A 57,671-nucleotide genomic window follows, 5' to 3' on the forward strand; every position below is an offset into this window, starting at 1 on the left:
CGTTAAGCCCTCCAGCGCCGATGGTACTTGGACCGCAGGGTCCTGGGAGAGTAGGACGTTGCCAAGCAACAAGTAAAAAGGATCATGATCTCAAGAAGATCATGATCCTTTTTTGTATATAAGTGAATTTATTTATATTCTTACTCCTCTGTTGCTTACTCAAAGTGAAATATGCTTTTGTAAGTAGAGAGGTATCTTTAAAGCCGTTTGTTTATAATAGTTGTCCTTCGTAGGAGTACAGTTGTTTGTACAGGGAAATACTACGGGTTAGGGCTGTTGATGAAGGCTTGACACCCCTATACCGCTTTGCTAAGATTGCAATAATATATTTTCAGAGAGCCTTGATTTGTCCATGTCGGACAGACAACAAGACCAATACAGACTAAACATTTTGAAGGAGGATCATCTTGGTGTGGGAAGATAAATTCGGTAAGGAAGGCCTTACCTTTGACGATGTTTTGCTGGTACCTCGTAAGTCGGTGGTACTGCCCAAAGAAGTAAGCGTAGCAACTCGTTTGAGTGATAACGTGAAGCTGAACATTCCTTTAATGAGTGCTGGTATGGATACTGTTACTGAGGCAGTGCTAGCAATTGCGATGGCTCGTGAGGGCGGTATTGGTGTTATTCATAAAAATATGTCGATTGAGCAGCAAGCGGTAGAGGTAGATCGGGTTAAGCGCTCAGAGAGCGGTGTTATCACCAATCCATTCTCATTGACTCCAGATCATTTGGTGTCCGATGCTGAGGCAGTGATGGGTAAATATCGTATTTCCGGCGTGCCTGTTGTAAACGAAGAGAACAAACTGGTGGGTATTATTACTAACCGTGATCTTCGCTTTATTCACGACTTTGATCTTAAAATTAGTGAAGTCATGACGAAGGAAGAACTGGTAACTGCACCAGTAGGCACGACTTTACAGGAAGCGGAAGTCATTTTGCAAAAGCATAAAATTGAAAAGCTTCCACTGGTCGATGAAGGGAACTACCTCAAAGGTTTGATCACCATCAAAGATATTGAGAAAGCTATTCAATTTCCGAACGCAGCGAAGGATGCACAAGGGCGTCTTCTGGTCGGTGCGGCTGTCGGCATTTCCAAGGATACGTTTGAACGGACTGAAGCACTTGTAAAAGCTGGTGTGGATTTGATTGTTGTGGATTCCGCTCATGGCCATCATATTAACATTATTGAAGCAGTCCGCGAGTTGCGTAAAACATATCCTGACCTGACGATTGTAGCAGGTAATGTAGCTACAGGTGACGGAACGCGCGAATTGATTGAAGCAGGAGCATCGGTCGTTAAGGTCGGTATTGGTCCAGGCTCTATCTGTACAACACGCGTAATTGCAGGGATTGGTGTTCCACAAATAACAGCTATTTATGATTGTGCAACAGTAGCACGTGAATATAATATTCCGATTATTGCAGATGGCGGTATTAAGTACTCTGGTGAAATTACAAAGGCCATTGCGGCAGGGGCCTCTGCAGTAATGCTGGGAAGTCTTTTTGCAGGTACGGAAGAAAGCCCAGGCGAGTCGGAAATTTATCAAGGACGTCGCTTCAAAGTATATCGTGGTATGGGCTCTATGGCTGCGATGAAGCAAGGTAGTAAAGATCGTTATTTCCAAGATGACGACAAGAAATTGGTACCAGAAGGTATTGAAGGACGCGTTGCTTATAAAGGGCCACTTTCCGACACTGTTCACCAGCTGTTGGGCGGTCTTCGCTCCGGTATGGGATATTGTGGTACTGCTAATATTGAGGAGCTTCGAAACGATACAAGCTTTATCCGTATTACAGGTGCAGGTCTGCGCGAAAGCCATCCGCATGATGTGCAGATTACGAAAGAAGCACCAAACTACTCTCTATAAAGTTCGGCTGTAATAGACTTGACGACAGGCAGAGCGCATTTCGCTCTGCCTGTCTTTTTTTAGAGATACCCCTGTGATAGAATAGACAAGTGTCCGCCTTCTCATGAGGTTATTGATGAATTAGGACGCTTAGGTATTTTGGACGATTCCTACCAGTTAAGAAGATTCGGGCACAGAATGCTCATGACAAGCTATATCTTAGGAAACGAAATGACACTAAACTGTATAATACTAAAACATTAATTCTTTGGCCAAGTAAAGGCTGTAACCACCGTCTCGTTATACATAGCATAGCGGTTCGGGTTGAGGTACGAGAGGAGTTTGTATTCATTTGAAAGCGAACAATTTTAAGAAAAATAATAAACGCAGCATGATTAAAAAGAGTGTGACTGCAGTCATGGTGCTTAATATGATGTATATGTCGGCCTTACCTGTTGTAGGCAATTTCGATTCAAGCGTGGCTACTTTTGCTGCTGGAGCGGCAACAGAGGCAACGAATATCACGGGGACAGGTTCTATTAACCCCCCTAGTCTGGCACTTCGTTCCGCCATTTTGGTCGAGCCTTCCACAGGACAGGTCTTGCTTTCTATGAATCCAGATGAGCCGCTCCCGCCAGCCAGTATGACCAAAATGATGACAGAGTACCTCGTAGCGGAGCAGGTTAAGCAAGGAAAACTTAAGTGGACGGATAAGGTTACGGTTAACGAGAATGCTTCTAAGAGTATCGGATCACGTATTTTTTTGGCTCAAGGGGATCAACATACGGTAGAAGAGCTTTATATTGCCATGGCAGTAGGTTCTGCCAATGATGCAACAGTAGCTCTTGCTGAACGCGTATCTGGAACCGAGCAGGATTTTGTAAAACTAATGAATGAAACAGCTCAGAAAATGGGTATGAAAAATACGTATTTTATCAACTCGACTGGTTTGGACCGTAAGGATATGCCTACAGGGTTTCAGCCGGACACAGACCGGGAAACTGTAATGACAGCGAGAGACGCAGCTACTCTGGCCAGTTACATCATTAAGGATCATCCGGATTATACACGGTTTACCACAATTCAATCGTACAAATTTAGGCCGACCGACAAAGCACCGATTATTAACTATAACTGGATGCTAGAAGCGAACAAAAATATTACTAACTTTAGAAAATTTGCTTATCCTGGCTTGGACGGAATGAAAACGGGCCATACGAGCAATGCTGGAAACTGTTTTACAGGTACGGCTGAACGTAATGGAATGCGTCTCATCAGTGTAGTTATGGGAGCAGATTCAGAGCCTCACCGTTTTACAGAGACGGCTAAAGTGCTGAATTATGGCTTTGATAACTTTGAAGTGAAGCAGGTTGTGGCTCCAAAGACGGTGGTTAAGGGCGTTGAGAATGTGCCTGTGACCAAAGGTACAGAAACAGAAGTGCCGATCGTCACAAAAGATGCAGTAAGTTTTATCGTGCCTAAGGGTGCGAGCAATCCTAAGGTAACCTTTACAACGAATATAACACCAGCAAGCTCTCTCGTGGCACCTTTGAAGCAAGGGGCAAAAGTCGGAACGATTACGTACACATACAAAACGGATGGCGTGGATAAAGGCCAGACGAAAACTGTTGATTTGGTTACAACTACAGCAGTAGAAGAGGGCGGTTGGTTCCGAATGCTATTCCGGGCAATTGGTGATTTCTTCGGCGATTTGTTCCAGGGAATTAAAAATCTCTTCTAAAGATGAAACGCTAACCGGTCTAACCTGTTCTGCATTACTTATTTTGCAACTTGAAATGATTGTGTATTTGGCGTTCGTACGGTAAAATCTTAAGTTAGAAATCTAAACGTAACCCTTACAGGAGGCAACGACATGGAAACGGGAACTTCGCGTGTAAAAAGAGGTATGGCAGAGATGCAAAAAGGCGGCGTAATCATGGATGTCATGAACGCTGAACAGGCTAAAATTGCTGAGGCAGCAGGCGCTACAGCCGTAATGGCTCTTGAACGAGTGCCTTCGGATATCCGTGCAGCGGGTGGGGTTGCTCGCATGGCTGACCCTACGATTGTGGAAGAGGTAATGAAGGTTGTTTCTATTCCTGTTATGGCTAAGGCTCGTATTGGTCACTTTGTTGAGGCAAAGGTACTGGAATCTCTAGGTGTTGACTACCTCGATGAGAGCGAAGTATTGACACCTGCGGATGAGGTATTCCATATCGATAAGCGGGAGTTCACCGTTCCATTTGTTTGTGGAGCCAAGGATCTAGGGGAAGCATTGCGTCGTATCGGTGAAGGCGCATCTATGATCCGTACAAAGGGTGAACCGGGAACTGGGAATATTGTTGAGGCTGTTCGTCACATGCGTTTTATCAATGGTCAAATTCGCAAGGTGCAAAACCTGTCAAAGGACGAGCTGTATGCAGAAGCGAAAAACCTCGGAGTTGCTTATGAACTGCTGTTGGAAGTGCATGAGCTTGGTAAGCTTCCAGTGGTTAACTTCGCAGCGGGCGGTGTAGCAACACCTGCAGATGCTGCGTTGATGATGCATTTAGGCGCTGATGGTGTATTTGTAGGTTCTGGTATCTTCAAGTCGGATAGTCCTGAGAAATTTGCGCGGGCCATTGTGGAAGCGACCACTCATTATACGGATTACAAGCTGATTGCAGAAGTGTCCAAGAATTTGGGGACTCCTATGAAAGGCATTGAAATTTCCAAACTGGCATCGCATGAGCGCATGCAAGATCGTGGTTGGTAAGAAAGAAGGGACCGGCATGAAAATAGGTGTATTGTCGCTGCAAGGCGCTGTAGCTGAGCATATACGAAGTGTTGAACGTGCGGGTGCTGAAGGTATAGCAGTGAAGAAGATCGAACAGCTCGATGAGCTGTCCGGTCTTATCATTCCCGGTGGTGAAAGCACCACTATCGGTAAGCTAATGCGCAAGTATGATTTTATAGAGGCTATACGCCAATTTTCCAATCAAGGGAAGCCTGTATTTGGCACTTGCGCGGGATTGATTGTACTGGCCAAAACGATTCAAGGACAGGAAGAAGCACATTTGGGACTCATGGATATTACAGTATCGCGTAATGCCTTTGGTCGCCAACGAGAAAGCTTTGAAACTGACTTGAACATTAAAGGGATTGAGGAGCCGGTTCGTGCGGTGTTTATACGCGCGCCTTTAATACAATCTGTCGGAATGGGAGTAGATGTGCTATCTGAGTATAACGGCGAGATTGTAGCAGCCCGTCAGGGTCATCTGCTGGCTTCATCCTTCCATCCGGAATTAACAGACGATTACCGGTTACATCAGTATTTTGTGGATATGGTCCGCGGATAGCGGAAAGTCAGGTTTGTAGTGTAGGAGGGATCACCTGTGTTAGATATAAAGATTTTGCGTAATGAGCTTGGTCGGGTTGAGAAAGCTTTACAGAATAGAGGTAAATCTCTGGATCTGATTAATGGTTTTACGGATCTGGATGTAAGCCGTCGTGAGTTGCTTCAGGAAAGTGAAGGACTCAAAAATCGTCGGAATGTCGTATCTGGTGAAGTAGCCAAGTTGAAGAAGAATAAGGAAAATGCTGATGATCTTATTGCTGAAATGCGCCAGGTCTCCGATCGTATTAAAGAATTGGATGAGCAAGTGCGGGAACTGGAAGTTCAGATCGACGAACTGGTGATGTCGATTCCTAATATCCCTAATGAGACTGTGCCTGTAGGCGCTTCGGAAGAGGATAATGTGGAAATTCGTCGCTGGTCGGAGCCGCGCGAGTTTTCTTTTACACCCAAAGCGCATTGGGAGTTGGCTCAGGATCTAGATATTCTTGATTTTGAAGCTGCAGCTAAGGTGACGGGTTCTCGTTTTACGTTCTATAAGGGACTGGGAGCGCGATTGGAACGTGCGCTAATTAACTTTATGATGGATCTGCACAGCAGTGAGCATGGTTATGAAGAAATGCTACCTCCATACATTGTAAATCGGGACAGTCTGTACGGAACGGGTCAGCTTCCGAAGTTTGAAGAGGATCTGTTTAAACTGCGTGATACCGAGTATTATCTTATTCCTACGGCCGAAGTTCCGGTAACGAACTACCACCGTGAAGAGATTATGAATGCAGATCAGCTTCCTAAATATTATGTGGCATACAGCTCTTGCTTTCGCTCAGAGGCAGGATCAGCAGGGCGTGATACACGTGGCTTGATTCGTCAGCATCAATTCAATAAGGTGGAAATGCTCAAGCTGGTTCACCCAGATACCTCTTATGAAGAATTAGAGAAAATGACGAATAACGCTGAGCGTGTTTTGCAGCTGCTCGGACTTCCATATCGGGTGCTGGCACTTTGCACAGGAGATATGGGTTTTACGTCTGCCAAAACGTACGATCTGGAAGTATGGTTGCCGGAGAGCGGCATGTACCGTGAGATTTCTTCCTGTTCCAACACTGAAGACTTCCAAGCGCGTCGTGCAAACATCCGGTTTCGTCCAGATGCGAAGGCAAAGCCTGAATTTGTACATACACTGAACGGTTCAGGATTGGCTGTAGGACGGACTGTAGCTGCTATTTTGGAGAACTATCAGCAAGAGGACGGAAGCATTGTGATTCCCGAAGTGCTACGTTCATACATGCGAGGCATTGAGGTTATAACTCCTAAACAGTAAGCCTTGCATTCTTAAAAATTCTGTGGTAAAATAATTTTGTTGCGCCTGAGTTGTTTAATAGAGGGAAGCAGCTTTATCCATTTACCACCTGGAGAGGTACCGAAGCGGTCATAACGGGGCGGTCTTGAAAACCGTTAGAGTGCAAGCTCACATGGGTTCGAATCCCATCCTCTCCGCCATATTCTAAATAAAACCAAGCCATTCGAATCTGATAGCTGGTACATTAGGCTCTATATGCTAATGATCAGGAATCGTGAAGAATGGCTTTTTTGTTGTATAAAAAATCTGTTTTTTTCACACGTTATCAGATGTGGAGGTGCTGGCATGAATCGAGAAATGACAGTAGATCAGCAAAAGCTGGTAGAGGCCTGGCAGGAACAACTGCCGATTCTTTTGAATTCAGGGGATAAATCACAGGTACAGGCAGATGAAGCTGATAACCGGGCTATACGAATCCATATTGAGGTAGAAGGCCGACAAATGTACTCCTTTAACTTTGCATGTACGTATGTAGATTCTCGGGAGGTACAGGTTAGCTTAGTCGATGTAGAGCGTGACGGACGGTCTGTGGATGAACGAACAGATATCATTCAACAGCTGGTGTCCGATTATACGCGGCACATTCACCAATGCGCCCAAACATTACAGTCATTAACGCACTCGTAGTCATGAAGGAATGAGGAGGAAGGTTACATGACCAAGGCCAAAAACGGATTGGATAAAAACCTGTCCAACATTGTCGATGATTTGAAACAACGTCCAGTCAATAGTCATCAGGCACAGCAAGTGCAGCAGGATCGTAATGATCGTCGTCATCAGGATTCACTGAATCACGATAAAACGGAAGATCTGAACCATCTATAGTCCTATTTTAAATGGTAATAAACGGATTCGTTGATGTGCCAATAATTTAGACTGAGAATGGAGGATGCATAAATGGGCAAGCCTAGAGCTGTTCCTGTTCCTGAGGCACAGGAATCTGGTGGAAGTAACGAAAAGCGTGAGCGTAGTCATCAACAAGAGCCGTTATCCGGTTCCAAGAAGGTGAAACAGCGCAATCACGTGGATCACCATAACAGACAAGGTTCATAAGCAGTCAGACTTTTCTCCTAAAAATATTAAGAAGTATAGTACACCCTGGTTAGAGAGCCAGGGTGTCTTTGTGCTTATTGCAAGAAAATTTTCCAATAAGTGTTTCGCCGTTTATGAATATGAGTTAAAATAGAGGGTGTGTATTTTTTTGTTAGCATAAAAAAAGGGGTTAATTATGAGAGGAGAGAATCTACACAATGAGTAAAAAATTATCCGTCTTGGTCCTCACTATGGTGTTGCTAATGACGGTAGCGCTGGTAGGTTGTAGCAAGAAGTTAGAACCGAAGGAAGCTGTTACGACTGGTACAGCAAATGCGATGAAGTTGAATTCCTATGAATCCAAAAGTCAATTTACCGTTAAGGAACTGACAATTACCTCCGCTTCTGTGCCAGCTGAGCAAAGTGCAATGGTAACTAGCATGCTGAAAAATGCTGATATTACACTGGATGGCGTATACCAAAAGGAGCCTTTCCAATCTGAAATGACGCTTGGCATTCATTTGAAGGGTGATCTTTCTACTAGCTTTACGATTCCAATGGTAATGACTAAAGATAAATTGTACGTTAAAATTCCTAATATTCCATTTTACCCGCTTCCACAGGATGTTGTAGGTAAATTCCTGCTCATTGATCCACAAGAACTGGCTAAACAATCAGGACAAGAATTTAACCCTGCAACCATGGATCAGGAAAAATCGCAGAAATTTGCGAACGAAGTGATTGCTGCGATCATGGGCGAGTATGATCAAGCTACGTATTTCTTTGATATTGATCCTAAAGATGCTAAATTGCCACAAGGCGTTGAAGCTAAACAAGTGGTTCAGTTTAAAATCACGAACGATAACGTGAAGCAAGCGACCAATACATTTATCACTAAGGCGCTTCCTAAGGTCCTTGATATAATGTCTAAAGACGAATATGCTGGCATGCTTCAAGTGAAGAAGGAAGAACTGGCTGAAGCGAAAAAAGAACTGCAATCCAACACCAGCGAAGTTAGCAAAAAGCTGGATGAGTTGAAGAACTATTTGACAGTGAAACAGTTTGACATTAACACTGCTTTGAACAAGGATAACGTTCCTGTGTATCAAGATCTGAATGCGAACGTGGAAGTGAATGATCCTTCTACGAAAGATAATGTGAAGTTGTCTGTAACAGGCTATTCGCAATACAGCAAAATCAATGAAAAAGCATCATTTAAAGTGGGGATTCCAACAGCTGACCAAGTCCTCACTATCGAACAACTACAACAAAAAATGCAAACTGTATCTCCTTAAACAGAGGATGACAGGATTACAAACATCATTTCTTCGAATGTGATGTAAGAAAACCGCTCGGCATAGGCCGGGCGGTTTTTTTGTTCATGATTAAGTTGTCCTCCGTGCAGTTGTTCAGATTCGTCACACGTCATCTTCAGCTAGAATCCCGAACATCTGATGATCCTGCCATTCGCCCTGAATCTGTACCAGCTTGCGAGCAATACCTTCCGGTTGAAAGCCACACTTCTGTAATACACGTTGTGAGCGATCATTATGCAGAAGGGTACCTGCTTGGAGACGATGTAGAGATAAGGCACGGAAGGCATACTGTATGATCAATTTTAAAGCGGCCGTCATATGTCCCTTACCCTGCTCATGTTGATCCATCATATAGCCGACGTCGGCGAATTGTCCAACTCCACGCACCAGATTGGAAATGGAGATGTAACCTATCAGCCGTTCTTGTTTTAAGAGAAAGATACCAAACAAGTACCCTCGATCTTCTTCCGCTTGACGCAATCTCTCACGGATGTAATCCTGTTGTTTCTTTAAAGTGAAAAATGAATCCTCATACAGTGGCTCATAGGGCGCATGAGAGTCCCTATTTCGAAGTCTAAGGGCGAGAAGGGCTTCGCCATCCTCCAAGCTTAGGGGACGTAAAAAGATACCTTGAGGCGTATTATACAAGCTCATAGGCATAAGGTGATCTCCTTTCACGCGGAATTAGCAGTGAGATGAAGAGCTTTGGACTTTTCCTCCTCAGGATGGAGATGAAGGAGGAGACAATTTGGCAGCCGCTCTTTTTTGCCGGAGCTGCCGAAAAAAGTTTGTTAGCATGGAGGCACATTCCTCCTGAAGTACACCGCGGGTTACTTCTGTACAATGATTGAACCGAGGCTCCTGCAATAAATTCATTAGCGTGCCTGCACAACCCGCCTTGGGATCTGTGGTGCCGTATATTAGATGGGGGACGCGTGATTGCACAATGGCTCCAGCGCACATCGGACACGGCTCCAAAGTGACATACAGCCTGCAATCCAGCAGGCGCCAAGCGCCCAAATGCTCACTGGCCTGCCGGATGGCAACCATCTCTGCATGTGCAGTTGGGTCGGTGTCGGTCTCGCGCAAATTGTAGCCGCGACCGATGATTTCATTATCTTTTACAATGACAGCTCCGATGGGGACTTCACCCAACGCTTCTGCCTTGTACGCTTCCTGAATGGCTTCTCTCATCCAATAGGCGTGATCCATAATGGTCACTGGGAAAATGCTCCTTTCAAACGCGGAATTATCCAACGAACAAGTATTCCGTTGTTAACATGATGTGAATAAAATTGTGGATAACACCATACTTGTCCACAGATTTATCCACAGTTTATAATAACATCTGTGTATTTGTGGACTATATGTGGATGATTATCTTAATACATTGTAGGTAAATGCTCGCCTATTGACAACATTGTTCACAGGATGTGTATTTATGTATATCCGGTAAATGTAAATGCTGGTATCCCAGGCACTATTACGGTATCATTGAGTTAGCAATTGCCAGTAATCGCCAGCATACGGCAAGAGGTGAGAAATCAGTGTGTCGATAAAAATCAGAATAACGATCATTTTGTCGGGGTCGGTCCTGTTTATCCTATTGTTAAACATCGCACTCAATTACTACACGACCCACGAAAATCTAAGAAGTGACAGTGAAACCAAAATGGTTCTGACGGCTAAAATCATCGGAGGAGCTATCGAACAAACCCGACATAGCTGGGAGGCCGTTGACAAGCAGCTCGGATATAATCTGTGGCTTTCTGCTACGTTGGCTGCCAATCAGCTCGATCCCGATATTCGTAATATCCAGCAGGAACAGCTACAACAGATAGCTACACTCCACAGGGATATTAATATCTCGTTGATGATCCGAGATGGACAGGGATATAAGGTTGTCAAATCTTCGAATCCTAAAGAGCTAACGTCATCCGATCCATTAATGGGGTATTGGAAAAATGCAGTTGACCAATTATATAAACATGGACAGGTGGCCATGGCGCATGGTCAGAACCTGGATCATTTTTGGACCAGTTCTTTTGATTACACAGATTCAGGTTCCTCACATATTAATAAATGGGGATTTTATTATGACCAAAAACGTAACTACTTAATTCGAATATCCTTCCAGGATACTTCAGTCCAGGATTTTATACCTATCCTGAGCCCAGCTGAGATTGTGAAGCAGACTCAGCAAGTGGATTATCGCATTTTGGAGATAACAGGAATCAACCCTGCAACCTTTGGTGGCGCTACGATGGACAAGAACGGTAACGATCGAAAGCACTACTACATGTACAACGAACCGATCCAATTCGGCACGTATCAACTAACGAGAGTGCCTGAGGATCGTTTGGCCGTGTCCAGGGCGATCCTTTCGGGAGAGAGTATCGTACAAGATTGTTATATTAAAGGCGAACGGGTGCTTGTCAGCTACATACCTTTTTATCCGACAAACCGTGATTCCTATGTCATTCGTATTGTCATGAATTATGATACAATCGCTTCTGTTATATCCAAGCAATTAATCAGTTTAGTTGCTATTTCCATTGTTCTATTGGAGGTTGTGATCATTGGAAGCTATGTGCTCGCCAGCCTATTTGTCCGTCCGATTCAGTCGATATTGGGAAAAGTGAACGAGATGGCTGACGGCCATTTTGATACACGGCTAGAAATTAAGGGCGGCCATGAGCTTGCACAGCTGGGTGAGCGCATCAATGCGATGGCCTACAACCTGGGGATGTATACGAGAAGACTTGAACAAATGTATGAAGAAAACCGTTCTGTAAAGGAGCATCTAGAATCGGTTATTAATCAGACGGCAGATGCAATTCATGTAACCGATCAGGAGGATCGTGTTGTTCGGGTCAACCATGCCTTCGAAGCTTTGTACGGGTGGACCAAGAAAGAATTGGTTGGCCGTAAGCTGGAGTTTGTGCCTCCGCAGCAACAGGAGGAGTATGAATTTCAGAAGGAGAGCCTGCTTCAGGGAGAAAGCATCGTATCAAGCGAGACCCTACGAATGCGTAAGGATGGAAGTACAGTAGAGATTAGTATGAGTACTTCACCTATTCTGGATGAACAAGGCGAAATCTTAGGCTTTATCTGTGTCTCGCGTGATATCACAGGGCGTAACCGGATGGAGGAACTGCTACGTAGATCAGAGAAGCTGACAACCGTAGGACAACTGGCGGCAGGCGTAGCGCATGAGATTCGTAATCCATTAACCACGCTACGTGGCTTCCTACAACTACAGCAGCAAAATCAAGTGTTGAATATGAAACACAACGATATTATGATGTCTGAGCTGGATCGCATCAATTTGATCGTTAGCGAGTTTTTAATATTGGCAAAGCCACAGGCAGTACATTTTCAGAAAAAAGATGTTCGTTATATTGTGAGTGATGTTATTTCTTTGCTAGATAGCCAGGCGCATCTGTTGGGTATTGTATTCAACCTTCAGGTTACGGACGAGCCTGCCTTGGTATATGCTGAAGAAAATCAGTTAAAACAGGTATTCATTAATTTACTTAAAAATAGCATGGAGGCTATGAGTAAAGGCGGCATCATCACAATTCATTTGTTCTTAGAGGGAGAAAGCGTTAAAATCTTCATACGGGACCAGGGAACGGGTATTCCCGCAGAAATGCTATCCAAGCTGGGAGAACCTTTTTTCACAAATAAAGAAACAGGTACAGGACTAGGGCTTATGGTCAGCCAGCGTATTATACAGAGCCATAAAGGCACACTGGATATTGAAAGCATAGAGGGAGAGGGAACAACCGCCCTCGTGCAGCTTCCGATTGCCAAGCCCGAGTAACGGGCTGGGGGCAGGAGGAAGTGTGTTCGTAGAAATGGAGGGTACACAGGTTGCGCATTAACAAATTTATCAGCGAAACTGGCTTTTGCTCGCGCCGGGAGGCGGACAAGCTGGTAGAGAGCGGCCGCGTGACGATTAACGGCGAAGTGGCCGTGCTGGGCAGTCAAGCGGAAGAAGGCGATGATGTTCGTGTGAACGGCAAGCCACTGCGCGATAAGTCCGATCACGTCTATATTGCATTGAACAAGCCAGTCGGCATTACTAGCACGACAGAGAGTCACATTAGAGGCAATATTGTCGATTTTGTGGGGCACCCGCAACGGATATTCCCAATTGGACGCTTGGATAAGGATTCGGAAGGTCTCATTTTATTGACCAATGATGGGGACATTGTGAATAAGATTTTACGGGCAGAAGGCAAGCATGAGAAAGAATATATGGTAACAGTGGATCGTCCGGTCACGCCATCCTTTGTGCAGGGGATGTCCAGCGGTGTGAAGATACTCGGTCATCGGACGCTGCCCTGTGAGGTAACACGTGTATCTGAGTATGTATTCCGTATTATTCTGACAGAAGGGAAAAATCGTCAGATCCGACGTATGTGTGCTGCCTTCGGTTATGAAGTTAGAAAACTGCAGCGCCTGCGAATCATGAATATTCGATTGGGGTCCCTTCAGAAAGGCGCCTGGCGCGATTTAACAGAGGCTGAAAAGCTGGAACTGGGCCAGATGCTTGATTATACACTTAGCTAAGGCCAGAGGCCTTCTTATAGCCTTCAGCGCTGGGTTCTCCTATATGGCAGGGCTAGACAACAGGAATCACTAAATCAAAAGGCACCAGCTGCATAAAAAATGCGGCGGTGCCTTTGTTCATATAACATATTCATGATCAACCTTCATTCGAGCTTGAGGTAGGACTAATAACTTGTGTACCGTTCTGATATTTGCGAAGAACGGAAATTTCGACACGACGGTTTTTGGCGCGTCCTTCTCCAGTCTGATTGCTTGCCAATGGTCGATACTCGCCATATCCGATGGATACAAACTTGGTAGGATCGAGCTGCGGATTGAGCAGCAAAATACGCAAGAAATTGAGCGAGCGCTTGGCACTCAAATCAAAGTTGGACGGAAACTGACTATTGGAAATAGGTACATTGTCGGTATGACCGGATACGATAACATCATAACCAGGAAACTGCTGGAGCATGCTGGAAATGGATTTGGCTAGCTTTCTCGCTTCTGGCTTTACTTCGGCCTGCCCAGATGAAAACAGGGCATTATCACTAATGGTGATCATCAGCTGGGATTGGTTCAGCTTGGTGTTCAGTAGAGTGGACAGGCCGTTATTTTGAATATACTGATCCATTTGTTTTTTAAGCTTCTTTAAATCTTCTTCTTCCCGCTGGGCGAGTTGCTTCTGCAGATCAGAGGTAGAAGTGGCTTTTGATTTTAAAGGTTGCGATACCTCTTCTTTATTTTTGCCCATATCCATGGATTGTGACGACGGATTCGCGGCCGAGTGATCCAGCACGCCAGTACCGCCACTAAAAGCTGAACTCAAGGATTGAGCCATAGTTTCAAATTTTTTGGCATCGAGCGAGCTCATACCGAATAAGACAATGAAAAGAGCCAACAGAAGGGTCATTAAGTCGGAATATGGCAACAGCCAGCTTTCGTCAGCATGCTCTTCATGCGGTTCATGTCTCTTTTTACTCACTGGAATCGCCATCCTTCTGGGTCATCGAAGCCCGTTCGGTTGGAGTTAGGAAGATTGCTAGCTTTTGGCTGATGGCAATCGTCGAGATACCGGATTGAATCGAAAGCAGACCTTCGACCATCATTAACTTAAGTTCCACTTCTTTTTTGGATAGCCGTTTCAGCTTGTTGGACATTGGATGCCATAGGACATAACCTGTAAAAATACCGAGCAACGTTGCAATAAAGGCGGCCGCAATGGCATGGGACAGTTTTTCCATGTCACTAAGGTCGGCTAGAGCGGCAATCAGACCTACAACCGCACCGAGTACCCCGAGTGTTGGAGCGTACATACCGGCTTGGGAGAAAATTAGTGCGCCTGCGCGGTGTCTATCTTCGGTAGCGTTAATGTCTTCCATCAGAACATCGCGTACGAACTCCTGATCATTACCATCGATAATCATACGCATACCGCCGCGCATAAAGGGATCGTCGATCTCTTCGACCTTGGATTCCAGCGCGAGCAGACCTTCACGACGGGTAATGGATGCCCATTCGGTAAATGTACCGATAAGCTCCTTGCGATCCAGCAATTTCTGCTGGGTGAAAATAATTTTAAACAGCTTTGGCACCCGTTTCATGTCATCCATCGGAAACGCCATGAATATACTTGCTGCTGTTCCGACGAAAATAATCATGTAAGCAGCGGGATTATTGACCAGATTGACGACTGGCGCGCCCTTCAGGATCATCCCGACGACCAGTGACAAAAGCCCGAGCACAAGTCCAATAATGGTTGTAATTTGCATGATACACCTCATCCATGAGAATAGATTTTGAATCCTTTCATGCCGCATGGGTCGTCCTTGCCCCAAGCGCGTCATTATGAGACGGATTATAGTATTTATCGACAAAACTCTCTTTTTTGTTAAGGGCGAATTTCCGGTATAATAAAGTGATTATGTATTGAATCGCTGAACCACTGGAGGAAATAGCATGGGAGTAAAGCATGGGCGCGAGTATGAACAAATTTTGAACGATTTGACAGAGGCTGTGGGACGCATTCCAGATAGCTATGAATTTTTTGAAATGGAAGCAGAAGATTGGGACAGGCTGGACCCAGCGGGGTGCCAGGAAGTCAATGAGGCTTTGGCAGAAGACTTATTTTATGCACTGGGCACAGAACCTATAATCACTGTAGGCAGCGGTGTTGTGATTTATGAGCCGGAGCAGCACCGGATCTATGTACTCATCGGGGATGAGGAGCTGACGTCGGTCCCATTGATTTGATGGCCGTCTTATGGATTTATCAACGGGGCCGTGGTAATATGTACACCAATATATCGTAGTTTTGGCCGCATCTAAGCGGCTGAAAGGCTTCCGTATAAACGGGGAGGAGTTCGTAACATGCCTTTTACACAAGAAGAGATTGAAGCACATCTGGAGAAGCTGGAGGGCTGGGAACTGGAGGAAGGACGTTGGATCGTTCGGAAATATAATTTTTCCAGTTTTATGAAAGGAATTGCCTTCGTGGATGAAGTTGCCGCTATATCTGAGGCATTTAATCACCATCCATTTATTACGATTGATTACAAGACCGTGACTCTGCGTTTGACCTCCTGGGACGATGGCGGTATTATGGCCGTAGATATTAAGGAAGCCCAACAATATAATGAAGCTTTCGAAAAAATGCGCAGCAGTCATTGAGTTTGTAATGATCTGTCGTATATATGAAGAGCGCCTTCGTTATACAACATCGCGGTTGTATAGTGAAGGCGCTCTTATTTATAGAACCCGATTCTGTTGTTCAGGACGATATACCATACAATGGAACGGCTTTCTGCCATCTGGAGTCTGGCGTTCATAGGTATCCGTCAGCTCAAATCCAGCTGCCTTGTAGGCTCGGATAGCCCGCTGATTCCAAGTGAGAACCTCTAGGTCAATTTCATTCTGCGGATGACGTCGTCTGGCTTCCTCGGCAATGGCCCGGACAAAATCGGAGCCTGTGCCATGTCCGCATCTTTCGGGATGCATTCCAAGACCCAGCCGGGTCACACCGACCATAGGGAAATATTGAGCAAATCCCGTCAGCTCATTCTCTTCGTCCAGGACCGCAACATATTGCTCTTGGCGAAGCGTGGGACTTCCAAATTCGACTTCAAGTGCCTTCATTTGTTCCCAGGGAAGCCAGCCGTATATGTTGTAGGGGGGATCATAGCGCCACTCACAGATTTCAGCCGCTTGATGCTCGTCCATCGGTACGATCCGGTAGTTGGATATTGAGGCCGGCACTTTTCCATTCCTCCTTATGCAGGTACTTCAATCATTAACCACAGATTGTAGACAAGTTGTAGGAGAATGGCAAGCGTGTTTATTTCTTACCTAAGTCGGGTATACATTCAATAAGAAGGATTTACTGCTCATATGCTCCCCCAGCGGTGACGGTAAAACCGACGATGTTCGCTAAAATTGAAACCTTTTGAGGTGTCAGTTCGTCAGTAATGATAATCATTGCGATGTAGTGGACATAAAAAACCGCAATTCGATTCCGGCCAGAATCAAATTGCGGCTAGGGTTAGCTTGCTGTGCGGTAGTTATTCTACGTTGTCGTCATCAGGAATATCTGAAGCTACAGAATGGTAAGCGTCTGTGCTCATAATTCTTTTTGCACCGACATAACGGTTAGCGTAATAATTTTCGTTCAGTGAGCTAACTACTACACCACGTGAAGTCGAGGAGTGGGCGAATTTCCCTTCACCTACGAAGATACCTACATGGGAAACGCCTCTTCCTGTGGTGTTGAAGAACACCAGGTCGCCTGGTCTCATTTCATCGCGGGATACAGAAGAACCCATTTTGAATTGTGATCCAGATTGATGCGGCAGTTTAATTCCCAGTTTGTTGAATACATACATTGTGAAGCCGGAGCAATCGAATCCCTCGAGTGTAGTGCCTCCGCTTCTGTAGTTCGTTCCTTTGGCATCTTGGATGACCTGGTCCATCTTAGAGTCTGCAAATGCACTGCTGCCACCGAATGTAAAAGATGTAAAGGCAATGGTGAGACCCATGGCTGCGATCGTTAGCTTCTTCTTCAAAAAAAATATACCCCTTCCAATGCCTGCGAGGTTAGCTTAAGGATTCGGTAGAAGGTTCCCCTATGACCACTCTGTTGCGAGATCAATTCACCCAAACTGGTTCCCCCGCTTCCTAGGTGCCAGGAATTAGGCTTAACTTAAGATGTGCACCTTGGAGAGCAGTATTCACGACAACGATGTTTTTAAGATAAAGGTTACAATAAAGATTACAAAGTTGTTACTATCAGTTCACTGCGATTATTGTAACAAAGACAGCAGGCTTTGGCAAATGTTTCATCGCAAAAAGTTACAAAAAAAATCTGTTCCTAACGCTCTAGGAACAGATTCTGTTAACAGTATTCAGTTATGTGCCGTTTGCACGGGAAAGAAAAAAGTTTTTTCGACAGCTGAAAATACAGAAGAGAGGATATTGTGAGGGGTTAGCCTCTGCTGGAGATATCGATGTGCCATAGCCGATACTGTGAACTGATATGCCACAGCCTGACCAGACTGGTAACAAAATGATACGATTGTTGGAGAATCAGTGCCAACATACCCGTCCAAATCATCGCCACGGTGCCAAATAGACCGAAAACTAGCAACACACAAGTACCGAGCAACAGGGATACACCAACAGCCGGAAGAAGCTGGCGAAAGAAGGCGAGCAGGGAGGATAGTATGGTGTGACCACTGACAGTGCCCAGCTGCATATACAGGATGCACTGCCGAATGACCCAACCGTAAGCTATCCACCCCATGGCATAGGGCAACAAATGTAGCAGGTAAGAGGAAGATTGCAACGTTCCTACTACAATAGGATAGAGTCTCGGTACCACCCAAAAGGCGGGAAGCAGCAGCAAACCCAACTCGATGATGTAATACAATAGCGATGACATACCGTGGCGTTTCATCCCCTTGAAGAAGGACAGGCTTTGCGGTTCAGACGCATCGGTATGCAGGCTTTGATATATGCCAGCTCTAATGAAGGGAGTGATTAGTATGCGCAATACGGTCGCCCCTAGTAATATCCACAAGTACACATGTACTTCCCGGCTGTCCATCAAGGCGATCTGGCCCTCCATCCAAAACAAGGTCTTTCCCAGTTCGTTTTGGCTCTGATCAGGATAACGTAGCAGCAGCGGGATAACGGCAGACTGTACCAGCCTATAGAGAAATACTCCCCACAGCAAACGATACAGAAATAAAATGATAACGATATAAAAGCGTATGCGTACCAGCGCCCAGCCTTCTTTTATAACAGTCCGCATCTATAGACACCTCACCATGACAGACTTCCAAGCAGTGTCTCCAACAGCTTGGTTACACTTACACTCCAACGGGTTTGTTGTTTTTCATCCAATTCAGCCTTCAGGCTATTATTAATATGCTTGTTCTCCAGTGCAATAGTGTATAGAGGATCTACAGTCACATAGGACACGGGGGAAGCGCTTTTGAGTCGGAAAGTTGTACTTTTGCCCGCACCATCCCATGCCTTGAATATCGTTGAGCCATCCTTGAAGGTAAATTGAACAGGTATTTTGGGATAATCTGCTCCTTTTTTGCTGAGCGTCACGACTGCTTCGTATCCATTCTCCAGCTTGTGGTTCATGATGCGATCGACTGAAAAGTCCGCCATCTGGCCGTCATATACATATTGTTCAAAATAGTGGCTCCATGATCGTCCGGTCACTCTCTCCACGACATGTTGAAAATCCTGTGAGGTCGGATGCTTGAATCGATAAGTCTGGACGTAGGTCCGCATAATCCGGTCCATTTTTTTCATACCCACCTGACGCTCAATACCTCGTAGTACTAATTTACCTCGTGAATAGGCATTTTGTGCATACTCAGCCGCCGATCCGTACTTCCAGGATTCGCGGTTTAGTGGCTGTGGGGAAGCCACCTGTCCCGATTGTAATGGCAAGTTGGGGGTAAGCCCATATTCTTGCTCCATGAGCCGTTCTTCTGCATAGGAGGTGAAGCCTTCATCCAGCCAAGGCTCCTCAAATTCATTGTTGGCTACCATTCCGTAGAAATATTGATGCCCAATCTCATGAACCAGCGTCCGTTCCAGATTATAGCCAGGATTCAGTTGGTCCGCAGCTGCGGCCGTGATGAGTGTCGGATATTCCATGCCGCCGGCTCCACTGCCTGTTTTGGGTGGAACGACGATGGATAGAGTGGAATATGGATAAGGCCCGTACCATTTGCTGTAGTACGAAAGGGCAGCCTTGGCTGCGCTCATGTAACGTCCTTTGAGTTCCTTATGGGACGGGTCCAGATAGAGCTTGATTTTGACACCAGGAACCTCAGTAGAAGAGAAGGGTTCTTCTACGGCTACGAAGTTGGGTGAAGCAGACCAGGCAAAATCGTGTACATCATCGGCATAAAATTGATATATTTTCTGGCCGTTCTGTCGTACTGCACCACGGGTGGGAAAACCGGTCGCTGCTACGATGTGTGTTTCAGGCACCCGAATCCGTATACTGTAAATTCCAAAGTCGGCATAGAACTCGGAGTTGCCATGGTACTGATGGAGGTTCCAGCCCTCTTCGGCGCGTCCACGTTGTCCTGCAGTCTCATAGACGCTGAGCTTTGGAAACCACTGTCCAGCCATTACAAAATCATCTGTCGCACCCATACGAGCAAAAATGCCAGGCAGTTTGACTTCAAACTTCATATATAGTGTGATTTCTTCGCCACCTCGTACCGGCTTGGGTAGACGCACCTTTATGAGCGAACGGTCGCTTGCGTTACCGTCATCTGGTTGTACATATTGAGTGCGGTGCATGAGAGATAAACCGTCTTCTGTTTTTAGTTCGGTCAGCGTCATGGAGCCAAAGCCATCCTTAGGCATGGTGTCTCCGCGCAGCTTTCCGCCGGATTCTTTCATAAAGGTGGTTTCCATGGAAGAGAAGGCATTCGGGTATAGATGAAGATACAGATCATTCACAGTTTTCTTACCCGGATGCCTCCAGGTCAGTGTCTCAGTGCCTCGCAAAACCCGTCCTTTTTCCAGAGATACATCAATGTGATATTCCACCACCCGTTTGCTGAGAATTTCCGAAGCGGGCTGTGGAGGGTTCTTGGGCAGGTCGGGCATGATGTTGGCCCCTAGAGGCTTGCCCATATTTGGTGCAAGCGCAGACTCAGACTCGGAGCCGTATAGTGGTTTGCCTGCGGACTGAGAGACGGATTGCGATTGGGGTTGCCAGGCAAACCATAACGTCCCTGCGAGGAGTCCGAGGGCTAGTGTGGACAATAAAACGATTTTGGTGCGTGCTGGGGTCATACAATGGATACCTCCCGTTGACAAGCATCTACAGCATGTATATGTTTGCTTTCGGGAGATTATTAGTTAAAATATTTATAGTGTAGAATGAGTGTGAAGACGGAAATTGGAGGTCTAGTGACGCATGAGTGAAAATCAACCGGACGGCAAAAAGCAGATTGCACTGAATATTGTCAGTGGCAAGAGTAAACATAAGGGCTTCGGCGCAGGCTCAATCGACCTGAACAGCATGTCCCCGGTCATCATTGACCGCGGAGAGGCGAAAATTGATGTCGGTGCCATGCATGCCAAAAGTAAAGTAGAACGTGGAATCAAGTTCTCTACGAATAAAGAGGACGTACCGAACGGACGCCAGGTATGGCTGGTATGGGTAGCTGTGGACCGTACGCCCGAAGGACGTATGTATGGTGGCGCGACGGCCTGCGAGATGCTGATTGACGACGAAGCCAAACGCGGCTGGAAAATTCTTGCCGATCATGTTAATCGTATGGATTATGCACTCAAACGCCGTTTCATGCTGGATGATCTCGGCAGCGAAGATAAAGCAGCGCTCAGAAGCCTGCTGATTTCGCATAATCAGGAATGGTGGGACGCTTCGCCTGAGGAATTGAAGCAGGCGCTGGAAGGGTAAGCCTAGCGTTAACGAAGTAACAGTATTGTAGAAAAGCAGCCACTGTAGGCTGCTTTTTCCTATAAGAAGAACCGAATTGGAATCTCTATATAAGCTCTATGATGCCTTCAATTGTTAGTTTTTTGACCTCATAAAATATGTACCGGACAATAAAATAGTAGTCTACTTCCTTTTCATGTAAGTTATGAACATCATCGCCTTGACATCATGGAAAGGCATTCACTATAATTCAAATAGAAATCGGTTTCAATCCGGTTTTTATTTAATTCGTGGAACCGGTTCCTAAAAAGATGAAGTTTTTTCCTATTGCTGTTTATGAATGTAATCTCTAAATAAGGTGGCATCGTTATGTTTAAATGGTTGAAAAAGAAGGCGGCTCCCCGTATTGAAGAATTCGACATGGTAGCGCCGGTTAAAGGAAAAGTGGTTTCCCTGGAAGAGGTTCCAGATCCTGCATTCTCGACAAAAGCTATGGGGGATGGCATCGCTATTCATCCGTCTGAGGGTAGGGTCACCGCTCCTTTCGCGGGAAAAGTTGCTCATGTTATGGAGAAAAGCAAACACGCTCTCATTATTGAACATGAATCTGGCGTACAAGTTTTGATACATGTCGGCATTAATACCGTTTCCCTCAAAGGACAGGGATTTAATCCTAAAGTTCAAGTAGGAGATAGCATTAAAGCAGGGCAATTATTGATGGAATTTGATCTGGATGCAATTCAACAGGGTGGATTACCTGTAATTACTCCAGTAATCGTTCCAGACGGGCAAGATATGATCAGCCATGTCGAAATACTGGATAATCCATCTGCTTCTCCAGATGTACCTGTATTAAGAGTTCACTTGAAAGCATAGTTAGCATTTTTGTTTTCTACTATCATGCTCATAGAAAAAATTCTTTGAATGTAAAGGTAAAATATGTAGAAGAAGACTAACCAGGAGATCTTGGTTGGTCTTTTCTTTTAATAAGTAAGTCCAGTTTAGGATAATGTAGAATGGTTGTGAAAGGGGAAATGTATATTGAATGCAAACCGTATTTTAAAATTAGAAAAGGCGTTGTTTCAGGCTTGGTCTTTGGAGTCTAGCTCTAAATGGACAGCCAAGAATCCTGCCGCCGGACAATGTGGTGTCACAGCGCTTGTCGTTCAGGACAGGCTTGGTGGTGATATTTTGAAGACATGGCTGGACAGCGGCTGGCATTATTACAACCGAATCGGTGAGGATATTATAGATTTTACGGAGTCACAATTTTCAAGCCTTCCACAGTATCAGCATGTACAATCCAACCGGGAAGAAGCATTTTCAGACACCAACGCAGAGCAGTATGCAGCTTTAAGCCGGAGACTAGGGGAATCGTATATGGGTACATAATTAAAGCAACAAATTCGACTGGGCAAAGCTGGATATTGACTGCATACGAGGGGCCGGGTGGTCCAGCTATAGGGGGAGATACTGAGAAAGACTCAGGATTTGCTGAATCTAATTGAGGCCACAAAGCCCGCCAATTAAAAAAATGTGGGTTATTATGAGGATGCAGGATCTACTATTCAATATGGATGCAAGGATCAAGTCTGTTTTTATCAGGAAAGCACCACAGAGCAATATGCACCGGATGAGTGAAGTTACGGGGTGAACATTAAAATATCAGAAGTAGATCGGTACCTTGTCGAGGGCGGTCTACTTCTTTTTCGTTTAGGTAAGTATTGTTGCTCACGAATAAAACTAATGCAGCCAATGGCTGGGAACGCTTAGAGACGAGGGCAGCCTGGTCTTACAATTGCCCTTAGCCGAATTTAATTGCGCTTGGGTAAGAAAGATACTTCCCTCCAGATTAGCCCCACTTAAATCAGCATCTCTAAAGTCTGCCCCGATGAGGTCAGTCATGCTCAAATCAGCTTCTCGCAGGTCAGCAGCAATCAGTAGAACGCCTCTCAGGTTGGCACCTCTCAGATTAGCGCCTCTTAAATTGGCCCCGATCAGATCTCTACTTTTGATTTTTTTACTCAGTTTAGGGTTCTCCATGTTTTTCTTACATTTTTCTCGCACTAACTCACTTGTTTGTACAAGTAAATCATTGACTAGCGCCCTATGGGTGGGTACATGAAGATCTATGAGGGATTTTGGATCTTGATCCGTAAGCTGCTCGGTTTTGGCCATTGCTTCTTGTAACTCGGTATAGATGGAGTGAGTTTCTTGTAAGCTAAGGGCTTCATTTAGGTAATAGAGCATTTCATAAAGCTGCTGCATGATGGGAAATAGATTGAACATTTCATCAGCTATTGCCGGGTCGTCTCGCCAGCTTTTTCCGTTGTATGTAACTTGGGAAATTCTTTGACCTGCCCCAAAGCAATCATATACTGTACAGCCTCGCAAGCCTTTATTCCTCAGGTTCTTATGAATGTCACAGCGATAATCCGCATTTAGATGTTGACAGGGAGTTCCTCCATCCTTGTTAAAGGCAAAATCAGCAGATTTGGCATAAGGCAAGGCGACACAGCATAAACCAAAACATTTTTCACAATCGGCAGTATACAATAAATACACATCCTTTTATTAGCACCTACTACATGTAATAATACCAAAAAAAGATGCAGGATGGTGTATTGCTAAGTAAAATAGGTCGATTACCCTTTTGCCAAATTCAATTGCCATGAAACACCGTATTTATCTTCGACCCAGCCAAACTGTTGGCTTACGGGCGAGGCTTCAAGGGGCATCAAAACTCGGCCTTCCTGAGATAGCTGACCAAACACACGATGAATTTCTTCTTCCGAATCACAAGTGACGAATAGCGATAAAGCTGGAGTAAAAGAGTGTTTGTCCTGATGGTTATAGTCTATGGCCATAAAGGTTTGCCCTTTGAGGTTGAATACGGCATGTAACACGGTCCCATCTTCCTGATGAAAAATGCTCATGATACCAGACGGCTTAAATACAGAGGTATAATATTGCATGGCTTCCTCTGCTTGACCGGGGAACATGAAAAACGTTGTGATTTTTGGACTAGAATCCTGCATCAGATCAGCTCCCTTGAGTGGATTATAGATGATAACATTTTTTCTCTTTAGTAATAGAAATATTCATGATTAGAGAAGTACTTCATAAAGAAAGATAGGCATAACTGGGAAGGGGAAACCAGATGATAGATGCGACAGCAAAGCTTATTGAGATGGTGGGTTCAGGCAGGAAACTGGACGCCAGCATTATTTCGGCCTATACGGATGTAGTTGCCCAATACGGAACCGCGGAGGATGCTTGGGAGTTATATTGGCTTTTTGTAGAAGATCCTGATCACTATGTTAGGGGTTTGTTACTTGGGCCGATCATGAGATGCGGAGATGGTGCTCTGGCGCAGGATATGTACGAGCGTTACGTTCGAAATCAGACATCCCAGGAACATATACCTGATGGTGTGCTGCATGTGTTAGGTTATTTGGGTTATGTGGAAGCTGCGGCTGATCTCGTCGCATGGTTGAACGGGCCCTATGGGGCAGCATCCGTGGATGCTTGTTTGGGGCTCGTACATCTTCCATGCGAATCGTTTCGTGAACGATTGGCGACTGAATTGGAAAAAGCAGTGAATCAAAATCTGTTTAATGAATTCTTACCTCTACTAAGCTTTAAATGTACTACAGAGGATATGGTTCCGCGATTGGTGCATTGGGGAGAGCGGCATGCCTCCGTAGACTGTAATGCGGGAATTATTGCTGGAATTGCATTGTTTGGAGAAAAGCAGAAGGATACGATCCGATCTATTTTGTGGAATCCGCTTTGGGAGGCTCATGGAACGGCTACGGGAAGTTGTGTGTGGTCTTATATTGCTATGCAGCATGTAGGGTTGACCTTTAGAGAGCTTATTCAGGATATAAGAAGCTACGATGTATTCAAAGCAGGTGTACAGGCATTGGAGTACCGCTTGGATGTGTTATATGAAATGTTGGAACTAAAGCTCAGCTATAGAGCTCGGCCAATCCGGTTCGCTCGCTGTAACGAGGAATCATTTGCTCAAATCTATAGCGATTTGTTTAGCTGGTCGACGGAGCATAAGGATGACTCTATGATAGGTTGGATGAACGAACATTTGGGGTATGAGCACCGGTTGCTGGAACAGTATGATGAGATTAGGAAACGAGTCGAGATCAAAATGGTGCATGAAATTGAGCTGGAGCATGTCCAGACGGGGAGTTAACCGGGTTGAGATATAAGAAATTTTGGTATAAAAGGACGAAATGACGGAGTTTGGCGGCGATATAGGGATTCGCCCAGTCCACGGGCTGATGTCCCGCATAGGATACATCAGCCTAGAACACAAGGAGTGAAACACATGTCTTTACTGCCACAAGTTCCTTTCGGAACGCAACCGGGTACTCCGGGTCCATTCACACCGTCAGGTCCTTCGATTCCACAATTTCCTGATATACAGGATTCGTTTCCGTCTCCGGTAGGTCCGCCACCAGGGCCAGGCCCCTTTTCGCCACAGCCTTTCTCACCGCCGCCGCAAGGGCCGTTCGGTCCGCAAGGTGGGCAACAAGCTCAAGCACCAACTTCCCCACCACCACCATTTACGCCACCAAAGCCGCTAGTTTCAACATTTGCGGTTGACCCTGGAGCCATTTTCGGTTGTTTGTTCCGCAATACGTTTGTATGGCTGACGAACGGAGAGCGTTTCTGGATGTACCCTGTCTTTGTAGGCAGAACATCGGTAGCGGGTTTTCGGTGGAGTGGACGTTTTTGGTTTTACTATGGTGTAGACACCAACCGTATTGAGTCGTTTAGTTGTTTTTGGTAATAGCGCAGCTTTAGGGAAGAGCGGGGCTTAACTGGGGAATGGCTGATGGCACTGGCAAGAGAGCTATAATGGGCGAATGAAATAAGTGAAGTAAAGATAAAAAAGACTGGGAGAGCGCATCATAGCGTTTCCCAGTCTTTTTTTGCTATTACTCCATCCACCATCGCTTAAAATTGCCCCACCAGGATTTTTTTTCGGCCTGCCGTTCCGCTTGGTCAGTAGGTGCCGATGCCTGTGGGTTATTCTGTCCCGATAGGGTCTCTTTTGGCTCGGTACCGCTAACGAATACCTCCAGCCGCTTGTCGGGACTGTCCGGCGCAGCCAGCTTGCCGCTGGCCGGATCAATATAGGCGCTGACTACGCCGTCAGGGATCGGAAAGATTTTGGGCGGCACATTCTCCAGCGCTTTTTCTGTATATTGTGCGAAAATCGGTGCCGCCCGCCGGGCATCCTGCGTGCTGATGGCCTTGCCTTTGTCATATCCAACCCAAACAGCGGTGGATAGCTCGGGGGTGAAGCCGACCATCCATGCGTCCGTGTTGGTCGTGCCGCTCTTGCCGGCAACCGGGCGTTTGATCAGCTTCGCGACCCGGTTGCCGGTGCCGCCTTCTTCAAACACGCCTTCCATGAGGCGTGTGAGGACATAGGCGGAGGCGGGCTTCACGATCTGCACAGGTGCGGCCTGCGGTGCTTCGTACAGCGATCGTCCGGCCGCATCGGTGATGCGCAGCACCGCTACCGGAGCCACCTTTTGCCCGCCGCTGCTGATGACCGAGAAGGCCGAGGCCATCTCGAACGGGCTGACGGGCGACACGCCCAGCGCCAGCGAAGGCACGGGCTTGAGCTCGCTCGTAATGCCCATTTTGCTGGCGAGGTCCATGACCTTATCCGCTCCCACCTGCAAAATGGTGCTGACGGCATAAATATTATCAGATGCCGCAATGGCGCGCCGCAGATCTATTTCGCCCCAATATTTGTCTCCAAAATTTTTGGGCTTATAAGTTTTACGGTTGTTGTCGTAGTGGAACAACGTTGGTCGGCTTTCGAACTTAGACGTACTTGTCAATTCACCGGAATCGAGCGCGCTGAGATACATGATCGGCTTGAAAGAGGAACCTGGCTGCCGGGTTGTGGCTAGCGCATGGTTATATTGATTCCCTACATAGTTCGTTCCGCCGACCATAGCCTTGACATGTCCGTTACGCGGGTCCATAGAGATTAATGCAGTTTCCAGTCCGTTGCTGTTCTTCATGCCCTCATTGACAGCCGCCTCGGCTGCCTGTTGCATGTGCATGTCCAGCGTCGTATAAATGCTTAGCCCGCCATGCTCAAGCACCGCTTCGCTAATCCCAAGTTGATGAGTCGCTAGTTGGCGAACGTAATCGCGAAACCAGGGAGCGGCTTCCACTGTCCGACGCTGGCTCTCGGGCCGCAAGGGCAGTATTTCTTCATAGGCCTTGCTGGCTTCAGCTGGTGTAATTTTACCGATGAGTGCCATAGAGTCCAGTACAATTTTCTGCCGATCCTTTGCGTTTTTCATATGATTATAGGGTGAATAGTAGGTCGGTCCTTTCGGAATACCTGCCAATAGGGCGCTTTCGGCCAAATCCAGATCCTTTGCGGATTTACCGAAATACATTTGCGAGGCCGCCTCAATGCCATAGGCCCCATGGCCATAGTAAATTTCATTCAAATACATTTGCAGCAGCTCATCCTTGGAATACTTCATTTCAAGCTGTGCAGTATAGATGGCCTCTTTAGCCTTGCGCGTCCAGGTTTTCTCGTGAGATAAGTACAGATTGCGCGCAAGCTGCTGAGTCAGCGTGCTGGCCCCCTGTGACATATCCCAGCGGGTCAAATTAACGATTACTGCCCGGCCCAGGCCTTTGAAATCAAAGCCAAAATGATCGTAAAACTTCCGGTCTTCCACAGCCAGTGTAGCTGCTATTAAATCGGGCGAAATATGATCAAGCTGGACAGGAATAGATTCCTTGCCTCCGGCAGAGAAGGTAGCAATGACTTGCCCCTGACTATCGAGCAGACGTGAATTCCGATCTGTATCGGCGAGTGGAAGACTGGTTGTGTACAAATAAGCGAGCAGAATGCAGGCGGCGATGACCGTCAGAATCGTGAGAGACATTAGCCCTTGAAAGCATCGAAGCCAAAGCGGTTTACGCTTGGAGGATCGCCCGGTAGTATCGGTCATCATGCCACCTCCTTCCATAGTTGATGTTCTCAGTATAGTCAATCCGAAAGCGTCTATTCATCAGATGCGCATACGTATCTATTTTAAACAAGATTAAGCCCTAAAAATGCTTTTGCAGTCCATTCAGGTATCGCTTATAATGCAAAAAGTGTGAAATTCAAGTGTGTTTGGTACAATAAATATAGCAAACTCGGCGTTTGCGTGTTGCAGTTATAAGGGAAAGTCCATGTTTATGCTACCGGATTGCCGGACACATACTTTGATCAGAAAGAAGGTTGGAATGATGGACTTGTGGTTTACGGAGAAGCAGACTCCCTCTTTCGGCATTACAGCAAAAATCAAACAAACCTACGTCTCTGAGAAAACAGATTTTCAAGATCTGGCAATGATCGAGACGGAGGAATTCGGCAATATGCTTGTTCTGGACGGCATGGTGATGACAACGGTTAAGGATGAGTTTGTATATCACGAAATGGTAGCGCATCCGGCCTTAAATACACATCCGAATCCGAAAAAGGTTTTGGTTGTGGGTGGCGGCGATGGCGGCGTTATCCGTGAGGTCATCAAGCATCCTGAAGTGGAAAAGGCTGTATTGGTTGAGATCGACGGTAAAGTCATTGAATATTCTAAAAAATATTTACCTGAAATTGCCGGGAAGTTGGACGAGCCTAATGTGGAAGTGCTGGTCAATGATGGTTACATGCATATTATCGAACACAAAAATGAATACGATGTGATTATGGTCGATTCGACGGAGCCAGTGGGTCCGGCAGCGCCGCTGTTCGAACGTGGGTTTTACCAAGGTATTTTTGAGGCGCTGAAGGAAGACGGCATTTTCGTGGCGCAGACGGATAATCCTTGGTTCAAGGCTGACCTGATTCAGAAGGTCAACAAAGATGTAAAAGAGATTTTCCCGATTGTGCGTGTGTATGGTGCAAACATTCCAACCTATCCAAGCGGTCTATGGACATTTACATTGGGCAGCAAGAAATATGATCCGCTCGAAGTGGACGAGAACCAAATTCCAGAGATGGACACTCGATATTACAGTCCGCGTCTGCACAAAGCAGCGTTTGTACTGCCTAAATTTGTGGAAGATTTAACAAAGTAAACATTTTAAGAAGCGTCGTAGTGATCTTTATCGCCAGTATAGAGCGAAAAGAGCGCTATAGACGCTTTTTTTGTGTTAAATCAGAATGTAGTAGGGATGAGAATATAGTGGACACTGAATTTCCTTTTAAGATAAAAGAAGGAAATTTAAGGGTGAGTGTAGAACATACAAAAAACCAGACATTTAACAGATTTGTAATCGACAGGGGAGGTTTGGTTATGGAAATACATAAATTGGCGATGTACCAAAGAGGGGGAAACTTTTTTGATCAGACGCTCTTTTTATTACCTGTTGGGGTCTCAGACGATCTCCAACGCAGCAGATATCATCTACATGTTGAGTGTGGTGGTGTTGGTGTTCAGTTCAAGTAATTCCTTAATGACGACTATTTTAATCCCGTTGTTCCGGTTGTCAGCTCAAGTGCTTAGTGGGCTTGTTGCACCGATCGTGCTCGGTCGATTTCGGCTGACGCAGGTTCTTCTATTTTCCCAGTTTGGGCAGTTCGTCATTTTTACGTTGCTGCTGCTTTATTTGTGGATCGTACCTGAGCAGAGGTCGTTTCTGTTTATTTTTGTAATGGTGTTCGGTATGTCTTTCCTAGATGGCTGGACCAATCCTGCGCGTAATGCGCTTGTACCCCGTTTGGCTAGGGGTGAAGGACTGATGCGTGCCAACGGCATGGTAGCGGTCAGTGATCAGGTGGTCAGGTGTGCAGGCTGGGCATTAAGCGGAATTATTGTGGCTTGGCTGGGTTCCCTGAATACGCTTGCAATTGCCTCCTGTTGTTATCTCGTGGCTGTAACTGTCACGTCCTTCATTCGTGATCCGCTGGATCAGAAGCAACTAGGTCTTGAAGCTTCGAATTCCCCAACAAATGCGGAAGAACCCGCAAAGGAAAAGGAAAGAGGCTCCCATTGGAAAGAGCTTGGGGAAGGCTGGAAAATCATTTGGCACAACCGCCGTATTCGTTCTCTGATGATCGTCGATAGCGTGGACAGTATTGGGGGAGTCTCCTGGCTCGGTGTATTTATTTTGGCGTACGTCAGCCAAGTGTTGCATCGTGATGAGAGCTGGTGGGGCTTTATGAATGCGTCCTTTTTCTCCGGCACGATTTTGGGTGGGTTAATTGTTGTTGGCTTGGTTAAGCGGTTGCAAAAGAACAGCTTTTTGTACATGCTCGGAGCTTTGCTGGTGTATGTACTGATTACCATTGTATTTGCGCTAAATACCATTCCCGTGGCTGCGCTTGTTCTTTTTGCTGTATCAGGCTTACCTGTTCAAATGGCGGGCATTATTCGCCGCACCTTGCTACAAAGCAGTGCACCGGCAGCCCAACTACCCAAAGTGATGGCAGGGATTGATGTAATTACCAATCTCGCTTTTGGCCTGGCTTTATTATTCATGGGCTGGTATGCTGACCGATTCGGCATGGTGCAGGTGTATTTGCTGGCTGCGGCTATGACTACCATTGCTGTTCTGATCGGCTGGTGGTATCGGCGTGATTTTCAGGAAGACGAACCGATTGATCATCCGACCGCTACGGGAGCAGGGATATGAATTACATAAGCAATAGCTCCTTTCTGTGCCACAACAAAAAAGTCGGTTGCATAAGAGCAACCGACTTTTAAGGAGAACGTTTTTTACGAACGTAACGTCCTGTTACCATAACTGCGATGTTAGGCCGTAGTGAACTGGCTGTTATAAAGCGAGGCATAATGGCCGCCGCTTGCGAGCAGTCCTTCATGGGTACCGCTTTCGACGACATCACCGTTTTTCATGTATAAAATCAGATCTGCTTCGCGGATGGTTGATAGTCTGTGGGCGATGACGAAGCTGGTGCGTCCATCGATCATTTTCATAAAAGCCTTTTGGATACGGGCTTCTGTAAGGGTGTCTATGCTGCTGGTTGCTTCATCCAGAATGAGCATAGGTGGATCGACGAGAATCACCCTCGCGATGGTGAGCAGCTGCTTTTGCCCTTGCGACAGGCTGTCGCCTGACCCGCTGATGACCGTATCGTAACCATGAGGCAGGCGCTTGATAAAGCTATGCGCATTGGCAGCTGTCGCAGCCGCGATAACTTCTTCGTCCGTGGCCTCTGGCTTCCCGTAAGCGATATTGTCCCGAATCGTTCCGCTGAACAGCCATGTATCCTGAAGCACCATACCAAAGTTAGTCCGCAGGCTGTCCCGGCTCATATCGTTGATATTCACCCCATCGATGGAGATCGAACCGCTGTCCACATCGTAAAAGCGCATGAGCAGGTTAACGAGTGTGGTTTTGCCTGCTCCAGTCTGCCCGACAATAGCTACGCGGGTGCCTGGCTTGACCTCCAAACTAAAGTTCGTGATGAGCGTCCGTTCCGGATTATAGGAAAATTTCACATGATCAAACAGAATCGTGCCTTTGCTACGCTCCAGCTGTACGGCGTTCGATTTTTCCGGTTGCTCCGGCGGCGAATCCAAAATAGCAAATATGCGCTGAGCAGAAGCCGTAGCAGCCTGAAACTGAGTCAGCACCCCTGTGATTTCATTAAAAGGTTTGGCGAACAAATTGGTGTAGATGAGAAAGCTCGATAAACCGCCTACCGAAATCCCACCCAAAATGATCGAAATACAGCCAATCATAGCGGTGACTGAAAAAGTCATGTTGTTGACCAATCGGGTGGAAGGGTTGGACAAAGATCCGTAAAACTGTGATTTAACTCCGGCTTGATACAACTGCTCGTTTCGGGCGGAAAATTCCTCAAGCGAGCGATTTTCATAATGAAAGGCAGTAACTACCCGCTGTCCGCCAATCATTTCTTCCACATAACCGTTCAGACTTCCTAAAATTTTGGCCTGTTCGCGGAACATACGTTGCGATCTTGTAGTAATGAACCGTGCAACGCCATATGTGATGGGGGCAGACACTAATACCACCAGCGTCATCACTGGACTGATATACAGCATGAGTACAATCGAACCAACAATAGTAATCAATCCGGTGATCAAGGTGGAAAAGCCCTGCAACAAGCCATCCGACACGGCATCCATATCGTTCACAAAACGGCTAATACTATCTCCTTGCGGATGATTGTCATGAAAGCTTAACGGAAGGATATTAAAATGATCGAATAACTCCCGTCGCATATCATTTACAGTCTGAAAAGCAATGCGGTTCGTCAAATATGTGAGCAGCCAACTAAATAGACTGCCTACAACATATACAACGCCTAGTCCAGCTAAAATCTGTGCAATACCTCTAAAGTCTACCGTTCCCTTATTCACCATATGGTCGATAGCCCGACCAATCATATAGGGTCCGACCAGACTGGCGAGCACGCTGAGAATCGCACTGACGATGACCCAAAACGTTGTTGATTTATATTGTCCCACATAGGTTAACAATCTTCTCCAGGTTTCCTTGCCACTCATTGGTCTACCTCCTGCGTTGAGAGCTGGGAGCGATTAATTTCCTGATATACCTCCGAGCTGCTCATCAACTGATCATGTGTGCCGATCCCGACAATCCGGCCTTCATCAAATACAATGATTTTATCGGCATGCTGTACACTGCTTACTCGTTGTGAGACCAGCAGGACAGTCATGCGGGTGCTATTTTCCCGAAGCGATTTCCGAAGGGCGGCATCAGTTGCAAAGTCAAGTGCGCTTGAGGAATCATCCAAAATCAGTATTTCCGGATTGCCTACAATAGCTCTGGCAATGGTAAGTCGCTGCTTTTGGCCGCCTGACAGATTAAGTCCACCTCGCGTGATCGGGGCGTCGAATTTTTCCGGTAAGTTAGAAATAAATTCATCCGCTTGCGCGATAGCGGCGGCCCGGGCGACTTCCTCATCGGTGGCATGTTCATGTCCCCAACGGATATTATCCGCTATAGACCCTGTGAACAGCAGTGCCTTTTGTGGAACAATCCCGATTTTCTGCCGCAATTGCTCCAGCTTGTAATGCCGTACGTCGATGCCATCGACACGTACACAACCTTCTACTGCATCATAGAAGCGGGGAATCAGATTCACGAAGGTGGATTTTCCCGAGCCTGTTCCTCCTATGATTCCAACCGTTTCACCGGGATAGATGTCTACGACTACATCGCTAAGTGCCAGTTGTCCTGTCTTATTGTAGCCAAAGGAGACATGATCAAAAGAGATGGCTGGTACTGGGCTGATTTTACCCGTTCTTCCCTGATCGAATGATGCAGAATTGGCAGTATCGGAAATCGAAGCTTCCGTGTCTAGGACCTCCTGAATTCTCGCTGCTGAAGTGGCAGCCTTGGTGAACAGAATAATGAGATTCGTCACCACAATCAGGGCCAGTAAAATCTGCGTAATGTAATTAATAAACGCAATAATCTCTCCTTGTGTAAGAGATCCATATTGGATATGAATACCGCCGATCCACAGAATGGCAATAATAGCTCCGTTGACCACCAGTAAGGTGGCTGGGCTAAGTAGAGCAGAAATACGGCCGACACGAATAGCGGTCTGGGTCAGGTCATCTGAGGCGGTATTGAACTTTACTCGTTCAGCTCCTCTTTTGGCAAATGCACGGATAACCCTTACACCTGTGAGATTTTCGCTTAGCACCAGAGCGATTTTATCGAGCTTTTTCTGGTATAGCTGGTACAGCGGAGAAGCCTTCGTAATGACTACATACAGAATCAAAGCCAGAACGGGTGTAGCCGCCAACAGCACCAAAGCAAGGCGGAAGTCCAGTATCATGGACATGATGATCGCCCCGATACAAATAAAAGGAGCACGAATAACCAGACGAATCAACATCGCTACAGCTGTTTGCAGCTGATTCACATCATTCGTAATTCGGTTGATGAGAGAGGGCGTACCGAATTTATCGAGATCTGCATAAGAAAACGATGAAATATGCTTAAACATCGTATTGCGCAGTGTGGTTCCGAATCCTTGGGAAGCACGGGCTGCGTAAAACTGGCACACTAGAGAACTGCCAAAGCCCAGTATAGTCATGAGCAACATTAAAAGACCCATTTGCCAAACATAATGGGTGTCTCCCTTACCAACGCCATGATTAATCATTAAAGCCACCATAGTAGGCAGCAACAATTCCAGAATAGCCTCAATTAATTTAAACAGAGGCCCAAGAATCGTTTCCTTTTTATAGGGTTTCAAAAAAACAGCAAATTTCAGCAAATCAACCATCACCTAACCTGAATATTGTATAAAGTTTTCTATTGTAATTGCATATCTGAATATGATTATGGCATATCCCCAACCATATGAATAATATTTAATATATATTAGAGATATAGGTTTTACATATATCAGGACCGGAGGTTCATGATGGAATTGAGACATCTCAAGTATTTTTTAGCGATTGCAGACGCTGGACAGATTACAGCGGCAGCCAAAAAGCTGCAAATCGCACAGCCTCCCTTAAGTCAACAGCTTATGCAGCTGGAGGAAGAGCTGGGTGTAAAGCTTGTGCATCGAGGCTCACGAAGCATTCAATTGACAGAGGCGGGAATCATTTTACGGAACAGGGCCAAGCAGATTTTGGAGCTGACGGATGCTACGACAAGGGAAATAAACGATTTCGCCATGGGGATGAAGGGGACGCTCACCATTGGAACGGTTTCTTCCTCTGGGGCAACCCTGATGAAAGACAGGCTTTCCGAATTTCATAAAACCTATGCGGGTGTAAAATTTGAAATACATGAGGGAAATACCTTCCGGATTCTCGATCTTCTGAACAAAGGAATTGTAGAGGTCGGTATCGTCAGAACTCCTTTTAATACCACTGATTTAGGGTGTAGATATGCGTCCACTGAGCCGATGGTAGCAGTGATGACGGAAGAACATGATTGGAGTCCCGAACAGAAGAGCATATCATTGGCTGAGCTGAAGAACAGACCACTCATCGTATATCGTCGTTTTGAGCAATTGATCCACGACACCTGTATGAAGCATGGCTTTGAGCCAAACTACTTTTGCAAAAATGACGATGCCCGCACCACGCTTCTTTGGGCCAACGAAGGGCTGGGTATTGGCATGATTTCGAGCTCCGCATTGTCTTTGGGCAGCAATAATCATTTAATTGTTAAGGAAATTATGTGTGAAGATTTGCACACTCGTGTGGCTGCCGTCTGGTTGAAGGATAAATACATGTCTTCTTTGGCTTCCCGGTTCATTGAAAGTTTTAGTCAGGCATCCAGTGTAGCTGACCTACAGTAGTTGAATTTTTTAAGGGCGAAAGCATCTTTTTGTAAAAACTCATTTGAATTGCAATCGGGAACTGGATATAGTAGTACAGTAGGATAGCGATAGAATGGAGTTTGAACACATGCCACACAATGCAAAGGTTCGAATCCGTCTTCATAGTCATCATGACGGAGAAGATGTGGTACAGGAGCTTCCTGGAGAAGCAATCGTTCGCGGGAAGCATCTATATATAAGGTACGAGGAGCCGCAAGAGAGTCCTGAGGGCGGTACGACACGGAACACAGTCAAGATCGGACCGGATGAGCTAAAGCTGATTCGTCACGGTGAGGTACAATCAGAGCAGTCGTTCGCGCTGGGACGCAGGTTGCCTGGATTTTACCGCTCGCCTTATTTAAACCTGAACATGTCTGCGCATACGCAGAAGCTCGATATTCGGATGGATGGATTCACCGGACAAGTGAGCTGGACTTATGATCTATACGTATTTGAGGATTTCTCGGGGCATTTTGCCATCAGTTTGCATATACAGGAGGAGCAACAATCATGACAAGCAATCCACTGGAACTTATTAATCAAAAGGTGACCTCAGCAATCGAGGCAGCGGTGCTGGCTGCTGGAATCGTGGGTCGCGAAGAGCTGCCGACCATTACGCTGGAGGTACCTAAGGACAAGTCACACGGTGACTTAGCTACCAACGTAGCCATGCAGCTCACTCGCATTGCGAAGAAGAATCCGCGTCAAATCGCTGAAGATCTGATTGCGAATATGGACTTAGCTTCCGCTTCTATTGAAAGTGCTGAAATTGCGGGACCAGGCTTTATTAACTTTCGTTTGAACAAGAGCTACCTCTATGCAGTGATCGGACAAGTACAGGAGCAAGGAGCAGATTACGGTCGTGTACAGGTAGGTGAGGGCAAAAAGGTACAGATCGAATTTGTCAGCGCCAATCCGACTGGGAGTCTTCACTTGGGCCATGCACGTGGTGCAGCCGTAGGGGATGCGCTATGTAATGTGCTTGATTTTGCCGGATATCAAGTCACTCGTGAATATTACATTAATGATGCGGGGAACCAGATTTACAATATGAGCCGTTCCATCGAAGCGCGTTATTTGCAGGAGCTAGGACAGCCTGCGGAGATGCCGGAGGACGGATACCATGGTGAGGATATCATCGGGTTTGCGAAGGAACTGGTGGCTGAGAAGGGCGATTCTCTGTTGTCTATGGAACCAGGAGATCGTGCCGCTTATTTCCGTGAATACGGTCTGGAAAAGGAACTGAATAAGATCAAGCGTGATCTGGAGCGGTTCCGTGTACCTTTTGATTCCTGGTTTAGTGAAACATCACTGTATGATAACGGTGAAGTGCTTAAAGCACTGAATGAGCTGCGTGACCGTGAGGAAATTTATGATAAGGACGGAGCTACTTGGCTGAACACGACTAAGTATGGTGACGATAAAGACCGCGTATTGATCAAAAATGACGGCACTTATACGTACCTGACTCCGGATATCGCCTATCACCGCGACAAATATGCTCGTGGGTATGACACGATCATCAACATCTGGGGAGCGGATCACCACGGCTATATTCCACGGATGAAGGCCGCAATGGAAGCACTGGGCAATGACCCAGATAAGCTTAAAGTACTGATTGCCCAAATGGTCAGCTTGTTCCAAAACGGTGAAAAAGTAAAAATGTCCAAGCGTACTGGCAAGGCCGTAACGATGGAGGATCTGATGGAAGAAGTGGGCGTAGACGCGATTCGTTACTTCTTCACCATGCGTAGTATGGATTCGCATCTGGATTTTGATATGGATTTGGCGATTTCTACCTCCAATGAGAATCCGGTATTCTACGTGCAATATGCACATGCACGTGCATGCAGCGTATATCGTCAAGCCGAAGAGCAGGGTATTGCTGTACTGCCATTGGCAGAAGTTGACTTGTCGAAGCTGACGGCTGAGCATGAATATGATTTGTTGCGCAAAATTGGCGAGTTGCCAGAGGAAGTATCGGTGGCAGCTGCAAACTTTGCGCCGCATCGTATGATTCGCTATGTCTACGAGCTGGCATCCATGTTCCACAGCTACTATAAAGCAGAGCGTGTCATCACGGAGGATGCCGCTCAAACGCAAGCTCGCTTGGCGTTGTTTGGCGCGGTCCGCACGACCATTGCCAACGTACTGAAGCTGGTGGGCGTGTCTGCACCGGAACGTATGTAAGTAAACAACTGCAACATAATGATTTTGTAGTCATATGTATAATGGTTAAAGGAACCGTTCGTGCTGCCCTCTAGGGAGGCTCGTTCGGTTCCTTTTTTTGGTTTGAATACAATAAGTTTGAGTAGCTTAGTAGCGTTCCAGTACCAGATTCGTTTTCAGGGAATCGGCAGGAATCAGCCATCCTTTGGATTGTAGCAGATTCATCAGCTTGGTGCGGTTGCTTGCGGCAGTATTGTAATCCGAAGTTTTGAAGGAGATTTCGATGATATTGTCGGTACCCGATCCGTTGGCGCTGCGAATAGGCCATACTTCAACGTCAGTATCCAAGCCCTGAAAGCTGCCCTTATATTTGCTGACCTGTACAGGACCGCGTACTCTGGAGTTTTCCAAGGTATGTTTGCCCCAGTTGCTGCTTTTCCAGTTTTGCAGCTTGCCCGGAAGATTGTCCTGCAATTGTTTTAATGCCTGATACGGGGAAGGCAGAGCTAATCCTTTGGAGGCGTTCGTTTTCTTATCATTGGAAAAGCTTAATGTCTGCTTGCTGTATCCCCAATCCACCTCAGCCTCATAATTATCATCAGAGGCACTGAAACCTTCTTTATTCGCTTGGGTAAGTGCTGCGTCGATATTCCCGTTTGTGATCGTATATCGCTTTTTGTAGGTTAACTCATAATTTTTTTTGTCCTCTTTTTTGCGAAATCTAACGTTCCAGCCCTCGTCATTCAATTGCAAGGAGTCTGTATCAAAATACTCGACGCTTAATCGTTGCGCATCTTCACTGATTCCGAACTCATTTACGATGCCGCTTTTTAAAGAGCCATCCGCATTGAGGACCTGAGCTGTATCCAGCAGCAGCTTTACCTCATAGCTTGGTGTGGCATTGGCAGCGGCTTGTACGGGCTCTGCACCTTTCCATCCTGTTGCGAGCAGCACTGCACTCAGAGTTACTACTGACATGAATTTAGTGATACGCAGGCTTGTTTTCATTTCATCCTCTCCTGTTCGTCCGAATAGGTTACACGCTTCACTTTACGGGTGATTTGTCAGTCGTATGTCAAGCTAAGATGGTATTATGGTTAAAAAATACCATAATTTTTATATAACATCTAAGATTTAATCTTGGTTCCATCATAAATATTCAGTGAATCTGTGAATCAGCGCGGAGCGATGACGATCTTTGTTGCTGACCATATAAATATGCCGCTCAACAGGCTGCCCCGGAATAGGTCTTATGATCAGTAAACCTCGCTCAACCTCTGATTGAACAGCAAGGCGAGAGACAAAGGAGATGTGTTCTCCCAGCATAACCGCCTGTTTGATAGCTTCCAGTGAATCCAATTCCAGATAGGATGGAAGTCGGCGCCTCCCGCGCTCCAGCCATTTGTCAGTCACGTGGCGTGTGCTGGAATCCTTCCCATGCAACACAAAAGAGGAAGAAGCGATGTGCTCGGGTGTTACATCGGTTTCGCTAGCGAGCGGATGAGTGGGTGAGCAGATGAGCACCAGTTCATCTTCTCCCAAGGATTCTGAGAGCAGCGTTGGGGATTGAAACGGCTCTGCCGAAATAATGCCGAGGTCAATTTCGTGGCGAGCGAGCATGTCCTTGATCACGGGGGCTGTTTTCACGGACAAGGCAATGTGAATGCCCGGATGCTCGCGGGCAAACCGATGCAGCACGGCAGGAAGCAGATAGGTGGCAGGTACATAGCTTGCGCCAATCCGTATACTCCCTCGTTGGAGCGTATCGAACTCACGGACAACTCGCTCAGCCTCAGCCGCAAGTGCATTAATCTTGGTGGCATAGTGCAGCAGCGCATCTCCGGCATCCGTCAGGATGATTTTGCCCATACGTGTATCAAACAGCTTTACTCCAAATTCACGCTCCAGATTTTTCATATGAAAAGTAACAGTGGGTTGCTTTAGGCCGAGAACCTCGGCTACGGTGGTAATTTTATGGTGCTTGTTCAGCAGCTCTACAATATGTAACTTTAGAAGACTTAAGTTCACTTAGAATGCCTCGCTTTCAGTTAAGTCAAACAATCATGCTTATTCTCTGGGCAACAGCATCAACCGCCTCTATATAGATTAAATCTATGAGTGTTAACACAATTCATTGAAATAATTAATTTTGTTTTAACTTCCCAATAACACAGGTTGCGAATTCAAGTTTTACACTGGGGTCAGTCACAAGAACAGGCAGGTAATGCGATGAATCAGGATCTATATATTCGCGGATTAAGTAAAACTTTCGGCCATACCACCGCGTTGCATGAGACGAATCTGGTTGTACGACAGGGCAAATTCACCACACTGCTCGGACCGTCCGGTTGTGGGAAGACGACGCTCTTGCGCTTGATTGCTGGTCTGGAGACACCGGATACCGGCACAATCACGATGGGAGAGGAAATTCTCTTTTCAGCTGAACGCAAAAAGGATGTTCCCGCACATCTCCGCCACTTTGGTATGGTCTTTCAGGATTTTGCGCTGTGGCCGCATATGACGGTGTTTGAAAATGTGGCCTTCGGCTTGCGAGCGAGCAAGCGGGGAAAAGGGGCTGTTAGCGCTCAAGGCAAGGAACTGCGGGCAGTGGTGCTGGAGGCGCTCGATAAGGTGAGGTTGTCAGGGATGGAGGATCGCTATCCCCATCAGCTGTCCGGTGGTCAGCAGCAGCGGGTTGCTTTTGCAAGAGCAGTTGCTATCCGGCCTCGACTGGTTTTGTTCGACGAGCCACTCAGTGCACTGGATGCCGTACTTCGGGAGGAGATGCGCATTGAGATGATATCACTTGTGCGTGATCTGGGGCTGACCGCCTTATATGTCACTCATGATCAAATCGAGGCCATGTCCATGTCTGATGAAGTAGTGGTTATGAAAAGTGGACATATTTTGCAGACCGGAACACCAGAGGTGATCTATAGTCGCCCAGCTCATTCAGAGGTGGCAAGGTTTATCGGCAAATCCAACTGGATCGAGTTGGAACGGACACTATTTCGACCTGAACATGTCCGATGGGACCAGGAGCAAGCGGATCAGCACACTTTTACAGTAGAGATCCTGCATGTCAGCTATGTTGGCGATCGCTATGAAATCCGTCTAGTAGCCGAAAACGGCGAGCAATGGACTGCCTATCACTCCACCCGCTTGCCCATAGGCGAACAAATGCATATTTGGGTATCACCGCAATACATCCACCAACTTGAAACATAGGGAAAAGGGGTTATATAAGATGATGAATAGGCGTGTTTTTCGTACAGGATGGAAAAAAGGGGCTATGCTTGCTTTAACATTGACTTTTGGACTGGCTGTGGCAGGCTGCGGAACGGCTACGACATCGAAGGATGGGGCACAAGCCGATGGATCAGCAAAACCAGCGGGCGCAGCGGCGTCCACCGATCAGAAGCTGGTTGTTTACAGCGCAGGCCCGGATGGACTGGCGAAAAAGCTGGTAGCGGGGTATGAGGCGCAGAGTGGAGTTAAGGTAGAGTTATTCCAGGGAACGACAGGTAAGATTTTAGCCCGCATGGAAGCGGAGAAAACGAATCCGGTAGCAGACGTGGTTGTGCTGGCATCGCTTCCGTCTGTACAAGGCTTGAAAAAGGAAGGACTCACACTCCCCTATCCGGACGCTAAAAATGCGGACAAGCTAAACCCGGATTGGTCTGATAAGGAGGGTCACTATTTCAGCACAAGTGCTTCTGCTTTGGGTATTGCATTTAACACGAAGTTAGTGAAAACGCCACCTACTTCATGGGCCGATTTGGCGAAGCCTGAGTACAAGGATCAGGTTAACATTCCCGATCCATCGCTGTCTGGCTCAGCGTTGGATTTTATGACAGGCTATCTGAGCGCCAAGGGCGATGGAGGCTGGACGTTGTTTGAGCGGTACAAGGCTAACGGTGTGGCCATGGCCGGTGCCAATCAGGAAGCGCTGGATCCAGTGATTACGGGGGCTAAAGGTGTAGTCGTCGCTGCGGTCGATTACATGACCTACAAGGCTAAAGCCAAAGGCGAGCCGATAGACATCGTCTATCCGACAGAGGGAACGGTCATTAGCCCGCGTCCTGCCGCAATCCTCAAGTCCACACAGCATGAGCAAAATGCTAAAGCGTTCATTGACTATCTGTTGTCAGACGAAGCACAGAAACTAGTAGCAGATGCTTCCCTACTCCCTGGACGCACGGATATCAAAGCTGACAAGCGTGCAAACCTCGACGAAATCCCATTGCTGAAAACCAACTGGGAATGGATGGGTGAACACGGATCAGACGTGACGGAAAAGTTCACGCAAATGTTCAAATAAGCCGATGGGAGGTTTGTCTGTTAAACACATCAGGGGATGGTCCCTGACACTTGCTCTGATCGCGCTTTTTATCCTAATTGTACTGCCGTTGCTGCAAATCTTCATTCAAAGTGTGTATGTTGATGGGACATTTCAATGGGCTGCGCCTTTTCGAACGTTAGCTGCTTCTCAATTTGCAGGAGTGCTATTCAACTCGATCTGGCTAGGCATCTGTGTGATCGCAGGAACGACCGTCCTTGCACTTCCGCTAGCCTGGATCATGTCCAACACCCGACTCGCACACTGGCGCTGGTTGGATGTCGTGCTGCTGATTCCGTTTATGACTCCGCCCTATATCGGTTCCATGGGATGGATCCTGTTTATGCAAAAAAACGGGTATATGGAGCAGTTGCTCCCGGATATGCATTTCTTAACGGCTTCCTTCTTCAGCCTTGGCGGCATGGTGATGATCATGAGCCTGCATCTGTTTCCATTCCTGTACCTGCTGTTACGCGGGGCGCTGGTGAGGATTGGCGGCAGTCTGGAAGAGGCGGGTGCTGTCATGGGCGGAGGCTTTCTGTACAGGTTCCGTCAAATCATTTTACCGCTGCTGCTATCGGCATACGGAATGGGTGCGCTGCTCATTTTCGTTAAAACGATTGCCGAGTTTGGCACACCCGCTACCTTTGGGAGACGTATCGGGTATGAGGTTATGACTTCTGAAATTCACAAATATATTTCCAGCTGGCCCATCGATTTTGGCAAAGCGACGTCCATGGCCTCGGTGCTGTTAACGGCCTGCCTGCTTATGTGGTATGTGCAATCGGTGATCAACCGAAAGTTCACATACAGACTGGTAGGGGGTAAAGGTTCCCGTCCTTCCCGTCTTCGTGTATCCAGCTGGACTACAGCACTGAGTGTCATGTTCATCCTATTGCTGCTCATCGCAGCTATTGGCATCCCTTACTTTTCAATTATTGCGGCCTCCTCCATGAAGCTGCGGGGAATCGGATTGGCATGGAACAACCTTACACTCGACTATTACAAGGAACTGCTGTCGTGGGGTTCAGAAAGCATGGAAGCGCTACTGAACAGTGTATTTCTCTCTTTGGGTGCATCGACGCTTGCTGTGGTGCTGGGCACCTGGTTTGCGCTTGTTATCGGTGGATCACGCACGAAAATCCAACGGACAGTTGATGCATTCAGTTTACTTCCGAATACAGTGCCGGGAATTGTTATGGTGGTGGGTCTGATTTTGTGGTGGAATTCGCCGTGGATGCCCATTCCATTGTATAACACATATGGCATGGTCATTCTGACGTATGTTATTTTGTTTGTTCCTTATACGGTGCAGTATGTCAAAAGCGCCTTTACACAGGTGGACACTGGTCTTTTTCAGGCGGGACAGGTATTCGGCGGGCGTCCGTCTTACATATTCCGCCGGATTGTACTGCCGCTGATTGGACCGGGGATGCTCGCTGGTTGGATGATGACCTTTACCATTGCTTCACGGGAGCTGGTAGGATCGTTGCTGATTTTACCGCCATCCGTCCAGACGTCTGCAACCTATATATTTGCCCAGTTTGAGCAGGGACAGGTGTCGCTTGGCATGGCGATGGCTGTTATATCGGTTGGTTTGACCACATTGCTACTGATCTTAATGGAAAGCTTAAACTCGCGGAGAAAGTGGAAATGATGATGACCAAGCTTAGGATTTGGGGTGGAGCGGGCGAACATGGCCGCTCCTGTTATGTTTTTGAAGGAAAGCAGCATCGTATCATGCTGGATTGTGGCGTAAAAAAGGAAGGAACCGGGCAATATCCGGTTTTTCCGCCACAGAAGGTGAAGGAGCTAACTACTGTTTTGCTGTCTCATGCACATGAGGATCATTCCATGGCGCTCCCCTTACTGTACAAGTATGGATATCGGGGAGAGGTCTGGACGACCAAGGCTACCGCTGAGCAGCTGGGATCCTATTTTCGCTCCTGGCAAACTTATGTTGAATCGAGAGACGGCGAATTGCCCTACAGTGAACAAGATATCCAATCTATTACCTATCGCTATCTAGAAGACGAAACGCCGTCAGGAGTGTGGCATGAAGCTTGTCCGGGTGTGAGAATGATGTGGGGACGCAGTGGACATTTGGCTGGTGCAGTGTGGTATATCGTAGAAATGGAAGGGAAGCGGCTGTTCTTTTCTGGAGACTATAGCCGTGAATCTGAGCTTCTTGCTGCCGATGCACCGGACTTGTGTATGGGAGAGGGGGTAGATGACCTTCCTGGATGCAAGCCAAAGTCTAATCTAGTGGACATATCAATCATGGACAATGCTTATGGTATGGATATAGACCCGCAGCCTGTTAAGCTGGAGCGGCTGAGGGTCGAGATGGAGCAGGTATTATTGTCTGGCGGCCATGTGTTGTTGCCAGTGCCTGCCTTTGGCAGAGGACAGGAATTGATCGTATGGGCCAGCGAGCAATTTCCTGAACAAGCAATAATTATAGAGCCTGACCTGTGGCACGGATTGAAACAGTTAAATCGATGGAAAGAGTGGCTACGTCCGGGAGCTTCCACGCGAATAAAACATGTGTTGAACAGTGACAGGGTGTTTGTGCCTCGTGATACTGCGGGACGGATAAGTCTGCTGGAACGGAACACGGCCACTATTATCGTAACAAGAGACGGCATGATGGATTCCCCGCAGGCGCGTTGGTATTATCAATATCTGTCGGATCACCGCAGTATGCTGATCGATGTGGATAGCGGGGAGGATATTAGGAACAGTGTGATATTGACCGGGCATGCTTCCAATGGTTCTTTTGGTAAACATCTGTTGGAACGTGCAGACGCCAATGACATCTGTATAGCTCGGCATTTGATTTACAAGGTGCACCAGGGATTATCGGATGTACGGCAAATGCTGAAGGAGATGCCTAGCAAACAGGTTGTACTCGTTCATGCACCCAAATTGCAGACCGACCTTGTACGAGATGAGTTAATAAGAGAAGGAAATAATGAACATGGAGGTCCTGCCAGAGAAGTTCACTCTTTGGAGCCAGGTGCAACGATAGAGGTTTAGTATTCATCAGATCGTGGTTCACTTTGTGCCCTCTTGCATCAATCGGAAGGCATCCACTTCTCCAAGCTTGGTGGAGATGGAAGTGCGTCCAGCACTTTTACGAAGGCGTAGCGGTGTGGCAGTGCGCTTAAGCAGCGCTTTAATTTCTCCGGGCTCCAGTTCCGGTCTCAGTGAAAGGAGAAGTGCGATGCTCCCGGTCACATGGGAAGTAGCCATAGAGGTGCCGCTCATTTCATGATGCTTTCCATGAATCCAGGAGGATCTGATCTTCTCACCAGGTGCGTACACGTCTACGAATTGCCCCCGATTGCTAAAAGGAGCGATACGTCTGTATTTGTCGGTAGCTCCGACTGAAATCGTCTGGGAATAGCGGGCCGGATAGTCAATACTTCGACGCTTACCCTCATTTCCCGAGGAAGCTACGATTACAATGCCGTTATGATATGCTTTATTCACCATATCAAGCAGTGCCTTGCTACGCGACTTCATACCAAAGCTCATATTAATAATATCGACACGATTTAATACACACCAGTCGATACCAAGAATGATGTCAGAGACATAGGCGGCTCCATTATGATCAAATGCTTTTACAGGATGAATTAAAGCCCGTGGTGCTACGCCAACCATACCTTCGTCATAGTTGGATGCCGCGATGGTTCCTGCAATATGAGTGCCATGGCCGTTGTCGTCATAGGGTAGCATGGTCCGGTTCAACAAATTGATACCTCTGGCAAGGGAATGGCGAAGATCAGGATGATGAAAATCCGCTCCTGTGTCGATCACACCGATTCTGACCCGATTCCCTGTCGAGGAAGGCCAAGCCTTGTATGCACGTACCTGTTTGACTCCCCATGGCATAGAAATGCTTTTCTCTGCTTTCGGTATATAAGCCGTTTCTGCGTGAACCTTTATGCGGGTATCTTCTTCAACGGTAACACCGTGGTGATATTTGCCCAGCCTGTCTCCCCCTGAAAGCGGAGCGATGAGAGCACGGATTAGCCTAGCCGGTTGTACTTGCCGTAATCCCGCAAGCTCAGGTTTCAGCTTCCTGAGATAGGACAGGCATTCCCGGTATTGGTGAGGCTTATCGAACGTGATAATCTGTTTGTTCCGTCCACTGCCGGACGGCTCCGAAATACCCTCATGCAAACGCTGCAAAAAATCCGGATAGTCCATTTGAGACGGTCCCCCTCCGATGAGCCATGCTGAGGTATTGTATGAGCAAGCGTCAGCTACGGCATGGGAAACTTGCCCCTTTTTTATGGAAATAGGCCTGCTTGTCGTGTCAAAGTAGCTATGGACACATACGATACATGGAGGGCATAAGCTCTTGTGCAACAACTTTGGGAGGCCTCTCCCGGAGCGGGTACAGTCGGAGGCGGGGGGAACCCCGTCTTTTTACGTGTGCCGTCTTGTGCAGAGGGATATTCTTGGAAATTATGACGATACCCATGTTTAACTTGCAATTTGCTTCCAAATAGGTTTTACTTAGTTTTGATAATGGATATGTTAGTATTGCATGTATCGTGTATGCTCTGAAACATGTTCTTGTGAATTACGTGTGAGAGGAAGTGTCCCTAGGTGAGTACACCACTCAACTTGAAGATTGACCCGGAGAAAGTCCACGAGACTCCAATGGTGGATTTGGCATTTATGGTATTGAAAGCAGCCAATACTCCATATTATTACCGTGACCTGATGAATGAAGTCGCCAAATTGCGCGGCTTGTCCGACGAAGAAATTAATGACGTTATTGCTCAGCTATATACTGAAATCAACATTGACGGGCGTTTTGCCTGTGTCGGTACGAATCTGTGGGGCTTGAAACGTTGGTATCCGGTAGATAAATCCGAAGATGCCCTGACAGGCGCCAAGCGTCCTCGTATCATTAACGATGAAGACGATGACGACGAAGATGACTATCATGAGGAAGAAGAAACATACAACTCCGATGACGACTTCGATGCAGATAGCGAAGACGAGGATGGCGAAGACGAGCTGTTCGACGGAGAAGATGACGATGATAGTGACGATGACGTAGTTATTGACGATGAAGACCTCAGTGATGAGGAAGATACAGATGATGAAAATGACGATGAGTCGATCGAAGACGACGACGATTCACTTCGTTAGGAACAGGTTGCAAGGGGAGATACGCTCTCCCCTTTTTCATGACCGTTTTCTTGAAACCCCTGCTGATTTATAGCTTTCAGATAGATTTATTCCAATCAGGTTCAAAGGACAAATTAACACAGATAACTTCCTTGACAGCGGATTGGACACGGGGTAAACTATTGCTTGGGCTTATGATTGATTCACTTATATGTTTGCTTTTTGTATAAAAGTGCCCCGTACTACGGGAGTGCTTTTTTGTTTTTTATAGGGGTGTTTTCACTCATGAAAGAGGGCTAAGGGCGGCGGATTGGAAAATATAACCGCTGCCTTCTTCATGGATGATAATCCGTGCAAACGGGTTACGATAACATCATAATGTCGCCTGAATTTTTGCATCTTATCTAGGAGGGTTTTGAACAGTGACGAAGTATATTTTTGTGACAGGCGGGGTTGTGTCTTCCTTGGGCAAAGGGATTACGGCAGCTTCACTGGGGAGGCTTTTGAAGAACAGGGGACTGAAGGTAACGATTCAAAAATTTGATCCTTACCTGAATGTCGATCCAGGTACCATGAGCCCTTACCAGCACGGTGAAGTGTTTGTAACGGATGATGGTGCGGAAACGGATCTCGACTTGGGACACTATGAGCGCTTTATTGATATTAATCTGTCCAAGAACAGCAATGTCACAACAGGCAAGGTATATTCCAGCGTGATCAGCAAAGAGCGTCGCGGAGAATATTTGGGCGGTACCGTACAGGTTATCCCTCATATTACGAACGAAATCAAGGAGCGCGTGTACCGTGCAGGCCGTGAAGCGGGTTCGGATGTCATTATTACGGAAATCGGCGGTACTGTAGGCGATATTGAAAGCTTGCCATTTTTGGAAGCCATTCGTCAGCTTAAAAGTGAAGTTGGGCGCGAAAATGTGATGTACATTCACGTAACGCTCATTCCTTATATTAAAGCTGCTGGTGAGGTTAAAACCAAACCAACTCAGCACAGTGTGAAAGAACTGCGCAGCATCGGCATTCAACCGAATGTCATTGTTTGCCGTACAGAGCATGAATTGTCCTCCGATATGAAGGCTAAAATTGCATTGTTCTGCGATATTGATGCGAATGCAGTGGTAGAATGCCGCGATGCTTCGACTCTCTACGAGGTTCCGTTGAACCTACGTGAAGAAGGTTTGGACGAAATCGTAGTTAACCACCTGAAGCTGACAACACCTGCACCGGATATGACCGAATGGGAAGGGTTAGTTGATCGAATCAGCAAGTTGGACAAAACGGTTGAAATTGCTATTGTTGGTAAATATGTTGCGCTACATGATGCATACTTAAGTGTTGTTGAGTCACTTTCTCACGCTGGATTTGATGCGAATGCAGACGTAAAAATCCGCTGGGTGAACGCTGAAGAAGTAACGGACGAGAACGTAGCTGACATGCTGGGCGGCATTGGCGGTATTCTCGTACCAGGTGGCTTCGGCGATCGCGGAATTGAAGGCAAAATCAGCACCATTCGTTATGCACGGGAGCAAAAAATTCCGTTCTTCGGTATTTGCCTAGGTATGCAGGTATCTGTTATTGAGGTTGCTCGTTCCCTGGCTGGTCTCGAAGGAGCCAACAGCTCGGAAATTAACCCGGCTACCGATTATCCTGTCATTGACTTGCTTCCTGACCAAAAAGACATCGAAGATTTGGGCGGTACCATGCGTCTTGGCCTGTATCCATGTAAACTGGTGGAAGGTTCCCTGGCAGAGGCTTGCTACAACGACGAGCTGGTGTACGAGAGACATCGTCATCGGTACGAATTCAATAACGAATATCGTGAAGTTATTGAAAAAGCAGGTCTTCGTATTTCTGGTACTTCACCGGATGGACGTTTGGTGGAAATTGTCGAGCTTCCTGAGCATCCATGGTTCCTGGCGGTACAATTCCATCCAGAATTTACTTCCCGTCCGAATCGTCCACAGCCTTTGTTCCGTGAATTTGTAAAAGCGGCATTGCAGCTTCAAGGTTAATGCTGCAGCTTGAAAGACCTCCTTTGGGAGGTCTTTTTTTATCCCATGCTTCCTGATTATGAAAGAATATTCCACAATTATGTATAAGAGCAGGATTTTCTTTTTGCAGGAGCGAATATAGTTTTAGGTATGGGACGGATATTGTACGTCATCGGACGCTGTTATGGCAATAGCTGCATGATCCTCGTTTTAAGATCTTAGGAGGTTAAAACATTGGAAAAGAAAAAAGTATTAATCGTCGATGACCAGAATGGAATACGGATTTTACTGATGGAAGTGTTCGGAAGTGAGGGTTATGAGACCTTTCAGGCAGCGAACGGGAAAATTGCTCTTGAGATTGTTGAGAAGGAACCACCTGATCTGGTTCTGCTCGATATGAAAATTCCAGGTATGGACGGACTTGAAATTCTGAAGCACCTAAAAAGCATGAATCCCGACATCAAGGTTATTATGATGACAGCGTATGGAGAACTGGACATGATTAAAGAGGCGACGGAGCTAGGTGCACTTATGCATTTTACCAAGCCCTTTGATATTGATGAAATGCGGATCGCCGTGAACAAACAACTCAGAGGTGACTAGGGAAGTCATTTTGGTTGAGAACTCTGTTAACAAAACAGGGTTTTTTGTTTGTGATTATGGGAAATACTGAAAGTAAATCCTCTCCTTATACAATTCTATGGAAAAACGGCGTCCTGAGCGTGATTTTTGTATGTGTTGATATGCAAAAGCTTGTTTAGTATTTAACATGGGTTGTGGTATAATAAGCCCGTATGTGATGTCGGCTAAAAATATAGACAAACCCAAACACCTTTAGGAGGACTGTAACCATGCCATTGGTATCTATGAAAGACATGTTGAACAAAGCACTCGAAGGAAAATATGCAGTAGGTCAATTCAATATTAATAACCTGGAGTGGACTCAAGCTATCTTGGGCGCTGCTGAAGAAGAAAAATCCCCAGTAATCTTGGGTGTTTCTGAAGGCGCAGCACGTCACATGGGCGGATTCTACACTGTTGTTAAAATGGTAGAAGGTCTTATTCATGACATGAAAATTACGGTTCCAGTTGCAATTCACTTGGACCACGGTTCTAGCTTTGACAAATGTAAAGAAGCAATCGACGCTGGTTTCACATCTGTTATGATTGACGATTCCCACAGCCCAATCGAGAAAAATATCGAAACAACGAAGAAAGTTGTTGAATATGCACATTCCAAAGGCGTTTCCGTTGAAGCTGAAGTTGGAATGGTTGGCGGTCAAGAAGATGATGTTGTAGGTGACGTAATGTACGCTAAGCTGGATGATTGTGTACGTATCGTTAAAGAAACAGGCATCGATACACTGGCTCCTGCACTGGGTTCTGTTCATGGACCATACAAAGGTGAACCAAACCTGGGCTTTAAAGAAATGGAAGAAATTCGCGATGCTGTGAAACTGCCACTCGTTCTTCATGGCGGAACAGGTATCCCTACACATGACATCCAAAAATCCATTTCCCTGGGTACTTCCAAAATCAACGTAAACACTGAAAACCAAATCGCATTTGCGAAAGTGGTTCGTGAAGTGCTTGCTGCAAAACCAGATGCTTACGATCCACGTACATTCATCCAACCAGGTCGTGAAGCAATCAAACAAACAGTTATCGGTAAAATCCGTGAGTTCGGCTCCAACAACAAAGCGTAATAATTTCCAACTAGTCATGCCTCTGCATAGACTGGATGCATTTCTTCGTTGTAGCTGTAATTATGCTGCACAAAATATTTAAATCTGTACAGTTGAATAGTGTGGTATGGAAAGCACACCGCTTAGCCGGTGTCTTTCCATTTTAACCACTTAAAAAGTTGAAAGTTTATGGTTTCAGTTCATTGTTTGACCGACTGCAAAACACGTAGGGGGACCCTCAAGCTTATGGAAAAATTGATGATCACCGGTGGACGGCCGCTTCAGGGTACAGTTTCCATCAGCGGTGCCAAAAACAGTGCCATCGCCTTGATTCCCGCAGCCATTCTGGCAGAGTCGGAAGTCATTTTGGATAATTTGCCGCTGCTCAGTGATGTGGCGGTGTATTCCGAAATATTGGAGGAGCTTGGCGCAAAGGTTACCTGGGAAGGTAGCCAGATGAAGATAGACCCTTCCTCCATTAAATCCATTCCTATGCCGAATGGACCTGTTAAGAAATTACGAGCCTCTTATTATATGATGGGGGCCATGCTGGGCAGATTCAAGGAAGCGATCATCGGTTTGCCAGGAGGATGTAATTTTGAACCCCGGCCCATTGATCAGCATATCAAAGGTTTTGAAGCGCTGGGTGCCACGGTTACGAACGAGCACGGCGCTATTCATTTGCACGCCAAAGAACTGCGCGGCACCAAGATTTATTTGGATGTCAGCAGCGTAGGAGCAACCATTAATATTATGCTGGCGGCCGCACGTGCCAAAGGCGCCACAACTATCGAAAATGCGGCTAAAGAGCCTGAGATTATAGATGTAGCAACTCTGTTAAACTCCATGGGGGCGATTATTAAAGGCGCTGGTACGGAGACAATTCGTATTGAAGGTGTGTCGGAGCTGCATGGTTGCCGTCATTCCATCATACCTGACCGTATACAAGCAGGCACTTATATGATTGCTGCTGCGGCAACCCGTGGAAATGTATTGATTGACAATGTAATCCCCAAACATATGGAGGCTCTCACTGCCAAAATGCAGGAAATGGGCATCGGCATCGAGGAATATGATGAAAGTATTCGCGTACTGGGTGCACCTTCCTATGGGCATGTCGATGTTAAAGCCTTGGTATACCCCGGCTTCCCCACAGATTTACAATCTCCCATGACCAGCTTGCTAACCCAAGCTCAGGGTGTCAGTGTATTGAGCGATTTTGTGTACAGCAATCGTTTTAAGCACGTCCCTGAACTGGTGCGAATGGGGGCTAAAATTCGCGTAGAGGGTCGGTCTGCCATTATTGAAGGTGGTCAACTGAATGCGGCTAAAGTGAAGGCTGCAGATCTGCGCGCCGGAGCGGCCCTTGTCATTGCTGGACTTACAGTAAGCGAAGGGGTAACCGAGGTGGCAGGTGTCGAGTATATTGACCGTGGTTATGATCATCTCGTTTCGAACCTGCGTCTTTTAGGCGCAGATGTGTGGCGGCAGACTGAGTAATTAAGCCATGTACTTTGTTTGAATTTACTGTAACCAAAGCGGAATAACGGGTAACGCCTATGCAGCCGCTGCTTGGTATAAGATTTGGTCCATACCTAACAATCTTTTATCAAAAAACCGGAATAATTCGGTATAATTCAGGCAGCTGGCTGCATAACTTTATTTGTTTTGGTTAAAATTATGTTGATGGTGTTTATGATATCATTGTCTATCATTTAATTGTATGAATGGACTTAATAATTGAATAGGTGGTTATTATATGGATCTGCAAATTTCCGATCTGGAAGAAATGAAGCTGACCGACCTGTACAAGCTGGCCAAGCAATACCAGATCCCGTACTACGGAACGCTCAAGAAGAAAGAATTAATTTTCGCCATCCTGCGCGCACAAGCTGAGAAGAGTGGATTAATGTTTATGCAGGGTGTTCTGGAAATACTTCCTGAAGGTTACGGCTTTCTGAGGCCGATCAACTATCTCCCGAGTACCGAAGATATTTACATCTCTGCTTCACAAATCCGCAAGTTTGACCTGAGAACGGGCGATCTCGTTTCCGGTAAATGCCGAACGCCGAAAGAAAATGAACGGTATTTTGGATTGCTTCAAGTTAACGCCGTCAATGGAAGAAGTCCTGAGCAAGCTGCTGAGCGGCTACATTTTCCTGCACTGACTCCACTGTATCCGCAAACCAAATTAGTCCTTGAAACTTCCCCCAACCATTTGTCTACGAGAATTATGGATGTACTGGCCCCTGTCGGACTTGGACAGCGCGGACTTATTGTGGCACCTCCCAAAGCTGGGAAGACGCTTCTCCTCAAAGAAATTGCCAATAGCATTTCTACCAACAATCCCGAGATTGAGCTATTTGTCTTGTTGATTGATGAACGCCCTGAAGAAGTGACTGACATGCAGCGTTCTGTCAAAGGTGAAGTTGTGGCCTCTACATTTGATGAACTTCCTGAAAATCACATCAAAGTGGCAGAACTGGTGTTGGAGCGTGCACTGCGTCTCGTAGAACATAAAAAGGATGTTGTCATCCTGTTGGATAGCATTACACGGTTGGCTCGTGCGTACAATCTCGTCATCCCTCCTTCTGGTCGTACTTTGAGTGGGGGTATTGATCCGGCAGCATTTCACCGTCCAAAACGCTTTTTTGGCGCAGCTCGGAATGTGGAGGAAGGCGGTAGCTTGACGATTCTTGCCACAGCGCTGATTGATACAGGATCTCGTATGGACGATATTATTTACGAAGAGTTCAAAGGTACAGGCAACATGGAGCTGCATTTGGACCGCAAACTGGCAGAACGTCGTATCTTTCCTGCGATTGATATTCGTCGTTCCGGTACACGTCGTGAGGAAGTGCTGTTGAACAAGGAAGAATTAGATACGATCTGGGCTATTCGTAAAAATATGACGGAAAGCCATGACTTTGTGGAAGGCTTCCTCAAAAAACTGCGTAACAGCAAAACTAACGCTGAGTTTTTAGCCTCGTTTGATTTGACAGCACCTTCTTCCAGCGGCTCGCAAGGTAGCTCTGGTGGCCAACAACGAAGAACTACGCGTTCTACCACAGCGTCGGTTCCCGCCACAACCAATTAAACCCAAACCATGTATTTTATCTGTTCCGTAAGTAGACAGCCATTACTATTCATTTGTTAATGGCGCGTTTAATGGAACGAAAGGAGCTCCATAATGTATTTGGTGTATGCCGACGAAAAAGGCAATGTATATGATCATGCTTCTTTGTATGGGCTTGCCCGTAGTGCAGACATGATTGTTGAAATCATGGAGGATGAGCTTATTCCGTTGCCGGAAGGAGCCACACTGGTAAGCCTGCCCAGCACCCGCCCGGTCGGTATGAACCCTGAAACAGGGGAAATGGTCTCTCTTCCGGGAAATATGCAGGCAGTAGGGGCTTTGTTACCGCAAGGCTTTACACGCCTGTGTCTGCCGGGATATGTGAAGACGGACAAGGAGTATAAACTCCCCTTGTTCGGTTATTCAGCCGTTGTCTGGAAAGATGGGGCGTTTTATGTAACAGCAGAGCAGAGTGACAGTCCTTCCAAATGGAATCCCGAAAACTGTGACCGCAATCAAGTTAAATTGGGAGTTCAGCGGATGACAGAGCAGTATCCCGAAAATAGGCTGTACCAGCATTTGTCTAACTGTGCGCTGGGGTACGAATGCCTTACTTCCTCGAATACGTTCCTGAATCGCTGGGAGGGGGGAGTTCCGGTATCTTATTCTTGTAATGCGGGCTGCTTTGGTTGTATATCTGAACAGCCGGATGACAGTGGTTTTGTATCTCCTCAGACAAGAATGAACTTCCGTCCCCGCGTGGAAGAGATTGTAGAAGTTATGTTGGAACATTTGAAGACACCTGAGTCTATCATCAGTTTTGGGCAAGGTTGTGAAGGTGAGCCCTCCACTCAAGCCAAACTGATTATTGATGCGATCAAAGAAGTACGTTCCGTTACAGATATGGGATATATTAATATCAACACCAATGCGGGATTGAATGATCATATCCGGGGAATTGTGGATGCGGGTCTTGATCTCATGCGAGTAAGCACAATTAGTGCATTGGACGACCATTACAATGCGTATTACAAGCCGCGCGGATACACGCTGGCTAATGTGGAAAAGTCACTCCGTTATGCGTCCGATCAGGGAGTGTATACGTCCATCAACTATTTGATTTTCCCGGGTGTAACAGACCGGGAGGAAGAAATTGAGGCAATGATTGAATTTGCCAAACGCACTAAGCTCAAGCTGATTCAAATGCGTAATCTGAATATTGATCCTGAAAGCTATCTGGAGTTGATTCCACCGGCTCAAGGGGAGATACTTGGTATGAAGCAAATGCTTGAGATTTATCGTGAGGAACTGCCGGATGTGGTTATCGGTTCTTACACTCATGTGCCGCCGCAAGGGCTGGCACGTCCCAAATTTGCCAGAACCTAAACGGTCGGGAGTTATTTGAAACACACCGATCTTACACTGTTTTGTGTGCTAAAAAGATGTTGAAACACTTATATTCAAGTGCTATAATTTGAACATGTGTTCATACAACTCTGGGCTGATAGGACGTTCAGGGCGGAAAGAGGTGAAAGTTAATGCAACAGGCTATTCAACCGAAGTATAACGTAACTAATGTTACTTGCGCTTGCGGGAATACGTTTGAAACTGGTTCTGTAAAGGAATCTCTGCGTGTGGAGATTTGCTCCGCTTGCCATCCGTTCTTCACAGGTAAGCAGAAGTTTATTGATGCTGGTGGACGTGTGGATCGTTTCAAAAAGAAATACGGTATGTAATAAGTTGCCGCAAGAGATAAAGTTATTAGAGCCTTCTGCAATTGCAGGAGGCTCTTTTTGTCGTTATTTGCTATTTGCATTTTGTGCAACCATGAGATATACTTATTTTCACCGTGCTAGATGGGGAGGTAGCGGTGCCCTGTAACTCGCAATCCGCTATAGCGAGGTTGAATTCCTGTTAGAGGTGTTGTTGATGTGAGGCTGGTCCCTGCGCACAATGTTGACGGTTGGGTCCTCCGCAATGAGTACTTGTGAACCTGGTCAGGTCCGGAAGGAAGCAGCCATAAGCAAGTCCACTCTTGTGCCGGAGGGTTGCCTAGCCCGAGTTGTTGCTCAGGGTTGCCGCTCGGATCACAACGATCAATAACAGGTGCACGGTATATACTTAGGGATTGAAACATCTTGGCGATTATGCGAAGGTGTTTTTTTGTGCTTATAATTTGAAATGTGTCTGGTTTAGATTCGGACGGGAGTATAGTATAATGAAGTGACCATAAATGGTCATGAAAGTGAATGGGAAAGAGGGAACGCGCATTGGAACATATAGCGTTGTACCGTGCTTGGCGGCCGCAGTCTTTCAAGGACATGGTAGGACAACAGCATATTATCCAGACATTGCAGAATGCCATCCGCGAAAATCGCACGTCCCATGCCTACCTGTTCAGTGGTCCGCGAGGAACGGGTAAGACCAGTGCGGCCAAAATTTTGGCCAAGGCAATCAACTGTGAGCATGGACCTGCGCCGGAACCTTGCAACGAATGCGAAGCCTGTAAACGGATCACGGCCGGAGCGGTCATGGATGTGCAGGAGATTGACGCAGCCTCTAACCGGGGTGTTGAAGAGATTCGTGATTTGCGCGATAAAGTCAAATATGCGCCCACAGAAGTGCGGCACAAGGTTTATATCATTGATGAAGTGCACATGCTGACGACGGAAGCGTTCAATGCGCTGCTCAAGACGCTGGAAGAGCCGCCGCCACACGTAATGTTTATATTGGCTACGACAGAGCCGCATCGGATTCCCGCGACAATTATTTCACGTTGCCAGCGTTTTGACTTTCGGCGAGTATCGCTGGAGGAGCAGACAGAGCGGCTTGACCTGATATGTCAACAGGAGAACATCCAGGCTGATTTGGATGCACTGCAATATATTGCACGTCTTTCAGATGGCGGGATGCGAGATGCGGTTAGCGTTTTGGATCAGATATCCTCGTTTACTGATGGCCGGGTTACGTATCAGCAGGTGCTGGATATGACGGGCGGGATCGCATCCGAGCAATTCGGTAAATTGGCCTTGGCATTACTGAAAGAAGATGTGGGCACAGTGCTCCAATTGATCGAGAACTTTATGCAGGAAGGTAAAAGTGCGGATAAGTGTATGGAGAATCTTCTGTACTATTTCCGAGATCTGCTAATGATCAAGATGGTGCCGCAGGCGACCAAAATGACAGAGCGAGTGCTGAATCCGGAGCAGTTTAAGGAAGTGGCAGATGCTTTTACCAAGGAGCAGCTCTTTGCAATGATCGACACCCTTAATCGTTATCAAGGTGAGATGAAATATGCCGTTCAGCCCCAAACTTTATTTGAGGTAGCTCTACTGAAGTTATGCAGCATTCCGGGGGAAGCGGGAACTGCTGCTCAGCCGACTGTACAGCGCTCTGGTGCTGCTGCTGGTCAGGAAGAAGTGGCCGTGTTAAAGCGCCAGCTTGCTGAGCTGGAAAAGAAGCTGGAACGTGCAATGCAAGGTGGCTTGGCCGCTGGAGCGGGTC

The 57,671-nt window shown here is 46.6% G+C and carries 52 protein-coding genes, 1 tRNA gene, 1 other RNA gene and 1 riboswitch (1 of these 55 running past the window's edge); of the genes, 38 read left to right on the plus strand and 16 right to left on the minus strand.

The features are described 5' to 3' along the window. The first annotated feature begins 410 nt into the window (after nucleotides 1-410). The 10 genes from guaB to HFD99_RS23300 all read left to right on the plus strand — a co-directional run bounded on the left by guaB (nucleotide 411) and on the right by HFD99_RS23300 (nucleotide 8,871). Nucleotides 411-1,868, plus strand: a complete 1,458-nt coding sequence (guaB, locus tag HFD99_RS23255) for an IMP dehydrogenase (RefSeq protein WP_017427215.1) — start codon at nucleotides 411-413, stop codon at nucleotides 1,866-1,868. A 331-nt stretch (nucleotides 1,869-2,199) separates the two neighbouring features. Further along, the gene (locus tag HFD99_RS23260; RefSeq protein WP_025363665.1) at nucleotides 2,200-3,588 is read left to right on the plus strand and encodes a D-alanyl-D-alanine carboxypeptidase family protein; all 1,389 of its coding nucleotides are present in this window, start codon (nucleotides 2,200-2,202) and stop codon (nucleotides 3,586-3,588) included. Nucleotides 3,589-3,720: 132 nt separating this feature from the next. Further along, the gene (gene pdxS / locus HFD99_RS23265; RefSeq protein ID WP_013368723.1) at nucleotides 3,721-4,602 is read left to right on the plus strand and encodes a pyridoxal 5'-phosphate synthase lyase subunit PdxS; all 882 of its coding nucleotides are present in this window, start codon (nucleotides 3,721-3,723) and stop codon (nucleotides 4,600-4,602) included. A 16-nt stretch (nucleotides 4,603-4,618) separates the two neighbouring features. Next, entirely contained in the window at nucleotides 4,619-5,185 is a 567-nt protein-coding gene (gene pdxT / locus HFD99_RS23270) for a pyridoxal 5'-phosphate synthase glutaminase subunit PdxT (RefSeq protein WP_017427217.1), read from the plus strand. Between the two features lie 36 nt (nucleotides 5,186-5,221). Beyond that, entirely contained in the window at nucleotides 5,222-6,505 is a 1,284-nt protein-coding gene (gene serS, locus HFD99_RS23275) for a serine--tRNA ligase (RefSeq protein WP_013368725.1), read from the plus strand. Between the two features lie 90 nt (nucleotides 6,506-6,595). Beyond that, a tRNA-Ser gene (locus tag HFD99_RS23280) sits at nucleotides 6,596-6,684 on the plus strand. Nucleotides 6,685-6,829: 145 nt separating this feature from the next. After that, nucleotides 6,830-7,171: a hypothetical protein gene (locus tag HFD99_RS23285; protein ID WP_017427219.1), complete on the plus strand. Its 342-nt coding sequence runs from the start codon at nucleotides 6,830-6,832 to the stop codon at nucleotides 7,169-7,171. A 27-nt stretch (nucleotides 7,172-7,198) separates the two neighbouring features. Continuing rightward, entirely contained in the window at nucleotides 7,199-7,369 is a 171-nt protein-coding gene (locus tag HFD99_RS23290; RefSeq protein WP_167441018.1) for a hypothetical protein, read from the plus strand. A gap of 72 nt (nucleotides 7,370-7,441) precedes the next feature. Next, nucleotides 7,442-7,597 (plus strand): small acid-soluble spore protein P, encoded by a 156-nt coding sequence (locus HFD99_RS23295; RefSeq protein WP_017427221.1) that lies wholly within the window; start codon nucleotides 7,442-7,444, stop codon nucleotides 7,595-7,597. A gap of 197 nt (nucleotides 7,598-7,794) precedes the next feature. Beyond that, nucleotides 7,795-8,871: a hypothetical protein gene (locus HFD99_RS23300; RefSeq protein WP_017427222.1), complete on the plus strand. Its 1,077-nt coding sequence runs from the start codon at nucleotides 7,795-7,797 to the stop codon at nucleotides 8,869-8,871. A 123-nt stretch (nucleotides 8,872-8,994) separates the two neighbouring features. Here HFD99_RS23300 and HFD99_RS23305 read toward each other — a convergent pair whose 3' ends face one another. Continuing rightward, entirely contained in the window at nucleotides 8,995-9,552 is a 558-nt protein-coding gene (locus HFD99_RS23305; protein WP_025363666.1) for a GNAT family N-acetyltransferase, read from the minus strand. Between the two features lie 60 nt (nucleotides 9,553-9,612). Next, the gene (gene tadA, locus HFD99_RS23310) at nucleotides 9,613-10,113 is read right to left on the minus strand and encodes a tRNA adenosine(34) deaminase TadA (RefSeq protein WP_017427224.1); all 501 of its coding nucleotides are present in this window, start codon (nucleotides 10,111-10,113) and stop codon (nucleotides 9,613-9,615) included. A 328-nt stretch (nucleotides 10,114-10,441) separates the two neighbouring features. On the opposite strand from tadA, the gene HFD99_RS23315 reads away from it, so the two are divergent. After that, complete coding sequence (locus HFD99_RS23315; RefSeq protein WP_019685757.1) at nucleotides 10,442-12,718, plus strand: PAS domain S-box protein; 2,277 nt, start codon at nucleotides 10,442-10,444, stop codon at nucleotides 12,716-12,718. A gap of 50 nt (nucleotides 12,719-12,768) precedes the next feature. Further along, on the plus strand, nucleotides 12,769-13,470 hold the full coding sequence (rluF, locus tag HFD99_RS23320) for a 23S rRNA pseudouridine(2604) synthase RluF (RefSeq protein WP_123796616.1): 702 nt from the start codon (nucleotides 12,769-12,771) through the stop codon (nucleotides 13,468-13,470). Between the two features lie 136 nt (nucleotides 13,471-13,606). On the opposite strand, the gene motB is transcribed toward rluF, so the two are convergent. Both motB and motA read right to left on the minus strand, forming a co-directional pair. Further along, on the minus strand, nucleotides 13,607-14,434 hold the full coding sequence (motB, locus tag HFD99_RS23325) for a flagellar motor protein MotB (RefSeq protein ID WP_016818543.1): 828 nt from the start codon (nucleotides 14,432-14,434) through the stop codon (nucleotides 13,607-13,609). Further along, nucleotides 14,427-15,221 (minus strand): flagellar motor stator protein MotA, encoded by a 795-nt coding sequence (gene motA, locus HFD99_RS23330; RefSeq protein ID WP_013368736.1) that lies wholly within the window; start codon nucleotides 15,219-15,221, stop codon nucleotides 14,427-14,429. Before motA ends, motB begins: the two co-directional genes overlap by 8 nt. A 187-nt stretch (nucleotides 15,222-15,408) precedes the next feature. On the opposite strand from motA, the gene HFD99_RS23335 reads away from it, so the two are divergent. Continuing rightward, nucleotides 15,409-15,702, plus strand: a complete 294-nt coding sequence (locus HFD99_RS23335) for a hypothetical protein (RefSeq protein ID WP_016818544.1) — start codon at nucleotides 15,409-15,411, stop codon at nucleotides 15,700-15,702. Nucleotides 15,703-15,819: 117 nt separating this feature from the next. After that, entirely contained in the window at nucleotides 15,820-16,119 is a 300-nt protein-coding gene (locus HFD99_RS23340) for a 4a-hydroxytetrahydrobiopterin dehydratase (protein WP_007428083.1), read from the plus strand. A 78-nt stretch (nucleotides 16,120-16,197) separates the two neighbouring features. Here the strand turns inward: HFD99_RS23340 and HFD99_RS23345 are convergent, their stop codons facing one another. From HFD99_RS23345 to HFD99_RS23360, 4 genes are all read right to left on the minus strand, one after another. After that, on the minus strand, nucleotides 16,198-16,704 hold the full coding sequence (locus HFD99_RS23345) for a GNAT family N-acetyltransferase (protein WP_016818545.1): 507 nt from the start codon (nucleotides 16,702-16,704) through the stop codon (nucleotides 16,198-16,200). Between the two features lie 302 nt (nucleotides 16,705-17,006). Next, nucleotides 17,007-17,507 (minus strand): C40 family peptidase, encoded by a 501-nt coding sequence (locus HFD99_RS23350; RefSeq protein ID WP_123796617.1) that lies wholly within the window; start codon nucleotides 17,505-17,507, stop codon nucleotides 17,007-17,009. A gap of 5 nt (nucleotides 17,508-17,512) precedes the next feature. Continuing rightward, nucleotides 17,513-17,650, minus strand: a riboswitch (cyclic di-AMP (ydaO/yuaA leader). A 276-nt stretch (nucleotides 17,651-17,926) separates the two neighbouring features. After that, nucleotides 17,927-18,754, minus strand: coding sequence for a hypothetical protein (locus tag HFD99_RS23355; protein WP_017427227.1), 828 nt, complete (start codon nucleotides 18,752-18,754; stop codon nucleotides 17,927-17,929). 11 nt (nucleotides 18,755-18,765) lie between these two features. Continuing rightward, entirely contained in the window at nucleotides 18,766-20,778 is a 2,013-nt protein-coding gene (locus HFD99_RS23360; protein ID WP_025363672.1) for a M1 family metallopeptidase, read from the minus strand. Between the two features lie 124 nt (nucleotides 20,779-20,902). Here HFD99_RS23360 and HFD99_RS23365 point away from each other — a divergent pair, with 124 nt between their 5' ends. From HFD99_RS23365 to HFD99_RS23375, 3 genes are all read left to right on the plus strand, one after another. After that, nucleotides 20,903-21,409: a YwhD family protein gene (locus HFD99_RS23365; protein WP_016818549.1), complete on the plus strand. Its 507-nt coding sequence runs from the start codon at nucleotides 20,903-20,905 to the stop codon at nucleotides 21,407-21,409. 348 nt (nucleotides 21,410-21,757) lie between these two features. Next, nucleotides 21,758-22,264, plus strand: a complete 507-nt coding sequence (locus HFD99_RS23370) for a PTS sugar transporter subunit IIA (RefSeq protein ID WP_019685763.1) — start codon at nucleotides 21,758-21,760, stop codon at nucleotides 22,262-22,264. 165 nt (nucleotides 22,265-22,429) lie between these two features. Then, nucleotides 22,430-22,780 carry a YunG family protein gene (locus HFD99_RS23375; RefSeq protein WP_016818551.1) on the plus strand — a complete coding sequence of 117 codons (351 nt, stop codon included), beginning with the start codon at nucleotides 22,430-22,432 and terminating at the stop codon, nucleotides 22,778-22,780. Between the two features lie 351 nt (nucleotides 22,781-23,131). Here HFD99_RS23375 and HFD99_RS23380 read toward each other — a convergent pair whose 3' ends face one another. Then, nucleotides 23,132-23,944, minus strand: a complete 813-nt coding sequence (locus tag HFD99_RS23380) for a pentapeptide repeat-containing protein (RefSeq protein WP_123796619.1) — start codon at nucleotides 23,942-23,944, stop codon at nucleotides 23,132-23,134. An 89-nt stretch (nucleotides 23,945-24,033) separates the two neighbouring features. Then, nucleotides 24,034-24,426, minus strand: coding sequence for a VOC family protein (locus HFD99_RS23385; protein ID WP_016818553.1), 393 nt, complete (start codon nucleotides 24,424-24,426; stop codon nucleotides 24,034-24,036). A 122-nt stretch (nucleotides 24,427-24,548) separates the two neighbouring features. On the opposite strand from HFD99_RS23385, the gene HFD99_RS23390 reads away from it, so the two are divergent. Beyond that, complete coding sequence (locus HFD99_RS23390; protein WP_123796620.1) at nucleotides 24,549-25,598, plus strand: hypothetical protein; 1,050 nt, start codon at nucleotides 24,549-24,551, stop codon at nucleotides 25,596-25,598. Nucleotides 25,599-25,733: 135 nt separating this feature from the next. Further along, nucleotides 25,734-26,198, plus strand: a complete 465-nt coding sequence (locus HFD99_RS23395; RefSeq protein WP_162835286.1) for a transporter — start codon at nucleotides 25,734-25,736, stop codon at nucleotides 26,196-26,198. A gap of 148 nt (nucleotides 26,199-26,346) precedes the next feature. Here the strand turns inward: HFD99_RS23395 and HFD99_RS23400 are convergent, their stop codons facing one another. After that, nucleotides 26,347-28,404 (minus strand): transglycosylase domain-containing protein, encoded by a 2,058-nt coding sequence (locus HFD99_RS23400; protein WP_123796627.1) that lies wholly within the window; start codon nucleotides 28,402-28,404, stop codon nucleotides 26,347-26,349. A gap of 283 nt (nucleotides 28,405-28,687) precedes the next feature. Between HFD99_RS23400 and speE the strand changes: the two genes are divergently transcribed. Together speE and HFD99_RS23410 are read left to right on the plus strand one after the other, a co-directional pair. After that, complete coding sequence (speE, locus tag HFD99_RS23405; RefSeq protein WP_017427232.1) at nucleotides 28,688-29,515, plus strand: polyamine aminopropyltransferase; 828 nt, start codon at nucleotides 28,688-28,690, stop codon at nucleotides 29,513-29,515. A 264-nt stretch (nucleotides 29,516-29,779) separates the two neighbouring features. Then, entirely contained in the window at nucleotides 29,780-31,072 is a 1,293-nt protein-coding gene (locus HFD99_RS23410) for an MFS transporter (protein WP_123796621.1), read from the plus strand. A gap of 119 nt (nucleotides 31,073-31,191) precedes the next feature. Here HFD99_RS23410 and HFD99_RS23415 read toward each other — a convergent pair whose 3' ends face one another. Further along, the gene (locus HFD99_RS23415; protein WP_017427233.1) at nucleotides 31,192-32,931 is read right to left on the minus strand and encodes an ABC transporter ATP-binding protein; all 1,740 of its coding nucleotides are present in this window, start codon (nucleotides 32,929-32,931) and stop codon (nucleotides 31,192-31,194) included. Beyond that, nucleotides 32,928-34,679, minus strand: coding sequence for an ABC transporter ATP-binding protein (locus HFD99_RS23420; RefSeq protein WP_031462578.1), 1,752 nt, complete (start codon nucleotides 34,677-34,679; stop codon nucleotides 32,928-32,930). Before HFD99_RS23420 ends, HFD99_RS23415 begins: the two co-directional genes overlap by 4 nt. A 150-nt stretch (nucleotides 34,680-34,829) precedes the next feature. Between HFD99_RS23420 and HFD99_RS23425 the strand changes: the two genes are divergently transcribed. The 3 genes from HFD99_RS23425 (at nucleotide 34,830) to argS (ending at nucleotide 37,931) form a co-directional block, all read left to right on the plus strand. Beyond that, nucleotides 34,830-35,720, plus strand: a complete 891-nt coding sequence (locus tag HFD99_RS23425) for a LysR family transcriptional regulator (RefSeq protein WP_016818561.1) — start codon at nucleotides 34,830-34,832, stop codon at nucleotides 35,718-35,720. Nucleotides 35,721-35,814: 94 nt separating this feature from the next. Continuing rightward, nucleotides 35,815-36,255: a DUF1934 domain-containing protein gene (locus HFD99_RS23430; RefSeq protein WP_016818562.1), complete on the plus strand. Its 441-nt coding sequence runs from the start codon at nucleotides 35,815-35,817 to the stop codon at nucleotides 36,253-36,255. Next, complete coding sequence (argS, locus tag HFD99_RS23435) at nucleotides 36,252-37,931, plus strand: arginine--tRNA ligase (RefSeq protein WP_016818563.1); 1,680 nt, start codon at nucleotides 36,252-36,254, stop codon at nucleotides 37,929-37,931. The genes HFD99_RS23430 and argS overlap by 4 nt, the downstream gene beginning before the upstream one ends. 126 nt (nucleotides 37,932-38,057) lie before the next feature. Here argS and HFD99_RS23440 read toward each other — a convergent pair whose 3' ends face one another. Together HFD99_RS23440 and HFD99_RS23445 are read right to left on the minus strand one after the other, a co-directional pair. Beyond that, a complete protein-coding gene (locus HFD99_RS23440) occupies nucleotides 38,058-38,918 on the minus strand; it encodes a hypothetical protein (RefSeq protein WP_025363678.1) in 861 nt (286 codons plus the stop codon). 141 nt (nucleotides 38,919-39,059) lie between these two features. Further along, nucleotides 39,060-39,938 (minus strand): LysR family transcriptional regulator, encoded by an 879-nt coding sequence (locus HFD99_RS23445; RefSeq protein WP_025363679.1) that lies wholly within the window; start codon nucleotides 39,936-39,938, stop codon nucleotides 39,060-39,062. Between the two features lie 201 nt (nucleotides 39,939-40,139). Here HFD99_RS23445 and HFD99_RS23450 point away from each other — a divergent pair, with 201 nt between their 5' ends. Genes HFD99_RS23450 through HFD99_RS23465 form a run of 4 tightly spaced genes read left to right on the plus strand, consistent with a single transcriptional unit; the run spans nucleotide 40,140 to nucleotide 45,288 of the window. Next, nucleotides 40,140-41,138, plus strand: coding sequence for an ABC transporter ATP-binding protein (locus HFD99_RS23450; protein ID WP_123796622.1), 999 nt, complete (start codon nucleotides 40,140-40,142; stop codon nucleotides 41,136-41,138). A gap of 19 nt (nucleotides 41,139-41,157) precedes the next feature. Continuing rightward, a complete protein-coding gene (locus HFD99_RS23455) occupies nucleotides 41,158-42,231 on the plus strand; it encodes an ABC transporter substrate-binding protein (RefSeq protein WP_016818567.1) in 1,074 nt (357 codons plus the stop codon). Nucleotides 42,232-42,235: 4 nt separating this feature from the next. Continuing rightward, nucleotides 42,236-43,906, plus strand: a complete 1,671-nt coding sequence (locus tag HFD99_RS23460; protein WP_123796623.1) for an ABC transporter permease — start codon at nucleotides 42,236-42,238, stop codon at nucleotides 43,904-43,906. Further along, the gene (locus tag HFD99_RS23465; protein WP_019685777.1) at nucleotides 43,903-45,288 is read left to right on the plus strand and encodes an MBL fold metallo-hydrolase; all 1,386 of its coding nucleotides are present in this window, start codon (nucleotides 43,903-43,905) and stop codon (nucleotides 45,286-45,288) included. The genes HFD99_RS23460 and HFD99_RS23465 overlap by 4 nt, the downstream gene beginning before the upstream one ends. Before the next feature lie 18 nt (nucleotides 45,289-45,306). Here HFD99_RS23465 and HFD99_RS23470 read toward each other — a convergent pair whose 3' ends face one another. After that, nucleotides 45,307-46,467: a S8 family peptidase gene (locus tag HFD99_RS23470; RefSeq protein ID WP_019685778.1), complete on the minus strand. Its 1,161-nt coding sequence runs from the start codon at nucleotides 46,465-46,467 to the stop codon at nucleotides 45,307-45,309. A gap of 405 nt (nucleotides 46,468-46,872) precedes the next feature. Here HFD99_RS23470 and rpoE point away from each other — a divergent pair, with 405 nt between their 5' ends. The 10 genes from rpoE to dnaX form a co-directional block, all read left to right on the plus strand. Next, nucleotides 46,873-47,424 carry a DNA-directed RNA polymerase subunit delta gene (gene rpoE / locus HFD99_RS23475; RefSeq protein WP_013368770.1) on the plus strand — a complete coding sequence of 184 codons (552 nt, stop codon included), beginning with the start codon at nucleotides 46,873-46,875 and terminating at the stop codon, nucleotides 47,422-47,424. Between the two features lie 401 nt (nucleotides 47,425-47,825). Further along, entirely contained in the window at nucleotides 47,826-49,427 is a 1,602-nt protein-coding gene (locus HFD99_RS23480) for a CTP synthase (protein WP_016818572.1), read from the plus strand. 213 nt (nucleotides 49,428-49,640) lie between these two features. Further along, complete coding sequence (locus HFD99_RS23485; RefSeq protein WP_014599366.1) at nucleotides 49,641-50,009, plus strand: response regulator; 369 nt, start codon at nucleotides 49,641-49,643, stop codon at nucleotides 50,007-50,009. A 248-nt stretch (nucleotides 50,010-50,257) separates the two neighbouring features. Further along, the gene (gene fba, locus HFD99_RS23490; protein ID WP_123796625.1) at nucleotides 50,258-51,112 is read left to right on the plus strand and encodes a class II fructose-1,6-bisphosphate aldolase; all 855 of its coding nucleotides are present in this window, start codon (nucleotides 50,258-50,260) and stop codon (nucleotides 51,110-51,112) included. A 225-nt stretch (nucleotides 51,113-51,337) separates the two neighbouring features. Continuing rightward, nucleotides 51,338-52,591 (plus strand): UDP-N-acetylglucosamine 1-carboxyvinyltransferase, encoded by a 1,254-nt coding sequence (locus HFD99_RS23495; RefSeq protein WP_016818575.1) that lies wholly within the window; start codon nucleotides 51,338-51,340, stop codon nucleotides 52,589-52,591. A 259-nt stretch (nucleotides 52,592-52,850) separates the two neighbouring features. Continuing rightward, nucleotides 52,851-54,188 carry a transcription termination factor Rho gene (rho, locus tag HFD99_RS23500; RefSeq protein ID WP_019685779.1) on the plus strand — a complete coding sequence of 446 codons (1,338 nt, stop codon included), beginning with the start codon at nucleotides 52,851-52,853 and terminating at the stop codon, nucleotides 54,186-54,188. A 93-nt stretch (nucleotides 54,189-54,281) separates the two neighbouring features. Continuing rightward, on the plus strand, nucleotides 54,282-55,553 hold the full coding sequence (locus HFD99_RS23505) for a radical SAM protein (RefSeq protein WP_019685780.1): 1,272 nt from the start codon (nucleotides 54,282-54,284) through the stop codon (nucleotides 55,551-55,553). A 152-nt stretch (nucleotides 55,554-55,705) separates the two neighbouring features. Further along, entirely contained in the window at nucleotides 55,706-55,903 is a 198-nt protein-coding gene (rpmE, locus tag HFD99_RS23510) for a 50S ribosomal protein L31 (RefSeq protein WP_016818578.1), read from the plus strand. A 111-nt stretch (nucleotides 55,904-56,014) separates the two neighbouring features. Next, nucleotides 56,015-56,281, plus strand: an RNA gene (ffs, locus tag HFD99_RS23515) — signal recognition particle sRNA large type. 156 nt (nucleotides 56,282-56,437) lie between these two features. Then, nucleotides 56,438-57,671, plus strand: the 5' portion of a protein-coding gene (gene dnaX, locus HFD99_RS23520; protein ID WP_123796626.1) for a DNA polymerase III subunit gamma/tau. The gene runs 518 nt beyond the window's last position; only the first 1,234 of its 1,752 coding nucleotides appear in the window; it begins with the start codon at nucleotides 56,438-56,440; its stop codon lies off the right edge, out of view.

It is taken from the genome of Paenibacillus sp. EKM301P, assembly GCF_011800295.1.
In the GTDB taxonomy this organism is placed as follows: domain Bacteria; phylum Bacillota; class Bacilli; order Paenibacillales; family Paenibacillaceae; genus Paenibacillus; species Paenibacillus polymyxa.

Excerpts from the sequence above, each read along its gene's own strand:
- pdxS (WP_013368723.1), top strand. The coding sequence starts at position 3,721 with ATGGAAACGGGAACTTCGCGTGTAAAAAGAGGTATGGCAGAGATGCAA.
- pdxT (WP_017427217.1), top strand. The coding sequence starts at position 4,619 with ATGAAAATAGGTGTATTGTCGCTGCAAGGCGCTGTAGCTGAGCATATA.
- HFD99_RS23285 (WP_017427219.1), top strand. The coding sequence starts at position 6,830 with ATGAATCGAGAAATGACAGTAGATCAGCAAAAGCTGGTAGAGGCCTGG.
- HFD99_RS23290 (WP_167441018.1), top strand. The coding sequence starts at position 7,199 with ATGACCAAGGCCAAAAACGGATTGGATAAAAACCTGTCCAACATTGTC.
- HFD99_RS23295 (WP_017427221.1), top strand. The coding sequence starts at position 7,442 with ATGGGCAAGCCTAGAGCTGTTCCTGTTCCTGAGGCACAGGAATCTGGT.
- HFD99_RS23300 (WP_017427222.1), top strand. The coding sequence starts at position 7,795 with ATGAGTAAAAAATTATCCGTCTTGGTCCTCACTATGGTGTTGCTAATG.
- HFD99_RS23305 (WP_025363666.1), bottom strand. The coding sequence starts at position 9,552 with ATGCCTATGAGCTTGTATAATACGCCTCAAGGTATCTTTTTACGTCCC.
- motA (WP_013368736.1), bottom strand. The coding sequence starts at position 15,221 with ATGCAAATTACAACCATTATTGGACTTGTGCTCGGGCTTTTGTCACTG.
- HFD99_RS23335 (WP_016818544.1), top strand. The coding sequence starts at position 15,409 with ATGGGAGTAAAGCATGGGCGCGAGTATGAACAAATTTTGAACGATTTG.
- HFD99_RS23340 (WP_007428083.1), top strand. The coding sequence starts at position 15,820 with ATGCCTTTTACACAAGAAGAGATTGAAGCACATCTGGAGAAGCTGGAG.
- HFD99_RS23355 (WP_017427227.1), bottom strand. The coding sequence starts at position 18,754 with ATGCGGACTGTTATAAAAGAAGGCTGGGCGCTGGTACGCATACGCTTT.
- HFD99_RS23360 (WP_025363672.1), bottom strand. The coding sequence starts at position 20,778 with ATGACCCCAGCACGCACCAAAATCGTTTTATTGTCCACACTAGCCCTC.
- HFD99_RS23365 (WP_016818549.1), top strand. The coding sequence starts at position 20,903 with ATGAGTGAAAATCAACCGGACGGCAAAAAGCAGATTGCACTGAATATT.
- HFD99_RS23370 (WP_019685763.1), top strand. The coding sequence starts at position 21,758 with ATGTTTAAATGGTTGAAAAAGAAGGCGGCTCCCCGTATTGAAGAATTC.
- HFD99_RS23385 (WP_016818553.1), bottom strand. The coding sequence starts at position 24,426 with ATGCAGGATTCTAGTCCAAAAATCACAACGTTTTTCATGTTCCCCGGT.
- HFD99_RS23390 (WP_123796620.1), top strand. The coding sequence starts at position 24,549 with ATGATAGATGCGACAGCAAAGCTTATTGAGATGGTGGGTTCAGGCAGG.
- HFD99_RS23395 (WP_162835286.1), top strand. The coding sequence starts at position 25,734 with ATGTCTTTACTGCCACAAGTTCCTTTCGGAACGCAACCGGGTACTCCG.
- HFD99_RS23400 (WP_123796627.1), bottom strand. The coding sequence starts at position 28,404 with ATGACCGATACTACCGGGCGATCCTCCAAGCGTAAACCGCTTTGGCTT.
- speE (WP_017427232.1), top strand. The coding sequence starts at position 28,688 with ATGGACTTGTGGTTTACGGAGAAGCAGACTCCCTCTTTCGGCATTACA.
- HFD99_RS23415 (WP_017427233.1), bottom strand. The coding sequence starts at position 32,931 with ATGAGTGGCAAGGAAACCTGGAGAAGATTGTTAACCTATGTGGGACAA.
- HFD99_RS23425 (WP_016818561.1), top strand. The coding sequence starts at position 34,830 with ATGGAATTGAGACATCTCAAGTATTTTTTAGCGATTGCAGACGCTGGA.
- HFD99_RS23430 (WP_016818562.1), top strand. The coding sequence starts at position 35,815 with ATGGAGTTTGAACACATGCCACACAATGCAAAGGTTCGAATCCGTCTT.
- argS (WP_016818563.1), top strand. The coding sequence starts at position 36,252 with ATGACAAGCAATCCACTGGAACTTATTAATCAAAAGGTGACCTCAGCA.
- HFD99_RS23440 (WP_025363678.1), bottom strand. The coding sequence starts at position 38,918 with ATGAAAACAAGCCTGCGTATCACTAAATTCATGTCAGTAGTAACTCTG.
- HFD99_RS23450 (WP_123796622.1), top strand. The coding sequence starts at position 40,140 with ATGAATCAGGATCTATATATTCGCGGATTAAGTAAAACTTTCGGCCAT.
- HFD99_RS23455 (WP_016818567.1), top strand. The coding sequence starts at position 41,158 with ATGATGAATAGGCGTGTTTTTCGTACAGGATGGAAAAAAGGGGCTATG.
- HFD99_RS23460 (WP_123796623.1), top strand. The coding sequence starts at position 42,236 with ATGGGAGGTTTGTCTGTTAAACACATCAGGGGATGGTCCCTGACACTT.
- HFD99_RS23465 (WP_019685777.1), top strand. The coding sequence starts at position 43,903 with ATGATGATGACCAAGCTTAGGATTTGGGGTGGAGCGGGCGAACATGGC.
- HFD99_RS23470 (WP_019685778.1), bottom strand. The coding sequence starts at position 46,467 with ATGGACTATCCGGATTTTTTGCAGCGTTTGCATGAGGGTATTTCGGAG.
- fba (WP_123796625.1), top strand. The coding sequence starts at position 50,258 with ATGCCATTGGTATCTATGAAAGACATGTTGAACAAAGCACTCGAAGGA.
- HFD99_RS23495 (WP_016818575.1), top strand. The coding sequence starts at position 51,338 with ATGGAAAAATTGATGATCACCGGTGGACGGCCGCTTCAGGGTACAGTT.
- rho (WP_019685779.1), top strand. The coding sequence starts at position 52,851 with ATGGATCTGCAAATTTCCGATCTGGAAGAAATGAAGCTGACCGACCTG.
- HFD99_RS23505 (WP_019685780.1), top strand. The coding sequence starts at position 54,282 with ATGTATTTGGTGTATGCCGACGAAAAAGGCAATGTATATGATCATGCT.
- rpmE (WP_016818578.1), top strand. The coding sequence starts at position 55,706 with ATGCAACAGGCTATTCAACCGAAGTATAACGTAACTAATGTTACTTGC.